This is a genomic window from Streptomyces sp. AC602_WCS936, from assembly GCF_019049125.1.
GTDB lineage: Bacteria > Actinomycetota > Actinomycetes > Streptomycetales > Streptomycetaceae > Streptomyces.
Map to the genome: position 1 here is coordinate 439 of NZ_JAGMUF010000126.1, position 57,046 is coordinate 57,484.

The 57,046-nt window shown below is 71.9% G+C and carries 48 protein-coding genes, 1 tRNA gene and 1 pseudogene (1 of these 50 cut by a window edge); 30 read left to right on the forward strand and 20 right to left on the reverse strand.

The features are described 5' to 3' along the window. Positions 1-553: 553 nt before the first annotated feature. Positions 554-2,401, forward strand: a complete 1,848-nt coding sequence (locus tag KUM03_RS33565) for a glycoside hydrolase family 3 protein (RefSeq protein ID WP_217254347.1) — start codon at positions 554-556, stop codon at positions 2,399-2,401. A 144-nt stretch (positions 2,402-2,545) separates the two neighbouring features. Then, complete coding sequence (locus KUM03_RS33570; protein WP_217254348.1) at positions 2,546-3,214, forward strand: hypothetical protein; 669 nt, start codon at positions 2,546-2,548, stop codon at positions 3,212-3,214. Positions 3,215-3,259: 45 nt separating this feature from the next. Here the strand turns inward: KUM03_RS33570 and KUM03_RS33575 are convergent, their stop codons facing one another. From KUM03_RS33575 to KUM03_RS33590, 4 genes are all read right to left on the reverse strand, one after another. After that, on the reverse strand, positions 3,260-4,684 hold the full coding sequence (locus tag KUM03_RS33575) for a S28 family serine protease (protein ID WP_217254349.1): 1,425 nt from the start codon (positions 4,682-4,684) through the stop codon (positions 3,260-3,262). Positions 4,685-4,790: 106 nt separating this feature from the next. Beyond that, the gene (locus tag KUM03_RS33580; RefSeq protein WP_217254350.1) at positions 4,791-5,183 is read right to left on the reverse strand and encodes a hypothetical protein; all 393 of its coding nucleotides are present in this window, start codon (positions 5,181-5,183) and stop codon (positions 4,791-4,793) included. Between the two features lie 102 nt (positions 5,184-5,285). Further along, a complete protein-coding gene (locus KUM03_RS33585) occupies positions 5,286-9,017 on the reverse strand; it encodes an ABC transporter ATP-binding protein (RefSeq protein ID WP_217254351.1) in 3,732 nt (1,243 codons plus the stop codon). A 107-nt stretch (positions 9,018-9,124) separates the two neighbouring features. Further along, on the reverse strand, positions 9,125-10,120 hold the full coding sequence (locus KUM03_RS33590) for an esterase-like activity of phytase family protein (protein WP_217254352.1): 996 nt from the start codon (positions 10,118-10,120) through the stop codon (positions 9,125-9,127). Positions 10,121-10,210: 90 nt separating this feature from the next. Between KUM03_RS33590 and KUM03_RS33595 the strand changes: the two genes are divergently transcribed. After that, on the forward strand, positions 10,211-10,582 hold the full coding sequence (locus tag KUM03_RS33595; RefSeq protein ID WP_217254353.1) for a hypothetical protein: 372 nt from the start codon (positions 10,211-10,213) through the stop codon (positions 10,580-10,582). Between the two features lie 10 nt (positions 10,583-10,592). Here the strand turns inward: KUM03_RS33595 and KUM03_RS33600 are convergent, their stop codons facing one another. Together KUM03_RS33600 and KUM03_RS33605 are read right to left on the reverse strand one after the other, a co-directional pair. Next, positions 10,593-10,874: a hypothetical protein gene (locus KUM03_RS33600; RefSeq protein WP_217254354.1), complete on the reverse strand. Its 282-nt coding sequence runs from the start codon at positions 10,872-10,874 to the stop codon at positions 10,593-10,595. Continuing rightward, positions 10,871-11,197, reverse strand: a complete 327-nt coding sequence (locus tag KUM03_RS33605; protein ID WP_217254355.1) for a hypothetical protein — start codon at positions 11,195-11,197, stop codon at positions 10,871-10,873. Before KUM03_RS33605 ends, KUM03_RS33600 begins: the two co-directional genes overlap by 4 nt. Positions 11,198-11,359: 162 nt before the next feature. On the opposite strand from KUM03_RS33605, the gene KUM03_RS33610 reads away from it, so the two are divergent. The 5 genes from KUM03_RS33610 (at position 11,360) to KUM03_RS33630 (ending at position 16,372) form a co-directional block, all read left to right on the forward strand. Then, the gene (locus KUM03_RS33610; protein ID WP_217254356.1) at positions 11,360-12,154 is read left to right on the forward strand and encodes a helix-turn-helix transcriptional regulator; all 795 of its coding nucleotides are present in this window, start codon (positions 11,360-11,362) and stop codon (positions 12,152-12,154) included. Then, positions 12,147-12,374: a DUF397 domain-containing protein gene (locus KUM03_RS33615; RefSeq protein WP_217254357.1), complete on the forward strand. Its 228-nt coding sequence runs from the start codon at positions 12,147-12,149 to the stop codon at positions 12,372-12,374. Before KUM03_RS33610 ends, KUM03_RS33615 begins: the two co-directional genes overlap by 8 nt. Before the next feature lie 94 nt (positions 12,375-12,468). Next, positions 12,469-13,077: a TetR/AcrR family transcriptional regulator gene (locus tag KUM03_RS33620; RefSeq protein ID WP_217254358.1), complete on the forward strand. Its 609-nt coding sequence runs from the start codon at positions 12,469-12,471 to the stop codon at positions 13,075-13,077. A gap of 75 nt (positions 13,078-13,152) precedes the next feature. Then, a complete protein-coding gene (locus tag KUM03_RS33625; RefSeq protein WP_217254359.1) occupies positions 13,153-15,411 on the forward strand; it encodes a glycosyltransferase family 39 protein in 2,259 nt (752 codons plus the stop codon). Positions 15,412-15,559: 148 nt separating this feature from the next. After that, on the forward strand, positions 15,560-16,372 hold the full coding sequence (locus KUM03_RS33630) for an endonuclease I family protein (protein ID WP_217254360.1): 813 nt from the start codon (positions 15,560-15,562) through the stop codon (positions 16,370-16,372). A gap of 6 nt (positions 16,373-16,378) precedes the next feature. On the opposite strand, the gene KUM03_RS33635 is transcribed toward KUM03_RS33630, so the two are convergent. Continuing rightward, entirely contained in the window at positions 16,379-16,975 is a 597-nt protein-coding gene (locus tag KUM03_RS33635) for an NADPH-dependent FMN reductase (protein WP_217254361.1), read from the reverse strand. A gap of 111 nt (positions 16,976-17,086) precedes the next feature. Here KUM03_RS33635 and KUM03_RS33640 point away from each other — a divergent pair, with 111 nt between their 5' ends. Next, the gene (locus KUM03_RS33640) at positions 17,087-17,926 is read left to right on the forward strand and encodes a helix-turn-helix domain-containing protein (RefSeq protein ID WP_217254362.1); all 840 of its coding nucleotides are present in this window, start codon (positions 17,087-17,089) and stop codon (positions 17,924-17,926) included. A gap of 13 nt (positions 17,927-17,939) precedes the next feature. Here KUM03_RS33640 and KUM03_RS33645 read toward each other — a convergent pair whose 3' ends face one another. From KUM03_RS33645 to KUM03_RS33655, 3 genes are read right to left on the reverse strand one after another with little or no spacing between them, the layout of a single operon-like run. Continuing rightward, on the reverse strand, positions 17,940-19,625 hold the full coding sequence (locus KUM03_RS33645) for a thiamine pyrophosphate-binding protein (RefSeq protein ID WP_217254363.1): 1,686 nt from the start codon (positions 19,623-19,625) through the stop codon (positions 17,940-17,942). Beyond that, a complete protein-coding gene (gene speB, locus KUM03_RS33650) occupies positions 19,622-20,590 on the reverse strand; it encodes an agmatinase (RefSeq protein WP_217254364.1) in 969 nt (322 codons plus the stop codon). The genes KUM03_RS33645 and speB overlap by 4 nt, the downstream gene beginning before the upstream one ends. A 52-nt stretch (positions 20,591-20,642) precedes the next feature. Then, positions 20,643-22,118, reverse strand: a complete 1,476-nt coding sequence (locus KUM03_RS33655) for a sodium:solute symporter (protein WP_217254365.1) — start codon at positions 22,116-22,118, stop codon at positions 20,643-20,645. Positions 22,119-22,323: 205 nt separating this feature from the next. On the opposite strand from KUM03_RS33655, the gene KUM03_RS33660 reads away from it, so the two are divergent. Together KUM03_RS33660 and KUM03_RS33665 are read left to right on the forward strand one after the other, a co-directional pair. Further along, positions 22,324-23,832 (forward strand): PucR family transcriptional regulator, encoded by a 1,509-nt coding sequence (locus KUM03_RS33660; RefSeq protein ID WP_217254476.1) that lies wholly within the window; start codon positions 22,324-22,326, stop codon positions 23,830-23,832. Between the two features lie 78 nt (positions 23,833-23,910). After that, positions 23,911-24,708: a phosphatase gene (locus KUM03_RS33665; protein ID WP_217254366.1), complete on the forward strand. Its 798-nt coding sequence runs from the start codon at positions 23,911-23,913 to the stop codon at positions 24,706-24,708. On the opposite strand, the gene KUM03_RS33670 is transcribed toward KUM03_RS33665, so the two are convergent. The 4 genes from KUM03_RS33670 to KUM03_RS33685 all read right to left on the reverse strand — a co-directional run bounded on the left by KUM03_RS33670 (position 24,692) and on the right by KUM03_RS33685 (position 28,534). Beyond that, positions 24,692-25,666: a cation diffusion facilitator family transporter gene (locus KUM03_RS33670; RefSeq protein WP_217254367.1), complete on the reverse strand. Its 975-nt coding sequence runs from the start codon at positions 25,664-25,666 to the stop codon at positions 24,692-24,694. The genes KUM03_RS33665 and KUM03_RS33670 overlap by 17 nt on opposite strands. A 5-nt stretch (positions 25,667-25,671) precedes the next feature. Beyond that, positions 25,672-26,544 carry an acyl-CoA thioesterase II gene (locus tag KUM03_RS33675; protein WP_217254368.1) on the reverse strand — a complete coding sequence of 291 codons (873 nt, stop codon included), beginning with the start codon at positions 26,542-26,544 and terminating at the stop codon, positions 25,672-25,674. A gap of 10 nt (positions 26,545-26,554) precedes the next feature. Continuing rightward, positions 26,555-27,712, reverse strand: coding sequence for an acyl-CoA dehydrogenase family protein (locus tag KUM03_RS33680; protein ID WP_073723288.1), 1,158 nt, complete (start codon positions 27,710-27,712; stop codon positions 26,555-26,557). A gap of 222 nt (positions 27,713-27,934) precedes the next feature. Then, a complete protein-coding gene (locus KUM03_RS33685; protein WP_217254369.1) occupies positions 27,935-28,534 on the reverse strand; it encodes a TetR/AcrR family transcriptional regulator in 600 nt (199 codons plus the stop codon). Positions 28,535-28,630: 96 nt separating this feature from the next. Here KUM03_RS33685 and KUM03_RS33690 point away from each other — a divergent pair, with 96 nt between their 5' ends. From KUM03_RS33690 to glmS, 13 genes are all read left to right on the forward strand, one after another. After that, positions 28,631-30,247, forward strand: coding sequence for a carboxyl transferase domain-containing protein (locus KUM03_RS33690; RefSeq protein WP_217254370.1), 1,617 nt, complete (start codon positions 28,631-28,633; stop codon positions 30,245-30,247). Positions 30,248-30,284: 37 nt separating this feature from the next. Further along, positions 30,285-32,216 carry an acetyl/propionyl/methylcrotonyl-CoA carboxylase subunit alpha gene (locus KUM03_RS33695; RefSeq protein ID WP_217254477.1) on the forward strand — a complete coding sequence of 644 codons (1,932 nt, stop codon included), beginning with the start codon at positions 30,285-30,287 and terminating at the stop codon, positions 32,214-32,216. Further along, a complete protein-coding gene (locus KUM03_RS33700) occupies positions 32,213-33,178 on the forward strand; it encodes a hydroxymethylglutaryl-CoA lyase (RefSeq protein ID WP_217254371.1) in 966 nt (321 codons plus the stop codon). The genes KUM03_RS33695 and KUM03_RS33700 overlap by 4 nt, the downstream gene beginning before the upstream one ends. A 5-nt stretch (positions 33,179-33,183) precedes the next feature. Further along, a complete protein-coding gene (locus KUM03_RS33705; RefSeq protein WP_217254372.1) occupies positions 33,184-34,344 on the forward strand; it encodes an acyl-CoA dehydrogenase family protein in 1,161 nt (386 codons plus the stop codon). Between the two features lie 120 nt (positions 34,345-34,464). Continuing rightward, complete coding sequence (locus KUM03_RS33710) at positions 34,465-35,511, forward strand: ABC transporter substrate-binding protein (RefSeq protein ID WP_217254373.1); 1,047 nt, start codon at positions 34,465-34,467, stop codon at positions 35,509-35,511. Between the two features lie 32 nt (positions 35,512-35,543). Next, positions 35,544-36,404, forward strand: coding sequence for a siderophore-interacting protein (locus tag KUM03_RS33715; protein WP_217254374.1), 861 nt, complete (start codon positions 35,544-35,546; stop codon positions 36,402-36,404). A gap of 182 nt (positions 36,405-36,586) precedes the next feature. Beyond that, entirely contained in the window at positions 36,587-38,029 is a 1,443-nt protein-coding gene (gene desA / locus KUM03_RS33720; protein WP_217254375.1) for a lysine decarboxylase DesA, read from the forward strand. Further along, complete coding sequence (locus KUM03_RS33725) at positions 38,013-39,293, forward strand: lysine N(6)-hydroxylase/L-ornithine N(5)-oxygenase family protein (RefSeq protein ID WP_217254376.1); 1,281 nt, start codon at positions 38,013-38,015, stop codon at positions 39,291-39,293. Before desA ends, KUM03_RS33725 begins: the two co-directional genes overlap by 17 nt. Beyond that, entirely contained in the window at positions 39,290-39,847 is a 558-nt protein-coding gene (locus KUM03_RS33730) for a GNAT family N-acetyltransferase (protein WP_217254377.1), read from the forward strand. The genes KUM03_RS33725 and KUM03_RS33730 overlap by 4 nt, the downstream gene beginning before the upstream one ends. After that, positions 39,844-41,616 (forward strand): IucA/IucC family siderophore biosynthesis protein, encoded by a 1,773-nt coding sequence (locus KUM03_RS33735; protein ID WP_217254378.1) that lies wholly within the window; start codon positions 39,844-39,846, stop codon positions 41,614-41,616. The genes KUM03_RS33730 and KUM03_RS33735 overlap by 4 nt, the downstream gene beginning before the upstream one ends. A 96-nt stretch (positions 41,617-41,712) precedes the next feature. After that, positions 41,713-42,594 (forward strand): DUF4429 domain-containing protein, encoded by an 882-nt coding sequence (locus KUM03_RS33740; RefSeq protein ID WP_217254379.1) that lies wholly within the window; start codon positions 41,713-41,715, stop codon positions 42,592-42,594. 76 nt (positions 42,595-42,670) lie between these two features. Next, on the forward strand, positions 42,671-42,928 hold the full coding sequence (locus KUM03_RS33745) for a hypothetical protein (protein ID WP_073723312.1): 258 nt from the start codon (positions 42,671-42,673) through the stop codon (positions 42,926-42,928). A gap of 75 nt (positions 42,929-43,003) precedes the next feature. Beyond that, a complete protein-coding gene (gene glmS, locus KUM03_RS33750; RefSeq protein ID WP_217254380.1) occupies positions 43,004-44,821 on the forward strand; it encodes a glutamine--fructose-6-phosphate transaminase (isomerizing) in 1,818 nt (605 codons plus the stop codon). 75 nt (positions 44,822-44,896) lie between these two features. On the opposite strand, the gene KUM03_RS33755 is transcribed toward glmS, so the two are convergent. After that, on the reverse strand, positions 44,897-45,424 hold the full coding sequence (locus KUM03_RS33755) for a universal stress protein (protein ID WP_073723318.1): 528 nt from the start codon (positions 45,422-45,424) through the stop codon (positions 44,897-44,899). A gap of 312 nt (positions 45,425-45,736) precedes the next feature. Between KUM03_RS33755 and KUM03_RS33760 the strand changes: the two genes are divergently transcribed. From KUM03_RS33760 to KUM03_RS33775, 4 genes are all read left to right on the forward strand, one after another. Continuing rightward, positions 45,737-46,096 (forward strand): hypothetical protein, encoded by a 360-nt coding sequence (locus KUM03_RS33760; RefSeq protein WP_217254381.1) that lies wholly within the window; start codon positions 45,737-45,739, stop codon positions 46,094-46,096. 387 nt (positions 46,097-46,483) lie between these two features. Continuing rightward, entirely contained in the window at positions 46,484-47,671 is a 1,188-nt protein-coding gene (locus tag KUM03_RS33765) for a helix-turn-helix domain-containing protein (protein WP_217254382.1), read from the forward strand. A 242-nt stretch (positions 47,672-47,913) separates the two neighbouring features. Then, complete coding sequence (orn, locus tag KUM03_RS33770; RefSeq protein ID WP_217254383.1) at positions 47,914-48,516, forward strand: oligoribonuclease; 603 nt, start codon at positions 47,914-47,916, stop codon at positions 48,514-48,516. Between the two features lie 107 nt (positions 48,517-48,623). Next, positions 48,624-48,696, forward strand: a tRNA-His gene (locus KUM03_RS33775). Positions 48,697-48,780: 84 nt separating this feature from the next. Here KUM03_RS33775 and KUM03_RS33780 read toward each other — a convergent pair. The 3 genes from KUM03_RS33780 to KUM03_RS33790 form a co-directional block, all read right to left on the reverse strand. After that, entirely contained in the window at positions 48,781-49,815 is a 1,035-nt protein-coding gene (locus KUM03_RS33780) for an iron chelate uptake ABC transporter family permease subunit (protein ID WP_217254384.1), read from the reverse strand. After that, positions 49,812-50,861, reverse strand: a complete 1,050-nt coding sequence (locus KUM03_RS33785) for an iron chelate uptake ABC transporter family permease subunit (RefSeq protein ID WP_217254385.1) — start codon at positions 50,859-50,861, stop codon at positions 49,812-49,814. Before KUM03_RS33785 ends, KUM03_RS33780 begins: the two co-directional genes overlap by 4 nt. A 117-nt stretch (positions 50,862-50,978) precedes the next feature. Continuing rightward, entirely contained in the window at positions 50,979-51,725 is a 747-nt protein-coding gene (locus KUM03_RS33790) for an AraC family transcriptional regulator (RefSeq protein ID WP_217254386.1), read from the reverse strand. Between the two features lie 140 nt (positions 51,726-51,865). Between KUM03_RS33790 and KUM03_RS33795 the strand changes: the two genes are divergently transcribed. After that, complete coding sequence (locus KUM03_RS33795; protein ID WP_217254387.1) at positions 51,866-52,852, forward strand: ABC transporter substrate-binding protein; 987 nt, start codon at positions 51,866-51,868, stop codon at positions 52,850-52,852. Then, positions 52,852-54,609, forward strand: coding sequence for a siderophore-interacting protein (locus KUM03_RS33800; RefSeq protein WP_217254388.1), 1,758 nt, complete (start codon positions 52,852-52,854; stop codon positions 54,607-54,609). Before KUM03_RS33795 ends, KUM03_RS33800 begins: the two co-directional genes overlap by 1 nt. A gap of 20 nt (positions 54,610-54,629) precedes the next feature. Here KUM03_RS33800 and KUM03_RS33805 read toward each other — a convergent pair whose 3' ends face one another. Both KUM03_RS33805 and KUM03_RS33810 read right to left on the reverse strand, forming a co-directional pair. After that, positions 54,630-55,685 carry a LacI family DNA-binding transcriptional regulator gene (locus KUM03_RS33805; protein WP_217254389.1) on the reverse strand — a complete coding sequence of 352 codons (1,056 nt, stop codon included), beginning with the start codon at positions 55,683-55,685 and terminating at the stop codon, positions 54,630-54,632. A gap of 149 nt (positions 55,686-55,834) precedes the next feature. After that, positions 55,835-57,046, reverse strand: a pseudogene (locus tag KUM03_RS33810) (RNA-guided endonuclease InsQ/TnpB family protein); it runs 73 nt beyond the window's last position.

The window sequence follows — 57,046 nt, forward strand, 5'->3', positions numbered from 1 at the left end:
CGGATGGCCGGGTGGCCGGGGTGCCGGGTGACCGGGGTGCCGTGCAGCCGTAGGGCCGGGGTGCCGTGGGGCCGGGCGGCCGTGGGGCCGGGCGGCCGTGGGGCCGGGCGGGCGGGCGCGGTCGGGTGGGCGGGAGCCCCGCGCGCCCGACCGGGACCGTCCACGCGCTTCCGTACCCCTCCCGTCCCGCCACTCCCACGCGCCCCGACTTCGGCGGGAACCGGTGCCGAGGGGGAACCCCGGTGCGGCCGGGTGCGTCCAACTCGCGCTGTCGGACGAGTCTCCGTGGTGCGGTGTCGGCCTCGCTGCTGGCTGCGATCGCTGACCACCCTCTCCAGCCGTACCGCGGCCGGCAGCACGCCGCCGTCGGCGCGCCCCCCTCCCAAGCGCCGACGGCGGCCCCTCCGGCCCGTCGCCCGCCGCTTGTGGCGATGCCTGTGCGCTCCCTTGACTGGCAGAAACTTCCCGGATATTGGTGACTCCTTGGAAGTTTCCTTCAGCAGCTCTCCAGCGATTCAGCGATTCCCAGCGGATCACTCCGGAAGGAGCGCACGTGCACCACAGCAGCACGGCCGGCACGGGAAGCACCGCACACCCCTCCAGACGTACCGTCCTCACCGCCACCGCGGTCGTCGGCGCCGCCCTGGCCGCCGGCGGCGGCACCGCGTACGCCGACGCCCGCAGGCCCGACGACGACAAGCTGCGCGCCCTCATCTCCCGCATGACGCTGGAGGAGAAGGTCGGCCAGCTCTTCGTCACGCGCGTCTACGGCCACTCCGCCACCGACCCCGACCAGGCCGACATCGACGCCAACCTGAAGGAGATCGGCGTCCGCACCGCGGCCGAGCTGGTCGCCAAGTACCGGGTCGGCGGCATCATCTACTTCGCCTGGGCGCACAACACCCGCGACCCGCACCAGATCGCCGACCTGTCCAACGGCATCCAGAAGGCGTCCCTCGAACTGCCGCGCGGCCTTCCGGTGATCGTCTCCACCGACCAGGAGCACGGGATCGTGGCCCGCGTGGGCGAGCCGGCGACCCTCTTCCCGGGCGCGATGGCCGTCGGGGCGGGCGGGTCGCGGTCCGACGCCCGCACCCTCGGGCGGATCGCGGGCGCCGAGCTGCACGCCATGGGCATCCGCCAGGACTACTCCCCCGTCGCCGACGTGAACGTCAATCCGGCCAACCCGGTGATCGGCGTACGGTCCTTCGGCGCCGACCCGGAGGCGGTGGCGGAGCTGGTGGCCGCCGAGGTGACGGGGTACCAGCGGTCCGGGGTCGCCGCGTGCGCCAAGCACTTCCCCGGGCACGGCGACACCGCCACCGACAGCCACACCGGTTTCCCGGTCATCACCCACAGCCGCGAGCAGTGGGAGGAGCTGGACGCGCCGCCCTTCCGCGCCGCGATCGAGGCCGGCATCGACGCCATCATGACCGCCCACCTCATGGTCCCGGCGCTCGACGACTCCGGCGACCCCGCCACCCTCTCCCGCCCCATCCTCACCGGCATCCTGCGCGAGGAACTGGGCTACGACGGGGTCGTGGTCACCGACTCCCTCGGCATGCAGGGTGTGCGGACCAAGTACGGCGACGAACGGGTGCCGGTGCTGGCGCTGAAGGCCGGCGTCGACCAGTTGCTCAACCCGCCGGACCTGCCGCTCGCCTGGAACGCCGTCCTGACGGCCGTGCGCGAGGGCGAGCTGACCGAGGCGCGGCTCGACGAATCGATCCTGCGGGTGCTGCGGCTGAAGGCGAAGCTGGGGCTGTTCCGGGACGCGTACACCAGCCGCCGGGACGTCGACCGCACCGTCGGCACCCGCGGCCACCTGGCCGCGGCGGACCGGATCGCCGAACGGTCCACCACGCTGCTCGTCAACGAGGGCCGGCTGCTGCCCCTGTCGCGCCGGGAGCACCGCAGGCTGCTCGTCGTCGGTGCCGACCCCGCCTCCCCCTCGGGCACGACCGGGCCGCCGACCGGTGTCCTCGCGGGCGCGCTGACGGAGCTGGGTTTCACCGCCACCGCCCTGTCCACCGGCACGGCGCCCTCCGCCGCCGTCATCGACCGCGCGGTCGCCGCGGCCGGGGACGCCGACGCGGTGGTGGTGGCGACGTACAACGTGACGGCGGGCAGCAGCCAGCGCACGCTGGTCGCGCGGCTGCTGGAGACCGGCAAGCCGGTCGTCGCGGTCGCGATCCGCAACCCGTACGACGTGGCCCAGCTCCCGGACGTCCCCGCCTTCCTCGCCGCCTACTCCTGGACGGACGTCGAGGTGCGGGCCGCCGCCCGGGTGATCGCCGGGCGGGTGCGGCCGCGCGGCGAGCTGCCGGTTCCGGTGGTGCGGGCGGACGACCCGGAGACGGTGCTGTACCCCCTCGGGCACGGGTTGTCGTACCGGTCGTAGACGGGGTCGTGGCCGGTCGTCGACCGTAGCGCGGCTACGCCACGCGCCGGGGGCGCCCCCGTCACCCGTGCGCAATGCACCCCGCGCGTCTGGCGTGCCCCGCTGCGGCGGGTCACGCTGGACGGGGGACCCGGGGGGATGGCGATGCGTGGGAGATGGGCGGCTGTGCGGGTGCTGTGCGCCCTGTCGGCGTTGTGCGCCGTGCTGCTGACGGGGTGCCAGAGCCCGACCGGCCTGGCGGGCGGCGGCGCCACGGGCGGAAGCGGTGGCGGCGAGGTGCCCGGTGGGGCCACCGCGTCGGGTCCGGCGGCCGTGCGGCCCTCCGGGTACGGCGCGGTGTTCCTCGCGATCGACGAGTGCAGTTCGTTCGGGACGGTCAGCTTCACCGAGGTGCCGTGCGCCAGTGAGCGGGCGGCGGCGCGGGTCGTGGCCCGGGAGGACGGCCGGGCGGCGGACGGGCCGCCGTGCCCCGCCACCACCGACTTCGTCCTGCACATCAGCGAGCAGCGCCCCTCCGCCGACGAGGACGGCGACGGGGCCGTGCCCCAGGGCTACGCCTGCATGCGCCGGCTCCAGCCGCCGCACCCCGGCGACCCGGGCGGCGGGGGCGGTCCGCGCACCATCGTCGGCGACTGCGTCTACGACGCCGGCGACGGCAAGGTCCGCGAGACCGCCTGCGACGGCTCGGAGAAGAAGAAGCCCCAGTTCAAGGTGGTCGAGGCGGTCGCCGCCCGGTCGGACTGCCCGGCCTCGACCGGGCTCTACGTCCGCCTCGGCGGCGAACGCCCGGTGGGCTGCGCCCGGCCGCTGTGAGCGCCTCAGGGGCTCACACCTGGCCGGCCGGGCACAACCACCGCCCTACGGGCGCAGCGCCGGCTCCCGCTGGACGTCCCGCTTGTCCAGCTTGGCGTCGAACTTCGCCAGCGGCTCGGCCGCCGACGGGTTCTCGCGGACCTCGGCGGGCGCGACGTCCGCCCAGTCGAGGATGCGGGCCGTGGCGAGGGCCTTCTCCTCGGGCACCAGACCGGCGACGTTGGCGCCGTGGTTCATGCCGGGCGCGGTGAGGACGTAGGAGTCCCGCGCGCCGTGGCCCAGTCGGAAGGGCTCGGCTCCCCACGGGTCGTTCTCGCCGTACACGAACAGCATGTGCCGGGCGTTGTGCCGCACCCAGCGGTCGACGTCCCGCATCGCCCACGGCTGGAACCGCATGTCGATGTCGCGCGGCACGAAGTTGCGCGGCGGCTGGTAGCCGTAGCGGATGTACTTCTTCTCGATGTGCGGGAAGTGGATCGTCGGCGCGCCCAGCTGCGTGCCCGCCTGGTAGTAGTACGGCGTGTACGGGGCGAGCCCCTGGTCCGTGTAGAAGGAGAAGCCGGAGATCGAGTCGACGGAGTTCCAGATCTCGTCGTCCGTCGCGTTCTTCGCGTCGGCCGGGATGTCCGCGCAGTCCTTCACGGTGCTGTACTGCCAGAAGCCCCAGACGTAGTCCAGGACGACCGCCTCGTAGGCGCGGTCGAGGCTGCCGATGGTGTCGAAGGTGTACCCGTTCTCGGCCGCGTACGCCTCGTACTTCTCCTTCAGCGGCGCCCGGCGCACCAGGGCCTCGCGCTGCACGCCGTTCAGTCGGTCGCGGCACTCCTCGGTGCCGACGCGGGCGAAGAAGCGGTCGTAGGCCGAGTCCTCGCGGTTGACGACGTCGTTGGGGGCGACGTAGGCGACGACGCCGTCCATGTCGCGCGGGTAGAAGCGCTCGTAGTAGGTGGCGGTCATGCCGCCCTTGGAGCCGCCCGTGGAGATCCAGTTTTCCGAGTAGATGGGCTTGAGCGCCTTGAAGATGCGGTGCTGGTCGCTGGCCGCCTGCCAGATGTCCAGCTTCGACCAGTCGGCCGGCTCGGGCCGGGACGGGGTGAAGTAGCGGTACTCCATGGAGACCTGGTTGCCGTCCACGATCTGGGTCGGCTCGCGGCGGCTGGGGTTCGTCGAGACGCTGTAGCCGCCGGTGTAGAAGACCGTCGGGCGGCTCACGTCCTTGTGCAGCACGGTGATCCGCTGCTGGAACGTGCCCTTGTACGGGCGCCGGTGGTCGACCGGCTGGGTGTAGTTGAGGACGAAGAAGCGGTAGCCGGTGTACGGCTTCTCCTCGATCAGGCTCATGCCCGGTATGGACAGGAGCCGGTCCTTGATGTCGACGGCCTTCGGCTCGGCGGCGGTGGCCGCGCCCGCCGTGCTGACGGTGCCTATGAGCACCACGAGCGCCAGCAGCCATCTGAGCGCCTTGCGCATGCACCCTCCCTGTGAAACAGATGTGCGCCGGAAGCTATCGGAGCAAGTCACCAGTACACCAGGGGAGATCGCGAAATGGCCGGCGGCGGTGGCCGCCGGGACGGGATCAGCAGAGGATCCAGCCGGAGCTGACCGAGCGCCCCGACACCGTGCCCCGCACCAGCACGCAGCGGTTCCCGGCGTGCACGGTCACCGGCCCCGCCCGGTACGCGAACCGCCCCGAGTCCACGACCGGCCGGCCACCGCGCGGCTGCACGCTGACGGACATCTGCCGCTTGGTGCCGGTCTGCTTCGGGACGGTGACGGCGCAGACGTGACTGCCGCGCTGGTACACGAGGACCGAGCCGGTGGCGAACGGCAGCGTACGGACCTTGCGCCCCGGGCACGCCGCCGCGGCCTGCGCCTGCTGCGGCACCGCGACGGCGAGCAGCCCGGCCGCCGTCAGCACGGCCGTGCCGAGTGTCAGCCGCCGGCGTATGCCGGCACCAACCTGACCCACCGCGGTCCCCTCCGTCCCATCCGTTCCATCCGTCGCCTCCGTACGGCGATCACCGTCGTACGGGTGTACGGACGCACGGCACCTGTGGAAGGTTGCGCGGGCTCAGTGCAGCGCGCCGACCGGCTCCTCCGGTTCGGCGGCGCCGACGAAGGTCCGCCACAGCCGCGCGTACCGCCCGTCGAGGGCCAGCAGCTCCTCGTGCGTGCCGTCCTCGGCGACCCGCCCGTGGTCCATGACGACGACGCGGTCCGCGCGGGCGGCCGTGGTCAGCCGGTGCGCGACGACGAGCGTGGTGCGGCGGCCCGCGATGCGGTCGGTGGCCTGGTTGACCTGTGCCTCCGTGGCCAGGTCCAGGGCGGCCGTCGCCTCGTCGAGGAGCAGGACGTCCGGGTCGACCAGCTCGGCGCGGGCCAGCGCGATCAGTTGCCGCTGCCCGGCGGAGAGGTTGCGTCCCCGCTCGGCGACCTCGTGGAGGTAGCCGCCGGTGAGCCGGGCGATCATCTCGTGGGCGCCGACCGCCCGCGCCGCCGCCTCCACCTCGGCGTCGGTGGCGTCCGGGCGGCCGTAGGCGATGGCGTCGCGGACGGTGCCGGGGAACAGGTACGCCTCCTGCGGGACGACACCGAGCCGGTGCCGGTAGGAGGTGAGGTCGAGGTCGCGCAGATCCTGCCCGTCGGCCGTGACCCGGCCGCCGGTCGGGTCGTAGAACCGGGCCACCAGCTTCACCAGCGTCGACTTGCCCGCGCCGGTCTCGCCGACGAACGCGACGGTCTGCCCGGCCGGAATGCGCAGGTCGATACCGGTGAGGGCTTCCTCGTCGTCCCCGTACTGGAAGCGCACGTCCTCGAACGCGATCTCGCCGCGCAGGGACGTGACCCCGGCCGGCTTCTCGGCGGCCCGGGTCGAGGTCGGCTCCCGCAGCAGCTCCTGGATGCGGCCGAGGGAGACGGACGCCTGCTGGTAGCCGTCGAAGACCTGGGAGAGCTGCTGAACGGGTGCGAAGAACAGGTCGATGTAGAGCAGGTACGCCACCAGCGCGCCCGTCGTCAGCGTCGCGTTGTCGATCCGCACACCGCCGACGACCAGCACGGCCGCCGCCGCCCCCGACGCCAGCAGCTGCACGAACGGGAAGTAGATCGAGATCAGCCACTGACCCCGGATGCGGGCCTGCCGGTAGCTGTCGCTGCGCTCGGCGAACCGCCGCCCGCCGTCCCGCTCGCGCCGGAACGCCTGCACGATCCGCAGCCCCGCCACCGACTCCTGGAGGTCGGCGTTGACCGTGGACACCCGCTCGCGGGCCAGCTCGTACGCCTTCACGCTGGCCCGGCGGAAGAAGTACGTGGCGATGATCAGCGGCGGCAGCGTCGCGAACACGACCAGCGCCAGCTGCACGTCGATCACCAGCAGGGCGACCATGATGCCGAAGAAGGTGACGACCGAGACGAAGGCGGTGACCAGTCCCGTCTGCAGGAACGTCGACAGCGCGTCCACGTCCGTCGTCATCCGGGTCATGATCCGGCCGGTCAGCTCACGCTCGTAGTAGTCCAGACCGAGCCGCTGGAGCTGGGCGAAGATCTTCAGCCGGAGCGAGTACAGGATGCGTTCACCGGTCCGGCCGGTCATGCGGATCTCGCCGGTCTGCGCCGTCCACTGGGCGAGCACGGCCAGCAGCCCCAGCAGCGAGGCCGCCCAGACCGCGCCGAGGGCGAGCTGGGTGACGCCCTCGTCGATGCCGTGCCGGATCAGCACCGGCAGCAGCAGTCCCATACCGGCGTCCACGGCCACCAGGGCGAGGCTGATCAGGAGTGGGGCGCGGAAGCCGCGCAGCAGGCGGCGCAGGCCGTACGACTCCTCCGGCTCGACCGCCCGCGCCTCGTCGACCTCCGGCTTCCCGTCGGCCGGAGGCAGCGCGTCGACCTGGGCGAGCAGCTCCGGGGTGGCCGGGGTGCCGGCCAGGGCGGCGTCCCTGGGGGTGCGGTCGCCGGTCCACAGGCGCGGGGTGACCCCGCGCTCGGCGTCGAACTCGGCGTCCAGTTCGTCGCGGACGGAGGTGTCCTCGGCGGGCGCGGCGGGCCGGGCGTGCCCCGGGGAGACCCCGCCCAGCTCGTCGGGGTCGGTCAGCAGCCGCCGGTAGAGGGCGGAACGCTCCTGGAGCTCCTCGTGGGTGCCGAGGTCGGCGAGGCGGCCCCGGTCGAGTACGGCGATGCGGTCGGCGAGGCCGAGGGTGGAGCGGCGGTGGGCGATCAGGAGGGTGGTGCGGCCCCGCATGACCTCCTTCAGCGCCTCGTGGATCTCGTGCTCGACGCGGGCGTCCACGGCGGACGTGGCGTCGTCGAGGACCAGCAGCCTGGGGTCGGTGAGGATGGCGCGGGCGAGCGCGACGCGCTGGCGCTGGCCGCCGGAGAGGGTCAGGCCGTGCTCGCCGACGGTGGTGCCGTAGCCGTCGGGCAGCTCGGTGACGAACCCGTGCGCCTGTGCGGCGCGGGCGGCGGCCTCGATCTCCTCGTCGGTGGCGTCGGGGCGGCCGTAGGCGATGTTGGCGCGCACGGTGTCCGAGAAGAGGAAGGAGTCCTCGGGGACCAGGGCGATGGCGGCCCGCAGCGAGTCGAGGGTCAGCTCGCGCACGTCGTGGCCGCCGACGAGGACGGCGCCGCGCGTCACGTCGTAGAAGCGCGGCAGGAGCAGGGAGACCGTGGACTTGCCGGAACCGGAGGAGCCGACGACGGCGAGGGTCTCGCCGGGCCGGATCTCGAAGGAGAGGCCGTCGAGGACGGGGGTGCTGCCCCCGTCGGTGGTCTCGTAGCCGAAGGACACGTCGTCGAACTCGACGGTCGCGGGCGCGTCGGCGGGCAGTTCCTTGGTGCCGTCCTCGATCGCGGGCTCGGTGTCGATCAGGTCCAGCACCCGCTCGGTGCCGGCGCGGGCCTGCTGGCCGACGGTGAGGACCATGGCGAGCATGCGGACCGGGCCGACGAGCTGGGCCAGGTAGGTGGAGAAGGCGACGAAGGTGCCGAGGGTGATGTTGCCTCGGACGGCCAGCCAGCCGCCGAGGGCGAGCATGGCGACCTGGCCGAGGGCGGGCACGGCCTGGAGGGCCGGGGTGTAGGTGGCGTTCAGCTTGATCGTCCGCAGCCGCCCGGCGAAGAGCCTGCGCCCGACCTCCCTGAGCTTCCCGGTCTCCTGGTCCTCCTGCCCGAAGCCCTTCACCACGCGTACGCCGCTCACCGACCCGTCGACCACACCGGCCACGGCGGCGGCCTGCGCCTGCGCGTACCAGGTGGCCGGGTGCAGGCGGGTGCGGCTGCGGCGGGCGATGAACCACAGGGCGGGCGCCACGGCGAGCGCGACCAGGGTGAGCGGCGGGGACAGCCACGCCATGATCACGAGGGAGATCAGGAAGAGCAGGACGTTCCCGATGGTCATCGGGAGCATGAAGAGCAGGCTCTGGATCAGCTGGAGGTCGCTGGTCGCCCTCCCGACCACCTGTCCCGTGGACAGTTCGTCCTGTCGCCGCCCGTCGAGCCGGGTGATCGTCCCGTACATGTCGGTGCGCAGGTCGTGCTGGACGTCGAGGGCGAGCCGGCCGCCGTAGTAGCGCCGGATGTACGTCAGGACGTAGACGACGACCGCGGCACCGATCAGCAGACCGGCCCAGACGGCCATGTCCCTGGTCTTCGCGCCGATCACATCGTCGATGATCACCTTCGTGATCAGCGGGACCAGGGCCATGACGGCCATGCCGCCCAGCGAGGCGCCGAGGGCGAGGATCACGTCCTTGGGATAGCGCCAGGCGTAGTCCGCCAGTCGTCGTGCCCATCCCCGTTGCGCGTCCACGCGTGCCCTCCGGTCGTTCGTCCGGCCGTCGTCCGGTCGTCCTGCTCACCTGATCTACCGGAAGGCACCAACACGGGCGAGCGGGGATTTCATCCCGCGGCGACGATTCAGGCGCGCACGCGGAGCCTCAGGAAACGGGTCGTCTGCACGGCGTTCTGGTTGTCGTCGCTGGCGATCAGGACGTCCAGGCGGCCCTTGCTCCGGCCGGTGACGGCCATCCCCTCGAAATTGTCGAGGAGTGGATTGGGCTGGGGCTGCTTGGCGGTGGCGCCGAGGGAGGGGCAGTCGGCCAGGTCGGCGAGGAGGGTCTTGCCGAGTGCGGTGCCGCCGCGTGGCCGGTCGGTCAGGTACAGGCGGACCGTGTTGCCGACGCCGGAGGTGAAGCCGCGTTCCAGGACGAGGAGGGGGCCGGAGGGGGTCGCGGTGACCTCGGGGACACCGAGGCCGGGGTCCGTCCGGTATGTGTACTGGGTGCCGAGCCGGAAGTCGCCGTGGCCGGTCCGCCGCCAGCTCTGGAGGCGGACGAGGTCGGCGGGGTCGCCGGCGAGCGGGTACTCCATGGAGGCGATCAGGGTCCGGCCACCGGGCAGGAGGGTCAGCCCCTCGAAGCTGCCGTTGGCCCGGGCGCGGCCCTCCGGGGCAGTACGCAGGGCCTTCGGCACGGGGAGGCGGCCGAGGATCTCGCCGGTACGGGAGTAGCGGCGGACGGACGGCTCGGTCTCGGAGGAGACCAGGTAGGTGCCGTCCCGGTCGGCGACCAGTCCCTCGGCGTCGAGGGCGGCACCGTTCTCGTCGGCGAGCGGGATCACGTCCCGTGGCTGGAGGGAGCGGGCGTCCAGCCGGAAGAGGGCGGAACGGTCGGAGAGGGCGGCGACCGTGCCCCGGCGGTCCCGGGCGAGGGCGGAGAGGTTGCCGACGTAGGTGCCGTCGTGGGTGGTCTTGTCGAGGGCGTCGGAGTAGCCGGTGACGGAGACGGCGGGCGAGCAGGCGTTCCGCTGCGGACGTTCCTGTGCGACGACCGGTCCGGCGGCGATGAGGCAGCCGGCCGCCGCGAGGCTCGCGGTGAGGATGGCGAGGGAGGTGCGAAGCGTTCTCGGGCGCATGCGCGAAACCCTAGGCCGGAGGAATGGCCAAGAGTTGGCCGCTTTCCGAAGGGCAGGGTTCGACGGGTTGCCGGTGGCAAGTAATGAGCCATGCCAGACCAGAACGAGAGCGGCCACAAACTGGCCGGTCGGCTGTACGCGACGATGCGGGTGCTGAAGTTCCTCACCAAGCCCTCCGGGGCCAAACCGGTCGCCGATGAGGAACTCAAAGGCCAGGACAGTCCGAGCGAACGCGTCCGGGACCTGGAGCTGGACCTCTTCAAGGACCTGGTGGCCGCCGTCCAGAAGGGCCGGCATGCGAAGGCGGCCGGCGAGGTGTTCCGCGCGATACCCGCCCTCGTGCCCAGGCAGAGCGTCGCCTTCGACAAGAACCTCGGCGAGCACGGACTGGCCGAATTCAACGCCGGTTATCGCGCTCAGCTCGCCGCCTTCAAGGAGGCCTTTCCCGAACTGGTCGAGTGACGGCTCGCCTTCAGCGCAACCGCATGCCCCGGCTCTCCGCGACGCGATGCACCTCGGTGAGTGCCTCGCACATGCGGTGCAGCATGAAGCGGAGTTGTTCGGGCGTCGCGCGGGCGTCCGCGAGCAGGGCGGCGGCGTGGTCCAACAGGTCCTCCGCCATGTCGAGGTGGGTGGCCTCGACGACGTCGGCGATCCGGGACAGCGGGCCGTCGCCGTCGGTCAGCAGGTAGCAGGGCTTGCCCTCGGAGCCGGTCCAGGGCAGCAGCCGGGCCGGGCGCGCGCCGTGCTTCACCGGGCCACCTCCACGCCGCGCAGTACGCGGGGCCCGAGGTCGATGCCGTGCACCGCGAACCGGAGCGCGCTGCGCCGGGCCTGGCGCCGTCGGGCCTCCTCCTGCCGTTCGTGAGCGAGCAGGTAGGGGCGTACGAGCACGTTGTCCTCTCCGCGCAGGGCCGGCATGCCGGTGCGGCGGACGGTGACGTCCGGGGTGTACGGGCGTTCGGCGGGTTCCGTCGCGGGAGGACGCCGGCGGCGCCGCCGCCCCGAGCCGGGCAGCAGGAGGGCGAGCAGCGGAAGCAGGGGCAGCCCGGCGAGGCGGGCGATACGGTGACGCATGTCGTCGGCTCCGTGGAGATCGGTGACCATGCCCCCGGACCGGTGCGACGGTCGCGGGGGTCTCGCTTTCCGTAGCGATGCGCGTACAGAGTGAGACGGCCGGAGCTAGGCTCGCCAGGGGTGCGGATGTGACGGCGCCTTTGTCACACGGGAGTCGAACGGATGAGCAACATCTACGGCGACTGGCTCAAGCAGCAGCGCGAAGCGGCCGACCTGACGCAGCAGCAGCTGGCCGACATGGCCATCATGACGCGGTCGCACATCGCGCACATCGAGGCGGGGCGCCGGGTGCCGTCGAAGGAGGACGCGCGGCGGCTGGACCGCGCCCTGAACACGGGGAATGTGCTGAGCAGCTTCCTTCCGGAGGAGGACGCGGCGGTCGCGGACTACTTCGAGGCGGCGCGGCAACTGGAGTCGCAGGCGGTGGCGATCCGGGAGTCGGCTGTGACGTTCGTGCCCGGGCTCCTCCAGACCCGGCCGTACGCGCGTGCTGTCCTCGGCACGACGTACCCTCCGTTGGCCGACGAGGAATGTGACAGGCGCCTTGTCACACGCCTCGAACGGGCGAGGCTCCTTGACGACCCGGTCACGCCCGTCTTCTGGGCGCTGCTGGACGAGGCGCTGCTGCACCGCGTCGTGGGTGACCGAAAGGTCATGGCGGGTCAACTGACTCACATCGCCGGGCTCGCGGAGACAGGGCGCGTGCGAGTGCATGTGATGCCCCGGGATCGGGGCGCCTATCCGGTGATGCAGAGCATGCTGAGCCTGATGTGGTTCGAGGACCAGCCGCCCGTGGCGTACTCGGAAGGCATCCACGTAGCCAAGATCCACGACAGTCCGGCCGTCGTCGACCGATTGCAGGGCGCCTACTATCACGCGTTGAGCGACGCACTGTCGCTCCGCGAGACGGTCGCCCTGCTCAAGTCGACAGCGAAGGACTACGAAGACGATGCCTGAGCACCTCAACCCGGACACGGCCGAGCTTGCGGGCTGGCGCAAGTCCACCTACAGCGGCAACGAGGCCGGTAGTTGTGTGGAAGTGCTGGACGGGCACCCTTGCGGGATACCCGTGCGGGACTCGAAGGTGGTGGGTGGCCCGGTGTTGCTCATCTCTGCGGCCGGCTGGTCGTCGTTCATCGGAGCCCTCAAGGAAGACCCCCCTCCCTCAAAAGCGTGAACACTCAGCCCTGAACTGTCATCCGCTCGCTCATCCGAGTGCCCAAATGACATTCACCCCCCAAGTGCTCACGCTTTTTGCCAACCATGGGGCCATGAGCCCCGCCTCCTGGCCCTACCGCAACCCCCTCGGCACCGGAAACGTGATCGGCACGGTGCGCACCCTCATGCGCACCGACGGTCTGAACGTGTCCGTGACCGCCATCGCCCGCGCCTCCGGGACCTCGCGCAACTACCTCTACGAGAACTGGAAGACCGCCTCCCGGCTCCACCTGCGCGCGCTTCAAGTCGAACTCGCCCACGCCTTCGACGAGGCAGACCGCACCGAGCCGAGCGACGGCACGGTTGAAGGAATCGTCCGGCACCTGACACAGGTCGTCCGTATCGTCCGGCGCCATCCGACGACGGCGGCCATCGCCCGAACCTCGCACACGGCGCTCCCTCAGGCGCATGCCGCGACCGACGGTCCCCTGGTGCAGATGGTCACGAGGCACGTCAGCGATCTGCTGCACCCCCTCGCCCCGCACGGCGGGGTATGGGGCGACACCGCGCTGTTCTCAAGGCCCTGGAAGATCCTCTGGATCGCCCGTCCTGCCGCTCTCTGCCCCGAGGCCGTCGGTGACCAGGAGCGGGAGGACGCTCTGGACGGGGCGTTCGCCGCGTTGTCGCGCGATCTGCTCGCCCCGTGGGCCGGCACGGACTGATCGCGGCACGGGATCCACAGCTCAGCCCCAGTCGGAGCACAGCCCTTCCCCATCGGTCGTGGACACGGTGGCGTGGTGACATCCGCCACCACTCCCCTGCAAACGGCCCCCGAGCCGCCGCCCGTCCCGTCGCCCCGTTGGTCGTTGCCGACCCTGCTGGCGATCCTCGCCCTGGCGGCGGGGCTGTACTCCTGGAACCTGTCCGGGGCCGGCCTGAACAGCTTCTACAGCGCCGCCGTACTGAGCGGCACCGAGAGCTGGAAGGCGTGGTTCTTCGGCTCGCTCGACGCGGGGAACTTCCTGACCGTCGACAAGCCGCCCTTCGCCCTGATGGTCATGGGGCTGTCCTGCCGCGTCCTCGGCTACGGAACCTGGCAGATGATGCTGCCGCTGATCCTGGCCGCGCTGGCGACGATCTGGATCCTGCACTCGTCCGTGAAGCGGGTGTGGGGCCACGGTGCCGCGGCGATCGCGGCGCTGGTGCTGGCGCTCACACCGATCACGGTCGCCATCAACCGGGACAACAACCCGGACTCTCTCCTGGTGTTCCTCATGGTGAGCGGGGCGGCCCTCGGCCTGCGCGCGGTCCGCGCCGGGCGGCTGCTGCCCCTGATCGGCTCGGCGGTCTGCTTCGGGCTGGCGTTCAACACGAAGATGCTCCAGGGCTACATCGCGTTGCCTGCGGTCTTCGTCGTGTACGTGTACGCGACGAACCTGAGTTGGGCGAAGCAGATCAGGAACCTGGTCCTCGCCGCCGTGGCCCTGGTGGTCTCCAGCTTCTGGTGGGCGGCCGCGGTGTCCCTGGTGCCCGCGTCCGAGCGGCCGTACATCGGCGGTTCGACGGACGGGACGGCCTGGGACCTGATCATGGGTTACAACGGGCTCGGCCGGATCTTCGGCGGCGACGGCAACATGGGCGGCGGTGGAGGCGGCGGGGGCGGCTTCTCCGGTGCGGCGGGCATCGGTCGGATGTTCAACGACGTCCTCGGCGGACAGATCTCGTGGCTGCTCCCGTTCGCGGGCCTCGCGCTCACCGGCGGCCTGGTGCTGTGCGGCCGGGCGCCCCGCACCGACCTCACGCGTGCCGCGTTGGTGCTCTGGGGCGGCTGGACGGTGCTGCACTACCTGACCTTCGCCATGGCCGAGGGCACCATGCACCCGTACTACACGACCGCGCTCGCACCGGGCATCGCGGCGCTGTGCGGGGGCGGCGGTGTCATGCTGCTGCGCGCCTTCCGCACCGACCGGCGCTGGGTGTGGGTGCTGCCGCTCGCCCTCGGTGTCACCGGCGTATGGGCGATCGTGCTGCTGCGCCGGGCCTCGGGCTGGAACTCCTGGCTGTGGCCGGCCATCGCGGTGGTCATGGCGCTGGCGGTCACGGGCCTGCTCGTCTTCCGTTCGGGGCGCCGGGTGCGGCTGCTGGCGGTGTCCGTGGCGGCGGCCGTCGTCGCCGCCGTCGCGGGTCCGGCGGCGTACGCCTGGTCGGTGCCGTCCGGTTCGGGCGGCGGCATGGGCGGGACCAACCCGACCGCCGGACCGTCGACGGGCGGCGGCATGGGCGGACCGGGCGGCGGAGGCGGCCGGGGCGGGTTCCCGGGCGGCGGGGAGGGCGGCCCCGGCAGCGCGGGGCCCGGCGGAGCAGGGCCCGGCGGAGCAGGGCCTGGCAGCGCAGGGGCTGGCGATGAACGGCCCGATGGTGAGGGGGTTGGCGGTGAAGGGACTGGCGGCCAGGCGCAGGCGGGTCCCAGCGGCGGCCCCTTCCCGGGCGATGGCGAGGAGGACCAGGCTCCGGGAGGCGCGACCGGCTCGGACTCGACCGACGGCACGGGCACGGCCCCGGACGGCGGCACCGGCACCGAGGCGGGCGACGCCACGGACCAGGGCGCGGGAGTGTCCGGCGGCCCCGGAGCGGCAAGGCGTCCGGGTGGAGCGGGCGGCTTCGGCGGAGGCGGCGGCATGGGCGAAGCCGGCACCGAACTGATCGCCTACCTCGAGAAGCACCAGGACGGCGCCAAGTGGCTGCTGGCGGTGCCCAGTTCGCAGAGCGCCGCCCAGCTCATCCTCAGCAGCGGCGAACCGGTCATCTCCATGTGGGGCTGGTCGGGCAACGACAACGCGATGACCCTCGCCCGGCTCAAGGAGCTGGTGAAGAAGGGCGAGTTGCACTACGTCCAGGTCGGCGGGGGCATGGGCGGCGGTTCCGGGACCGGTTCCGAGGTGACCCAGTGGGTGCAGGAGCACGGCACGGCCGTGGAGGCGAGCGAGTACGGCGCCTCGTCCACGTCGGAATCCTCCGCGGGCCTCTACCGGCTGGACACCTCGGACATCACCTGACGACTCATCAGTGACACGAGGGCCCTCGACCACCACGGCCGGGGGCCCTCGTCACGCAATTGCCACCCTCCGTACACCCCACCTCCCACATGTCCATGCCACGCTCGAACCACCGCTCCACTCCACACGCGTAGATCGGACACCCCACATGCTCGCGATACGCACCCGGCGGCGGAAAGCGGTGGCCCTCGCCACGGCCGCCGTCCTCGCCGCCCTCGCCGCCCCCTCGCTGACCGCGACGCCGGCCACGGCAACGACGACCACGGCGTCGGACTACGACTCGACGTACTACAAGGACGCGATCGGGAAGACGGGCGACAGCCTCAAGTCCTCCCTGCACACCATCATCAGCGACCAGACCAAGCTCTCCTACTCGGCGGTCTGGGACGCCCTGAAGGTCACCGACCAGGACCCGGCCGACAGCGGCAACGTCGTCCTCCTCTACTCGGGCATCTCCCGCAGCAAGTCGCTGAACGGCGGCGACACCGGCGACTGGAACCGCGAGCACGTGTGGGCCAAGTCCCACGGCGACTTCGGCACCTCGACCGGGCCCGGCACGGACATCCACCACCTGCGCCCCGAGGACGTGCGGGTCAACGGCGTCCGGGGCAACAAGGACTTCGACAACGGCGGCAGCGGCTTCACCGACAGCGGCGGCAGCCTCACCGACTCCGACTCCTTCGAGCCCCGCGACGCCGTCAAGGGCGACGTGGCCCGCATGATCTTCTACATGGCGGTCCGTTACGAGGGCGGCGACGGCTGGGCCGACCTCGAGGTCAACGGCAGCGTGGACAACGGCAGCAGCCCGTACATCGGCAAACTCGACGTCCTGAAGCAGTGGAACGACGAGGACCCGCCGGACGCCTTCGAGGAGCGCCGCAACCAGGTCATCTACGACTCCTACCAGCACAACCGCAACCCGTTCGTCGACCACCCGGAGTGGGTCGAGGCGATCTGGTAAGCGGCGTCACGCCGGGTAGGGGGCTGCTTCACGGGCCGTGCGGAGCGCCCCTGCCCACCAGGCGAGCTGCTCCAGCAGGGTCTTGGCATATCCCGCGGCCTCGCCGTCGACCGGCTGTCCGTCCTGCCATGCGGTGAAGTAGTTCGGGAAGGCGAGCCCGTCGCGGATGGTGACCGCGTGCAGTTCGGTCAGCACGTTCTCCAGGTGCAGCACCGCGTGCCGGCCACCCGCCGCACCGCCGTAGCTGACGAAGGCGACGGGCTTGGCCGTCCACTGGGTGAAGTGCCAGTCGATGGCCGCCTTCAGGGACGCGGGGTAGCTGTGGTTGTACTCGGGCGTCACCACGATGAACGCGTCGGCGCTCTCCAGGGCCGAGGTGAGAGGCGCCATGCCGGCCGGACGGGGGTAGGAGTCGCCGGCGTACTTCGGCGGCGCCGCGGGCAGGGCGAGGGGGATGTCGATGTCGGCGAGGTCGACGACCTCCACCTCGAACCCACCGTGCAGGCGGGCCTGTTCGGCGACCCAGGAGCCCACCACGGGACCGAAGCGACCCTCACGGACACTGCCGACGACGACTACCAGTTTGTGCTTGGTGTTTTCCATGCCTCCACTCTCGGCGCCGGCCAGGAGCCCAGCCAGACCGTGCTCAGGCTGGCCCCGACAGGGCCATGCTGAGCAGTCCACGGGCGGCGGCGGACACCGTAGGCTCAGGGCATGGGGACACCGTTGGGGGACTTCGTACGGACGAGACGTGACAGCACTCAGCCCCAGACGCTGGGGCTGCCCGACCATGGACGCCGCAGGTCACCGGGTCTGCGGCGGTCGGACGTCGCGGCGCGGGCCGGTATCAGCGTCGAGTACCTGACCCGTATCGAGCAGGGCCGGGACCGCAATCCCTCGGTCGCGGTGGTGAACGCGCTCGCCGACGCGCTGGCCCTCGACCCGGCGGCACGCGGGCACCTGCGCTACCTGGCGAAGATCACCGGCGGGGAGTGCACCGCCCACGCGCGCCCCGAGCCACCGAGCCGGGAGGTCCGCCCCTCCGTCCTTCAGACGCTGCGCCTTCTGGAACCGGGCCTGGCCATGGTGACCAACCGGCTCGGCGACATACTCGCGTGGACCGGCACCTTCGAGACCGTGACGGAAGGATCGGGGCTGCTGGAGGCCGCCGAACCGAACCTCACTCGGTACGTCTTCACCGACGCCCGGGCCAGAGCGCTCTTCGTCGACTGGGACGTCGTCGCCGACGAGCAGGCGTTCGACCTGTGGCTGGGGCCGTCGATCGAGAACGCGGAGTGGTTCACCGCGGAGCTGGCCCCCGTCGCCGGCCCCGACTTCACCCGGCGCATGAACCGGCACGTGGTGCCGCCACGCGGTGTGCTGCGGATCGGACACGACAGCGGGTGCGAGCTGCGGCTGCGCCGCGAGACGCTCGACCTCACCTCGGACGCACAGCAGCTCGTCGTGTGGCTGCCCGCGGACGAGGAGACGACGACCGCCGTGCAGCGGCTGGCCGGCCGGTCGGGGCACCGTCGGCTGCGCGCGATCTCGTAGCCCCGCGGGCCGCTCACCCCAGATGCGTCGGCGCGAACATGCGCAGGACGGCCGGGAGGACGACCACCGAGGGCCCCGGTGCCGCCAGGGCCTTCGCGAGGTCGGTCTCCAGCGTCTCCGGGGACGTCCGCACGCCCGGCACTCCGAACGACTCGGCGAGGGCCACGTAGTCGGGGCGGGTCAGCTCCGTCGCGGTCGGCTCGCCGAAGGCGTCGGTCATGTACTCGCGCAGGATGCCGTAGCCGCCGTCGTCGACGATCAGCCAGGTGACGTTCAGGTCGTACTGGCGGGCGGTGGCCAGTTCGGCGATGGAGTACAGGGCGCCGCCGTCGCCGGAGACCGCCAGGACCGGGTGGGTGGGATCGGCGGCGGCGGCTCCCAGGGCCGCCGGGAAGCCGTAGCCGAGTCCGCCGGCGCCCTGGGCCGAATGCATGGTGTTCGGGGCCTTGGCGTCGAAGGCCGACCATGCCCAGTAGGCCAGGATGGTCATGTCCCAGAAGGACGGGGCGCTGGGTGGGAGGGCCCCCCGGACGGCGGCGAGGACGTCCTGTTCCAGGGTGAGTTCCTGGGACGCGATGCGTTCGCGGACCTTGTCCAGTACCGCACGGACGCGCTCCGGGGCACCCGGGTCCGTCCGCTCCCCCACCGTCTCCAGCAGCGCCTGGAGGGCGAGGCGGGCGTCGGCGTGGATGCCGAGGGCCGGGTGGTTGGATTCCAGTTTGCCGAGGTCGGCCTCGATCTGGATCACCCGGCCGCGCGGCTTGAAGGTGTGGTAGTTCGAGGAGAGTTCGCCGAGGCCGGAGCCGACGACGAGGAGTACGTCGGCGTCCTCCAGGAAGTCCGTGGTGTGGCGGTCCTCCAGCCAGGACTGGAGGGACAGGGGGTGCGTCCAGGGGAAGGCGCCCTTGCCGCCGAAGGTGGTGACGACGGGGGCCTGGACGCGTTCCGCGAGCTGCCGGAGCTTCTTCGACGCGTCGGCCCGGACGACTCCGCCGCCCGCGATGATCGCGGGGCGCTCCGCGCGGGCCAGGAGGTCGGCGGCGACCGCCGTCAGTTCGGGGCGCGGGGGCAGTTCCTCGGGGAAGGTGTCGCCGCCGGTCACGACCGGGATCGGCGTCTCGGCCAGGAGGACGTCCTGCGGGATCTCCACCCACACGGGGCCGTGCGGGACGGTCAGCGCCGACGTCCAGGCCTCGGCGATCGCGGACGGGATCTGGGACTGGGTGCGGACCGTGTGGACGGACTTCACCACGCCGCGGAAGGAGGCCGCCTGGTCGGGGAGTTCGTGCAGGTAGCCGTGGCGTCCGCCGCCGAGGCCGGCCGTCGGGACCTGGCTGCTGATCGCGAGGACGGGAGCGGAGGCGGCCCGCGCTTCCTGGAGGGCGGCGAGGGAGGTGAGGGCTCCGGGGCCGGTCGACAGGAGCAGCGGGGCGGCCTCGCCGGTGACGCGGCCGTAGGCGTCGGCGGCGAAACCGGCGTTGTTCTCCACCCGCAGGCCGATGTAGCGCAGGTCGGAGCGGCGCAGGGCGTCGAACATGCCGAGGGCGTGCTGGCCGGGCAGGCCGAAGACGGTGGTCGCGCCGAGCCCGGCCAGGGTCTCCACGACCAGGTCTCCGCCGTTGCGGCCGGGGGGAGGATTCAGCGCGGCCTCCGTCTGGGCGGCGGTCGGACGGAGCACCAGGTCGTGGTCGTGGGTCACTTCGCGCGGGCCTCTGCAATCTGGCGGGACATGATGGTGGTCAGTTCGTAGGCGGTGTGGGAGGCCGCGACGGAGGTGATCTCCGCGTGGTCGTAGGCCGGGGCGACCTCGACGACGTCGGCCGACACCAGGTTGCAGGACGCCAGTCCGCGCAGGATCTCCAGCAGCTCGCGGGAGGTCATGCCGCCGGCCTCGGGGGTGCCGGTGCCGGGGGCGTGGGCGGGGTCCAGGCAGTCGATGTCGATGGAGATGTAGAGCGGGCGGTCGCCGATGCGCTGGCGGAGCTGGTCGGCGACCTCGTCGGCGCCGCGGCGGTAGACGTCGGCGGAGGTGACGATGCCGAAGCCCATCTTCTCGTCGTCGGTGAGGTCCTGCTTGCCGTACAGGGGGCCGCGGGTGCCGACGTGGGAGAGGGCGGAGGTGTCGAGGATGCCCTCCTCGACGGCGCGGCGGAAGGGGGTGCCGTGGGTGTACTCGGCGCCGAAGTAGGTGTCCCAGGTGTCGAGGTGGGCGTCGAAGTGGAGCAGGGCGACCGGGCCGTGCTTCTTGGCGACCGAGCGCAGCAGCGGCAGGGCGATGGTGTGGTCGCCGCCCAGGGTCATCAGGCGGGCGCCGGTGCCGAGGAGGTCGTCGGCGGCGGCCTCCACGGTCTCGACGGCCTCGTTGATGTTGAAGGGGTTGACGGCTATGTCGCCGCCGTCGGCGACCTGGGCGAGGGCGAAGGGGGAGGCGTCCTGGGCCGGGTTGTACGGGCGCAGCAGGCGGGAGGCCTCGCGGATGGCGTTGCCGCCGAAGCGGGCGCCGGGCCGGTAGGAGACGCCCGAGTCGAACGGCACGCCCACGACGGCGACGTCGGCGGTACCGACCTCGTCGAGGCGGGGCAGCCGGGCGAAGGTCGCGGGGCCCGCGTAGCGCGGGACGCGGGAGGAGTCGACGGGGCCGCGGGGCGTCTCGTTGCTGCTCATGTATTGCCTTCCTTCTTACGCTTCGTCGCGTATGTACTACTGCTGTCCGACTCTACTGGTGAGCCGGGACCGCCGGTTCGGACTGGGGTTCGGGGGCCCGGCCGGCGAGGCGTTCGCGCCAGGCGGTGAGGGTCGCCTCGTCGGTGGGGCGGGTGGCCAGGGAGACGGCGACGTAGGCGGCGAGGGAGGCCAGGAGGCCGTAGTAGACGGGCTCGTTGGCGAGGATGCCGTAGGCCGCCATCAGGCCGACGACGGCGAGTCCGCCGACGGCGACGGAGGCGAGGGCGCCCGGTGCGGTGCCGCGCTTCCACAGCAGCCCGCCGAGGATGGGCACGAGGAGGCCGCCGACGAGGAGGTTGTAGGCGACGGTGAGGGCCTCGACGACGTCGTTGAGGGCGATGGAGATGAGGATGACGGCGACGCCCATGGCGAGGATGAAGACGCGGTTGCCCTTCACCTCGTCGTGCCCGTCCGCGCCCTCGCCCTCCGGCCCCCGGACCGCGCCGCGCAGGCGGGACCAGATGTCGTTGTTGGCGACGGTGGCGCAGGCGATGAGGGCGCCGGAGGAGGTGGACATCACGGCGGCCAGGGCGGCGGCCAGCACCAGTCCGCGCACGCCGATGGGCAGCTCGTCCTTGACGATGGTGGCGAAGGCGTCGTCGGGGCTGGCGAGCTTCGGGTAGAGCACCTTGGCGGCGGTGCCGATGATCGCGCCGGCGACGGCGTAGACGAGGCAGTAGGTGCCGGCGACGGTGCCGCCCCACTTGGCGGTGCGGTCGCTGCCGGCGGTGAAGACGCGCTGCCAGATGTCCTGCCCGATTAGCATGCCGAAGGTGTAGATCAGCACGTAGGTGAAGATGGTCTCGCCGCCGATGCCCAGCGGGTCGAAGTACTCGGTGGGCAGCTGGGCCTTCATCTCGCTGAAGCCGCCGGCCTTGACGACCGCGATGGGCAGCAGCAGGAGCAGTACGCCGATGGTCTTCACCACGAACTGCACCATGTCGGTGAGGGTGATGGACCACATGCCGCCGAGCGTGGAGTAGGCGACGACGATGGAGCCGCCGAGGACGATGGCGAGGGTGCGGTTCACGTCGAAGAGGACGTCGAAGATCGTGGCGTAGGCGATGGTGGAGGTGACGGCCAGCATCAGGGTGTACGCCCACATGACGACGCCGGAGATCACGCCGGCCCGGCCGCCGTAGCGCAGGTCGAGCATCTCGGAGACGGTGTAGACCTTCAGGCGGGCGATGCGCGCGGAGAAGAAGACGGACAGGGCGAGGATGCCGAGGCCGATGGTGACGACCATCCAGGCGCCGGACAGTCCGTACTGGTAGCCGAGACCGACGCCGCCGATGGTGGAGGCGCCGCCGAGGACGATGGCCGCCATGGTGCCGGAGTACATGCCGGGGCCGAGGCGCCGTCCGGCGACGAGGAACTCGCTCTTGGACTTGGCGCGGCGCATGCCCCACCAGCCCATGGCCAGCATGCCGGCGAGGTAGACGACGATCACGATGTAGTCGACGGCCATGAGGGGCCCTCCTTCGCGCACTCTCGGTGGCGTGTCGTGCGATGGGTTTCTCCGGTGGCGCTGCGCGGGGACATCCGCCCGTACCCGCGGCTGCCGGTGTGGATTCCGGTTCGGGTTGACATTAGGTGGCTGGAACGCGGCTGCGAAGTGTACGTTTCATCCAGCGGGGGCCGCTGGAGTGGAGGAATCGTCCATCGTGTCCATCGTGCAGGAATCGGCCGTCCCGCCCGTGCCGCCCACTCCCCCGGTCTCGCTGGCGGCCCTGCTGGCCCGTGACGACCTGGGGCTCCGCCAGATCACCGGGCCTCCGGCGGCGGACGTCACGATCCACGGGGCGCACACCTCGGAGATGTCCGACCCCTACCCGTACCTGCTGGGCGGTGAGCTGCTGCTGACGGCGGGCGTGCACATTCCGGATGCGGCGGGCGCGGGGACCTCCTACTTCGACGACTACGTCGGCCGGATCGTGGCGGCGGGCGGCGCGGCCCTCGGCTTCGGGGTGGCGCCGGTGCACGACACGGTGCCCGAGGCGCTGGTCGCGGCCTGCCAGGCGTACGGGCTGCCGTTGGTGGAGGTGGAGCCGCGGACGACGTTCTCGGGCGTGGCCCGTGCGGTGTGGCAGCTGATGGCGCAGGCCAGGATGGCCGAGCTGCGCCGGATCTCGGAGGCCCAGCAGGGCCTGGCCGCGGCGGCCTCCCGTCCCGATCCGGTGCCGTCGGTGCTGCGCCGGCTGGCCGGCCGGCTGGAGGGGCGGGCGGTGCTGTACGGGCCGGAGGGCACCGAGATCTCGGCGGCGGGGCGGGAGCCCGGGGACGAGGTGCGGCGGGCGCTGGCGGAGCTGGCCCGGTTCGTCACCGGGCACGCCTCCAGCACCGCCACGGACACGGTCGCCGGCACCCGTCTCGCGGCGTACGCCCTCGGCAGCGGGCGGGACTTCGTCCTCGGGGTGGCCGCGCCGCACCGGGAGTCCGGGGACCACACCATCGCGTCGGTCGCCGCCGTGCTGCTCTCCCTGCTCACCGGCGAGCACCAGAGCGGCACGGGCGCGGCCCGTTCCTCGGCCCTGGTACGGCTGCTGCTGGGCGCCGGGCGCGAGGAGGTCGCCCCGCTGCTGGGCGGCGGGGAGGGCGACGGCGCCGTCACCCGCTGGTACGTCGTCCACGCCCGCCCGGCCACCGGCACCCCCGACGCGGTCTCCGCCTCGGCCCTGGGCGCGGCCCTGGGCTCGCCCCTGGTCGACGCGGCGGGCGACGTCGTACGGGTCCTGGTGCCGGCGGGCCGGCAGCCGGAGGCGGGCACCACCCCATGGGACGGAGCGCCAGGCTGGACCCTCGGCGTGAGCGCCCCCGTCGCCCCCGCCGAGTGGCCCGCCGCCGACGCCCAGGCGGCGCGGGCGCTGGCGCGGGCCAGGGCCGTCCGGGCGCCGCTGGTCCGGCATGCCGAGCGGCCGGCGTTCGCCGACCTCGTGCCGGCCGGGGAGGCCGAGGCGCACGCGCGGGCGCTGCTCGCGCCGATCGGCGCCGTTCCGGCGCTCGCCGAGACGCTGCGGGCCTGGCTGTCGCTGCACGGCAGCTGGGACCGCACCGCCGTCGCCCTGTCCGTGCACCGCAACACCGTCCGGCAGCGCGTCGCCCGCTGCGCCGCCCTGCTGGAGGCCGACCTCGACGACCCGGACGTACGGATGGAGCTGTGGTTCGCGCTGCGGCACCTGTGAGGGGCCGCACTTCGTGACCCGCGTCCCAGCCTGCGGCATGCCGCAGACGCCCACGGGCGGCTGCTACACAATGGAGCCATGCCGATACCCGGGACACCCAACCGCGCCGAACTGGCCGAACACCTCGTCAGAACCCGTATCGCGGGCGACGTCGCCACGCCCCGCGAGAACAACCTCTCCCACTACCGCAAACTGGCCAACGGCGACCGTGGCTTCTGGCTCGGCCTGGAGCTGGGCGACCGCTGGAGCGACGAGCAGGACGTGCTCGCGGTGATGGCGGAGCGGGTCGGCGTCAACGACGACCCGGAGTACCGGTACGGCCAGGACACCATCGACCCCGAGCTGACGGTGGCCGCGCTGGAGCGGATGGCCGGCCGGCTGCGCAAGGCGGCGGACGGCGGGCAGCGGGTGCTGTTCGCGACCGGTCACCCGGGCGGTCTGCTCGACGTGCACCGGGCCACCGCCGACGCGCTGCGGGCGGCAGGCTGCGAGATCGTCGTGATCCCGGAGGGGCTGACGACGGAGGAGGGGTACGTCCAGCAGTTCGCGGACGTGGCGGTGCTGGAGCACGGCGCCTCGCTGTGGCACACCCATTCCGGTGAGCCGATGAAGGCCATCCTGACCGGACTGGAGCGCGAGGGCCGCCCGCTGCCCGACCTGGTGGTCGCCGACCACGGCTGGGCCGGATACGCCGCCCAGCACGGTGTCGACTCCGTGGGCTACGCCGACTGCAACGACCCGGCGCTCTTCCTCGCCGAGTCCGAGGGCACCCTCCAGGTCGCGGTGCCGCTGGACGACCACGTGGTCAGCCCGCGCTACTACGACCCGATGACGGCGTACCTGCTGACGGAGGCGGGGCTCAAGGCCAGGGGTTGAGCCCCTCCGAGCGGCGCTGCGCGAACCCGGGCGTCGGGTCCAGGTAGACCCGGCGGATCATCGGGAACTCCTCGCGCAGCCGCTGCTCGGCCCGTTCGCTCGCCCACTCGATCTGCGCCGCCGTCGCCACGTCCCGGAAGTCGACCTTGGCGGCGACCAGCGCCTCCCGCGGCCCCTGTACGAGGGTGGTCAGCTCCAGTACGGCCTCGATGTGCTCGACGGCCACCAGTTCCGCCCGGACGCGCTCGCGCACGGTGCGGGGCAGCGGGCGGCCGATGAGGAACTCGGCGTTGGAGCGGCCCAGCACCCAGGCGACGTACAGGAGCAGGGCGCCGATGCACAGGGAGGCGACGCCGTCCCAGACGCCGGAGCCGGTGAGCTGCCCGCCGAGGAGTCCGCCCGCGGCCAGCAGCAGGCCGGCCAGGGCGGCGGAGTCCTCCAGGACGACGGCCTTGACCGCGGTGTCGGGGGTACGGCGCAGGTAGCGGCCGAAGGGCACCTTGTAGCGGCGGGCCTCGCCGTGCGCCTGCTTGAGGCCGGTGCGCAGCGAGTAGCCCTCCAGGAGGAAGGCGACGGCGAGGACGAGGTAGGCGATCAGCGGGTCGCCCACTTCCTCGCCGTGGGTGAGGGTGTGGACTCCGTCGTAGAGGGAGAAGACGGCGCCGCCGACGAAGGTGGCGACGGCGGCGAGCAGGGCCCAGATGTAGCGTTCGGGGCCGTGGCCGAGGGGGTGGTCCTCGTCGGCGGGGCGCTCGCTGCGTTTGAGGGAGGTCAGCAGCAGGACCTCGGTGACGGTGTCGGCGACCGAGTGCGCGGCCTCCGACAGCATCGCGCTGGACCCGCTGATCACGCCGGCCACCGCCTTGGCGATCGCGATGCCGAGGTTGGCGAAGGCGGCGACCAGCACCGTGAAGGTGCTCTCGCCGCCACCGGTCTGGTGCCGCTGAGGTTCCGCCATGCCCCTCAGTGTTCCCGAGGGACGCGCACCACGCCTTCCTGGATGACCGAGAGGGCGAGCCGCCCGTCCTGGGTGTAGATCCTCGCCTGGCCGAGGCCCCGGCCGCCGGACGCGGACGGCGACTGCTGGTCGTACAGCAGCCACTCGTCGGCGCGGAAGGGACGGTGGAACCACATCGCGTGGTCCAGCGAGGCCCCGACGACGTCGCCGACGGCCCAGCCGCCGCGGCCGTGCGCGAGTAGCACCGAGTCGAGGAGGGTCATGTCGGAGACGTAGGTGGCGAGGACGACGTGCAGGAGGGGGTCGTCGGAGAGCTTGCCGTTGGTGCGGAACCACACCTGGGAGTGCGGCTCGCGGGGCGTGCCGAAGTCGCCGAAGGGCGGGTCGTCGACGTAGCGCAGGTCGACGGCGGCGCGGGCTTCCAGGAAGCGTTCCACGGTCTCGGCGGGCAGGTGCGGGTAGCCGCGCAGCCGTTCCTCTCCGGTGGGGAGGGTCGCCGGGTCGGGGGCGTCCGGCATCGGGGCCTGGTGGTCCAGGCCCTCCTCGTACGTCTGGAAGGACGCCGACAGGCCGAAGATCGGCTTGCCGTGCTGGACGGCGACGACGCGGCGGGTGGTGAAGGAGCGGCCGTCGCGCAGGCGGTCGACGTTGTAGACGATGGGGGCGCCGGGGTCGCCGGGGCGCAGGAAGTACGCGTGCAGGGAGTGCGCGTGCCGGTCGGCGGGGACCGTGCGCCCGGCGGCGACCAGGGCCTGGGCGGCCACCTGCCCGCCGAAGACCCGGGGGACGACGGCGGAGCGGGAGTGGCCGCGGTAGATGTCCTCCTCGATCCGCTCGAGGTCGAGCAGGTCGAGGAGGGACTGGAGTGCTTCGCTCATACTCCGAGGGTCACAGGCCCATGTTCTTCGCGATGATCATCTTCATGACCTCGCTGGTGCCGCCGTAGATGCGGTTGACGCGGTTGTCCGCGTACAGGCGGGCGATGGGGTACTCGTTCATGTAGCCGTAGCCGCCGTGCAGCTGGAGGCAGCGGTCGATGACGCGGTGGGCGACCTCGGTGCAGAACAGCTTGGCGCTGGCGGCCTCGGCGGGGGTGAGTTCACCGGCGTCCAGGGCCTCGGTGGCGCGGTCGGCGACGGCCTCGGCGGCGTCCACCTCGGCCTGGCAGGCGGCCAGCTCGAACTTGGTGTTCTGGAAGTGGGCGACCGGCTTGCCGAAGACGGTGCGCTCCTGGACGTACTGCGTGGCGAAGCGGACGGCGGCCTTGGCCTGCGCGTAGGCGCCGTAGGCGATGCCCCAGCGCTCGGAGGCCAGGTTGTGGCCGAGGTAGGAGAAGCCCTTGTTCTCCTCGCCGAGCAGGTCCTCGACGGGCACCTTGACGTCGACGAAGGCCAGCTCGGCGGTGTCGGAGGTGCGCAGGCCCAGCTTGTCCAGCTTGCGGCCCACCGAGTAGCCCTCGGACTTGGTGTCCACGGCGAACAGGGAGATGCCGTGGCGGCGGTCCTCGGCCGTGGGGGCGGCGGTGCGGGCGCAGACGATCACCTTGTCGGCGTGCACGCCGCCGGTGATGAAGGTCTTGGCGCCGTTGAGGACGTAGTGGGTGCCGTCCTCGGAGAGCTTGGCGGTGGACTTCATGCCCGCGAGGTCGGAACCGGTGCCCGGCTCCGTCATCGCGATGGCCCACATCTCCTCGCCGGTGACGAACTTCGGCAGGTAGCGCTTCTTCTGCTCGTCGGTGGCCAGCATGTTGATGTAGGGCAGGGCGAGCAGCACGTGCACGCCGGAGCCGCCGAACTGGACGCCGGCGCGGGCGGTCTCCTCGTAGAGGACGGCCTCGAACTTGTGGCTGTCCATGCCCGCGCCGCCGAACTCCTCGGGCACGTTGATGCCGAAGATGCCCAGCTCGCCGAGCTTGTAGTAGAAGTCGCGCGGCGCCTGGCCCGCGGCGAACCACTCGTCGTAGACGGGGACGACCTCGGCCTCGATGAAGGCGCGGAGGGTCTCCCGGAACGCCTCGTGGTCCTCGTTGAACACCGTACGGCGCACCGCGCCACCTCCAGGGTACGTATCTAAGCGCTTGCTCAGACTTCACCGTACCGGCGGGTAGGGAGGAGCGTCCAGAGCGGGGCGTGGGTAACCCTCGTCACTCCACGCGTCGCCCGGGGCTCCGCCCCGGACCCCGGGCCCGTGCCCACCCACCGCCCGACTCGGTCGGCCGAGAAGCGAGGGACCGGGGTCGATGCCGTCTCCGGGACCAGTCGGGCGCCGCTACACCTCTCCCACCGCCGCGAACGCCCCCCGCGCCATCCGGTGCAGCAGCCCCGCCGTCACCGCGCGGCCCGGCAGGGAGCCGGGGCGGCCCAGGTGGGGCGTGGAGTTCAGGAGGCCGAAGACCGAGTGGACGGCCGAGCGGGCGCTCGGTTCCGGGACCGCCGGGTAGACCTCGCGCAGTACGCCGACCCACAGCTCGACGTACTGCCGCTGGAGCTGGCGGACCATCTTGCGGTCGGCGTCCCGGAGGCGGTCCAGCTCGCGGTCGTGCAGGGTGATGAGCGGGCGGTCGTCGAGCGCGAAGTCGATGTGACCCTCGATGAGCGAGTCGAGGACCGCCTCGGGGCCGGTCACCCCGTCCGCCTCCGCCAGCCGCCGCTTCGCGCCGGTCAGCAGCGAGTCGCTGATCCCGACGAGCAGCTCGGCGAGCATGGCGTCCTTGCCCGCGAAGTGCCGGTAGAGGCCGGGTCCGCTGATCCCTACGGCGGCGCCTATCTCGTCGACGCCGACACCGTGGAAGCCGCGCTCGGCGAAGAGCCGGGCGGCCTCCTTGAGGATCTGATCGCGGCGGGTGGGGGCGTCGGTTCTCGTGGCCATGGAGTCAATTCTAGACAGGGAGGTTAGCGGTCGTTAACCTGGAGGAAATGCGTTAACGCTCATTAACTGATCGACCATCGGTGAGGGGACCGCAGGATGCACGAGGCACCGGAGCTGACGACGGCGGCAGATCCCGCCTCCGAGGCCTTTCGGGCCAACGAGGAGGCGCACCGCGTCCTCGTGGAGGAGCTGCGCGCGAAGCTCGCGGCGGCCCGGCTCGGCGGCGGGGAGCGGGCCCGGGCCCGGCACACCGCGCGCGGCAAGCTGCTGCCGCGCGACCGCGTGGACACGCTGCTCGATCCGGGCTCGCCGTTCCTGGAGCTGGCGCCGCTCGCGGCCGACGGGCTCTACGACGGGCAGGCCCCAGCCGCCGGCGTCATCGCCGGGATCGGACGGGTCAGCGACCGGGAGTGCGTGATCGTCGCCAACGACGCCACCGTCAAGGGCGGCACGTACTACCCGATGACGGTGAAGAAGCACCTGAGGGCGCAGGAGGTGGCACTGGAGAACCGGCTGCCGTGCCTGTACCTGGTGGACTCCGGGGGCGCCTTCCTGCCGATGCAGGACGAGGTCTTCCCGGACCGCGAGCACTTCGGGCGGATCTTCTACAACCAGGCCCGCATGTCGGGCGCCGGCATCCCGCAGATCGCGGCCGTCCTCGGCTCCTGCACGGCGGGCGGCGCGTACGTCCCCGCGATGAGCGACGAGGCGGTGATCGTCCGCAATCAGGGCACGATCTTCCTGGGCGGTCCGCCGCTGGTGAAGGCGGCCACCGGCGAGGTGGTCACGGCGGAGGAGCTGGGCGGCGGCGAGGTCCACTCGCGGGTGTCGGGCGTGACCGACCACCTGGCGGAGGACGACGCGCACGCGCTCAGGATCGTGCGCCAGATCGTCGACACCCTGCCCGAGCGCGGCGCGCTCCCCTGGGGCGTGGAGCCCGCGGTCGAGCCGAAGGTCGACCCGCAGGGGATGTCCGGCGCGGTGCCGGTCGACTCCCGCACCCCCTACGACGTGCGCGAGGTCATCGCGCGGGTGGTGGACGGCTCCCGGTTCGCCGAGTTCAAGTCCGAGTACGGGCAGACCCTCGTCACCGGCTTCGCCCGCATCCACGGCCACCCGGTCGGCATCGTCGCCAACAACGGCATCCTGTTCGCCGAGTCGGCCCAGAAGGGCGCCCACTTCATCGAGCTGTGCGACCAGCGCGGCATCCCGCTGGTGTTCCTCCAGAACATCTCCGGGTTCATGGTCGGCAAGGACTACGAGGCCGGGGGCATCGCCAAGCACGGCGCCAAGATGGTGACGGCGGTGGCGTGCACGCGGGTGCCGAAGCTGACGGTGGTCGTCGGCGGGTCGTACGGCGCGGGGAACTACTCGATGTGCGGGCGGGCGTACTCGCCGCGCTTTTTGTGGATGTGGCCCAACGCCAAGATCTCGGTGATGGGCGGCGAGCAGGCCGCGTCCGTGCTGGCCACGGTCAAGCGGGACCAGCTGGAGGCCCGGGGCGAGGCGTGGGCGGCCGAGGAGGAGGAGTCCTTCAAGGCGCCGATCCGTGCGCAGTACGAGCACCAGGGGAACGCCTACTACGCGACCGCCCGCCTGTGGGACGACGGGGTGATCGAGCCCGCGGACACCCGGCAGGTGCTGGGTCTGGCCCTGACCGCGTGTGCCAACGCGCCGCTGGGCGAGCCCCAGTTCGGCGTCTTCCGGATGTGAGGAGGGGACTTCGATGGGGAGCGCGATGGGGAGCTTGATGTTCGACACGGTGCTGGTGGCCAACCGCGGTGAGATCGCGGTGCGGGTCGTGAGGACCCTGCGCTCGATGGGCGTGCGCTCGGTGGCGGTCTTCTCCGACGCCGACGCGGACGCGCGGCACGTGCGGGAGGCCGACGAGGCGGTGCGGATCGGCCCGGCGCCGGCGGCGGAGAGCTATCTCTCCGTCGAGCGGCTGCTGGAGGCCGCCGCCCGCACCGGTGCGCAGGCCGTCCACCCGGGGTACGGCTTCCTCGCGGAGAACGCCGGTTTCGCGCGGGCCTGCGAGGAGGCGGGGCTGGTCTTCATCGGGCCGCCCGCCGACGCCATCGCCCTGATGGGCGACAAGATCCGGGCCAAGGAGACGGTGAAGGCGGCCGGGGTGCCGGTGGTGCCCGGCTCAAGCGGCAGCGGCCTGACGGACGCGCAGCTCGCCGAGGCCGCCCGCGAGATCGGCACGCCGGTGCTGCTGAAACCGTCGGCCGGTGGTGGCGGCAAGGGCATGCGGCTGGTGCGGGACGAGGCCGTGCTCGCCGACGAGATCGCCGCCGCCCGCCGCGAGGCCCGCGCCTCCTTCGGCGACGACACGCTGCTGGTGGAGCGGTGGATCGACCGGCCCCGGCACATCGAGATCCAGGTCCTGGCCGACGGCCATGGCAACGTGGTGCACCTGGGCGAGCGCGAGTGCTCACTGCAGCGCCGGCACCAGAAGGTCATCGAGGAGGCGCCGAGCGTGCTGCTCGACGAGGCGACCCGTGCCGCGATGGGCGAGGCGGCCGTGCAGGCGGCCCGCTCCTGCGGCTACCGGGGCGCGGGCACGGTGGAGTTCATCGTGCCGGGCGAGGACCCCTCGCAGTACTACTTCATGGAGATGAACACCCGCCTCCAGGTGGAGCACCCGGTGACCGAACTGGTCACCGGCCTGGACCTGGTGGAGTGGCAGCTGCGGGTGGCGGCGGGCGAGAAGCTGGGCTTCGCGCAGGAGGACGTACGGCTCACCGGGCACGCGATCGAGGCCCGCCTGTGCGCGGAGGACCCGGCGCGCGGCTTCCTCCCGTCCGGCGGCACGGTGCTGCGGCTGCACGAGCCCGAGGGCGACGGCGTCCGCACCGACTCGGGGCTGAGCGAGGGCACCGAGGTCGGCAGCCTCTACGACCCGATGCTGTCCAAGGTGATCGCGTACGGCCCCGACCGCGCGACCGCCCTGCGCAAGCTCCGCGCGGCCCTCGCGCGGACGGTGACGCTGGGCGTGCAGACCAACGCCGGGTTCCTGCGCCGGCTGCTCGCGCACCCGGCGGTGGTGGCGGGCGAGCTGGACACCGGGCTGGTGGAGCGGGAGGTCGACGGCCTGGTCCCCACGGACGTACCGGAGGAGGTGTACGAGGCGGCGGCGGCCGTACGGCTGGACGCGCTGCGTCCGCGCGGCGACGGCTGGACGGACCCCTTCTCGGTGCCCAGCGGCTGGCGCATGGGCGGCGAGCCGAAGCCGGTCACCTTCCACCTGCGGGTCACCGACCCGGTGGAGCACACCCCGCGCGGCACGCACACCGTCACCGAGGACCGCGTGTCGGTGACGCTGGACGGCGTCCGGCACACCTTCCACCGCGCCGCCGACTGGCTGGGCCGCGACGGCGACGCCTGGCACGTGCGCGACCACGACCCGGTCGCCGCCTCCCTCTCCGGCGCCGCCCACGCGGGCGCCGACTCGCTGACCGCGCCGATGCCGGGCACGGTGACGGTGGTGAAGGTGGCCGTCGGCGACGAGGTGAGCGCCGGGCAGAGCCTGCTGGTGGTGGAGGCGATGAAGATGGAGCACGTCATCTCCGCCCCGCACGCGGGCACGGTCGCCGAGCTGGACGTGGCGCCGGGCACGACGGTCGCCATGGACCAGGTGCTGGCGGTCATCGCCCCGGTGGAGGAGGAGACGTCGTGAACGCCCCCGAGCTGGGCCTGCCCATGGCCGTACCGGCCGAAGGCCTGCCCGCCCGCGTCCGCATCCACGAGGTGGGCGCGCGCGACGGCCTCCAGAACGAGAAGGCGACCGTCCCGGCGGTGGTGAAGGCGGAGTTCATCCGCCGCCTGGCCGGTACGGGTCTGACCACGATCGAGGCGACGAGCTTCGTGCACCCCAAGTGGGTGCCGCAGCTGGCGGACGCGGAGGAGCTGTTCCCCGCCGTCGCCGACCTGCCGGTCGAGCTGCCCGTGCTGGTGCCGAACGAACGCGGCCTCGACCGCGCCCTCGCCCTCGGCGCCCGCCGCGTCGCGGTCTTCGCCAGCGCCACGGAGTCCTTCGCCAAGGCCAACCTCAACCGCACGGTGGACGAAGCGCTGGCCATGTTCGAGCCGGTGGTGGCGCGGGCGAAGGACGCGGACGTCCATGTCCGGGGCTACCTGTCGATGTGCTTCGGCGACCCGTGGGAGGGCGCGGTCCCCGTCGGGCAGGTGGTGAAGGTCTGCCGGGCCCTCAAGGACATGGGCTGCGACGAGCTGAGCCTCGGCGACACCATCGGGGTGGCGACCCCGGGTCACGTGGGCGCCCTGCTCACCTCCCTCACCGACGCCGGCGTTCCCGTGGGCGCGCTCGGCGTGCACTTCCACGACACGTACGGCCAGGCCCTCGCCAACACGTACGAGGCCCTGCGGCACGGCGTGACGACCGTGGACGCCTCCGCCGGCGGACTGGGCGGCTGCCCGTACGCGAAGTCCGCCACCGGCAACCTCGCCACCGAAGACCTCGTGTGGATGCTGCGCGGCCTCGGCATCGACACCGGGGTCGACCTCGGCTCTCTCGTCGCCACCAGCGTCTGGATGGCCGCCCACCTGGGCCGACCCAGCCCGTCCCGCACCGTCCGGGCCCTCGCTGGCCCGGGCGACGACTCCGACCAGGAGAAGTGACAGCCATGGACCACAAGCTCTCCCCCGAACTCGAGGAGCTCCGCCGCACGGTGGAGGAGTTCGCCCACGACGTCGTGGCGCCGAAGATCGGCGACTTCTACGAGCGGCACGAGTTCCCGTACGAGATCGTCCGGGAGATGGGCCGCATGGGCCTGTTCGGCCTGCCGTTCCCGGAGGAGTACGGCGGCATGGGCGGCGACTACCTGGCGCTCGGCATCGCGCTGGAGGAGCTGGCCCGCGTCGACTCGTCGGTGGCGATCACGCTGGAGGCGGGCGTCTCGCTGGGTGCCATGCCGGTCCACCTGTTCGGCACCGAGGAGCAGAAGCGCGAGTGGCTGCCCCGGCTGTGCTCCGGGGAGATCCTGGGCGCCTTCGGCCTGACCGAGCCGGACGGCGGCTCGGACGCGGGCGCGACGCGGACGACGGCCCGCCTGGACGAGGCGACGAACGAGTGGGTGATCAACGGCACCAAGTGCTTCATCACCAACTCCGGCACCGACATCACCGGTCTGGTGACGGTCACGGCGGTCACCGGCCGGGGGCCGGACGGCCGGCCGCGGATCTCGGCGATCATCGTCCCGTCCGGCACCCCGGGCTTCACGGTCGCCGCCCCGTACTCGAAGGTCGGCTGGAACGCGTCGGACACCCGTGAGCTGTCCTTCGCCGACGTCCGGGTCCCGGCGGCGAACCTGCTGGGCGAGGAGGGCCGCGGGTACGCGCAGTTCCTGCGCATCCTCGACGAGGGCCGGATCGCCATCGCCGCGCTGGGCACGGGCCTGGCGCAGGGCTGTGTGGACGAGTCGGTGAAGTACGCGAAGGAACGTCACGCCTTCGGCAAGCCCATCGGCGCCAACCAGGCCATCCAGTTCAAGGTCGCCGACATGGAGATGAAGGCCCACACCTCCCGTCTCGCCTGGCGCGACGCGGCGTCCCGGCTGGTGGCGGGCGAGCCGTTCAAGAAGGAGGCGGCGCTGGCGAAGCTGTACTCGTCGACGGTGGCCGTGGACAACGCCCGCGACGCGACGCAGATCCACGGCGGCTACGGCTTCATGAACGAGTACCCGGTGGCCCGCATGTGGCGGGACGCGAAGATCCTGGAGATCGGCGAGGGCACCAGCGAGGTCCAGCGGATGCTGATCGCACGCGAGTTGGGCCTGGTCAGCTAGGCGCCGGCGGTCCGGGCGGGGCAGGTCACAGCCCCGCCCTATGGACAAGATCTGAGGTTAGGCTAACCTACCTTGAACTTGTCCCGCGGATGCTCCGCACCGTTCGAAAGCAGCCACGCCATGCCCAACGCCAGAGCTACCCACCTCACCCGCCGCGGAATCCTCGCCGCGGGCGGCGCACTCGGCCTCGGTGCCGCGCTCACGGCCTGCGGTGACGACGACGCGAAAAGCGGTGGCTCGGACGACGGGACGGCCGCCGCCAAGTCCGGGCCCTGGTCCTTCAAGGACGACCGCGGCAAGACCGTGGAGCTGGACAAGGTCCCGACGAACCTCGTCGCCTTCACCGGCGTCGCCGCCGCCCTCTGGGACTACGGCGTCCAGGTCAAGGGCGTCTTCGGCCCGACCACCACCAAGGACGGCAAGCCGGACGTCCAGGCCGGCGACCTCGACGTCGACAAGGTCACCGTGCTCGGCAACGAGTGGGGCAAGCTCAACGTCGAGAAGTACGCCGCCCTCGCCCCCGAGCTGCTGATCACCACGACGTTCGACACCGCGGGCACCCTGTGGTCCGTCCCCGAGGAGTCCAAGGACAAGGTCGCCAAGCTCGCCCCGAGCGTCGCGATCTCCGTCTTCGACCGCCAGCTCACCCAGCCGCTCCAGCGCATGTGGGAGCTGGCCGAGTCCCTCGGCGCCGACATGAAGGCGAAGAAGGCCACCGACGCGAAGGCCGCCTTCGAGAAGGCCGCGGCCCGGCTGCGCGCCGCCGCGAAGGCCAAGCCCGAGATCAGGGTACTGGCCGGTTCGGCGAGCGCCGAGCTGTTCTACGTCTCCGGCACCAACCTCTCCGTCGACCTGGAGTACTTCAAGGCCCTCGGCGTGAACTTCGTCGAGCCCTCGGAGGAGGCCAAGAAGGCGACCGGCGGCTGGTTCGAGTCCCTGAGCTGGGAGAACGTCGACAAGTACCCGGCCGACATCATCATCATGGACGACCGCGCCTCCACCATCCAGCCCGCGGACATCACCGAGGGCACCTGGAAGCAGCTCCCCGCGGTCAAGGCCGGCCAGGTCATCGCCCGCTCCCCCGAGCCGATTCTGTCCTACGACAAGTGCACGCCGCTCCTCGACAACCTGGCCGAGGCGATCGAGAACGCCAAGAAGGTCGGCTGACCCTCACCCTTCCCCTCCTTCCGGAGCCCTTCATGACGACGGCCGTGGCCGCCCCGTTCCGTTTCTTCTCCCTCCAGGTCGTACGGACGAGGCGGCTCGGCCCGTCTCTGGCCCGGGTCACCTTCGCGGGCCCCGACCTGCACGCCTTCCACTCCGACGGGCGGGACCAGTCCCTGTCGCTGTTCCTGCCGCACCCGGGACAGTCGGAGCCCGCCGTGCCCATCGAGTTGGGGGACGGGTGGTGGCAGGGGTGGCGTGAACTGCCGGACGATGTACGTGCGGTGATGCGCTCGTACACGCTCCGCGCCCTGCGCCGGGACGCCGACGGCCACACCGCCGAGATCGACATCGACTTCGTCCTGCACGGCGTCGACCCCGACTCGCCCGTCCAGGCGGGCCCCGCTGCCCGCTGGGCCGCCGACGCCGCCCCCGGTGACCGCGTCGTCCTGCTCGGCCCGGCGGTCGCCGACAACCGGGCGATCCGCTTCCGCCCGCCCGAGGACACCGACCTGGTGGTGATCTGGGGCGACGAGACCGCCGTACCGGCCGCCTGCGCCATCGTCGAGGCCCTGCCCGCCGGCACCCGCGCCCGGGTCTGGCTGGAGGTTCCGCACGCCGAGGACGTACAGGACCTCCACCCGGCGGCAGAGGCCGAGGTCACCTGGCTGGTCAAGGACGCCGCCGCCGGCCCGGAGACCACCCTCGCCACCCTCCGCGCGGCCGAACTGCCGCCCGCCGCGCACCCTTACGTCTGGATCGCCGGCGAGTCCGGCCGCGTCAAGCAGCTGCGCCGGCACTTCGTCGGCGAACGCGGCGTCGACCGCCGCCGCGTCACCTTCGTCGGCTACTGGCGCCAGGGCCTGACCGAGGAACAGCTCCGCGAGCAGGGCTGACGCTCCGCGCTCTCTCGGCACCCCAACTCACCCTCCGTGACACACGGATGGGACGTGAGTGACGGCAGTCACGTAGTGATGCGCGTTTGATCGATCATAATTAGGTTAGGCTAACCTAAGTCGAAGCCAGGGCTCCGCCCTCTCCCGTCCCTCTCGGACCGTCCCCACCGGAGGACCCCCACATGCGCTCGCACCTGCTCAACGACACCACCGCGGAGCAGTACCGCCGCCTGGTGACCGATGGAGTCGAGCGGGTGGCCGCCAAACTCGCCGCCACCGACCGTCCGTTCACCGGCGTCACGGTCGACGCCCTCTCCCCCCTCGTCGACAAGATCGACCTCGACCAGCCGCTGCACGACACGGCCGCGGTCCTCGACGAACTGGAGGACGTCTACCTCCGCGACGCCGTCTACTTCCACCACCCCCGCTACCTCGCCCACCTCAACTGCCCGGTCGTCATCCCGGCCGTGCTCGGCGAGGCGGTCCTCTCCGCCGTCAACTCCTCCCTGGACACCTGGGACCAGTCGGCCGGCGGCACCCTCATCGAGCGCAAGCTCATCGACTGGACCACCGCCCGCATCGGCCTCGGCCCGGCGGCCGACGGCGTGTTCACCTCCGGCGGCACCCAGTCCAACCTCCAGGCGCTGCTGCTGGCCCGCGAGGAAGCCAAAGCCGAGTCCCTCGCCGACCTCCGCATCTTCGCCTCCGAGGTCAGCCACTTCAGCGTCAAGAAGTCCGCGAAACTGCTCGGCCTCGACCCCGACGCCGTCGTGTCGATCCCCGTCGACCACGACAAGCGGATGCAGACCGTCGCCCTCGCCCGCGAACTGGAGCGCTGCACGAAGGACGGCCTGGTCCCCATGGCCGTCGTCGCCACCGGCGGCACCACCGACTTCGGCTCCATCGACCCGCTCCCGGAGATCGCCGGACTGTGCGAGCAGTACGGCGTGTGGATGCACGTGGACGCGGCCTACGGCTGCGGGCTGCTCGCCTCCCTGAAGTACCGGGACCGCATCGACGGCATCGAGCGGGCCGACTCGGTCACCGTGGACTACCACAAGTCCTTCTTCCAGCCGGTGAGTTCCTCCGCCGTGCTGGTCCGGGACGCGGCCACACTGCGCCACGCCACCTACCACGCGGAGTACCTCAACCCGCGCCGCATGGTGCAGGAGCGCATCCCCAACCAGGTGGACAAGTCCCTCCAGACCACCCGCCGGTTCGACGCGCTGAAGCTGTGGATGACGCTGCGCGTGATGGGCGCGGACGGCATCGGCGAGCTCTTCGACGAGGTGTGCGACCTGGCCGCCGAGGGCTGGAAACTGCTCGCCGCCGACCCGCGCTTCGACGTCGTCGTCCAGCCGTCGCTGTCCACCCTCGTCTTCCGCTACATACCGGCGGCCGTCACCGACCCCGCCGAGATCGACCGCGCCAACCTGTACGCCCGCAAGGCCCTGTTCGCCTCCGGCGACGCCGTGGTCGCGGGCACCAAGGTCGCCGGTCGCCACTACCTGAAGTTCACCCTGCTCAACCCCGAGACGACCACGGCCGACATCGCCGCCGTCCTCGACCTGATCGCCGGCCACGCCGAGCAGTACCTGGGAGAGTCCCTTGACCGCGCTTCCTGAAGCCAGTGCCCCGTACGACTTCGTGGGGATCGGCCTCGGCCCCTTCAACCTCGGCCTCGCCTGCCTCACCGAGCCCATCGCCGAGCTGAACGGCGTCTTCCTGGAGTCCAAGCCGGACTTCGAGTGGCACGCCGGCATGTTCCTGGACGGCGCCCACCTCCAGACCCCGTTCATGTCGGACCTGGTCACGCTCGCCGACCCGACGTCCCCGTACTCCTTCCTCAACTACCTGAAGGAGAAGGGCCGGCTCTACTCGTTCTACATACGCGAGAACTTCTACCCGCTGCGCGTCGAGTACGACGACTACTGCCGCTGGGCCGCGAACAAACTGAGCAGCGTCCGCTTCTCCACCACCGTCACCGAGGTGACGTACGACGAGACGGAGGAGCTGTACGCCGTCGCCACCACCTCCGGCGACACCTACCGCGCCCGCCGCCTCGTCCTCGGCACCGGCACCCCGCCGCACGTCCCGGACGCCTGCCGGGGCCTGGCCGGCGACTTCATCCACAACTCCCGCTACGTGCAGCACCGGGCGGAGCTGGTGAAGAAGAAGTCGATCACGCTGGTCGGCAGCGGCCAGTCCGCCGCCGAGATCTACCTCGACCTGCTGGGCGAGATCGACGTCCACGGCTACCAGCTGAACTGGGTGACCCGCTCCCCCCGCTTCTTCCCCCTCGAATACACCAAGCTCACGCTGGAGATGACCTCCCCGGAGTACGTGGACTACTACCACGCGCTCCCCGAGGACACCCGCTACCGCCTGACCGCCGAGCAGAAGGGCCTGTTCAAGGGCATCGACGGCGACCTGATCAACGAGATCTTCGACCTGCTCTACCAGAAGAAGCTCGGCGGCCCGGTCCCCACCCGCCTGCTCACCAACTCGGCGCTCACCGACGCCCGGTACGCGGACGGCACGTACACCCTGGGCTTCCGGCAGGAGGAGCAGGGCAGCGACTTCGAGATCGACACCGAGGGCCTGATCCTGGCCACCGGCTACCGGTACACCGAGCCGGAGTTCCTCAAGCCCGTCCGCGACCGGCTGTGCTACGACTCCCGGGGCAACCTGGACGTCGCCCGCAACTACGCCGTCGACGTCACGGGCGGCGGTGTGTTCCTGCAGAACGCGGGTGTCCACACGCACAGCATCACCAGTCCCGATCTGGGCATGGGTGCCTATCGCAACAGCTACATCGTCCGAGAGCTGCTCGGCACCGAGTACTACCCGGTCGAGAAGTCGATCGCGTTCCAGGAGTTCAGCGCATGAGCACCACCACCCCCACGGCCGCCGGCATCGGCGCCCTCGCCCTCCGTCCCCTCGACCCCCTGAAGGACGCGGTACTGCTGCACAGCTGGGTCACGCACCCGAAGTCCGCGTTCTGGATGATGCAGGACGCGAAGCTGGTCGACGTCGAGCGCGCCTACATGGAGATAGCCGCCGACGAGCACCACCACGCCTACCTGGGCCTGCACGACGGCGTCCCCGCCTTCCTGATGGAGAAATACGACCCGGCCCACCGCGAGCTGACCGGCCTGTACGAGCCGGAGCCGGGCGACGTCGGCATGCACTTCCTGGTCGCCCCCACCGACCGCCCGCTGCACGGCTTCACCCGCGCCGTGATCACCGCCGTGATGGCCGAGCTGTTCGCCGACCCGGCGACCGCCCGCGTCGTCGTCGAGCCGGACGTCGGCAACAAGGCCGTCCACGCCCTGAACGCAGCCGTCGGATTCGTGCCCGAGCGCGAGATCCAGAAGCCGGAGAAGAAGGCGTTGCTGAGCTTCTGCACCCGCGAGCAGTTCGAGAAGGCGGTGTCCGCATGAGCCTCGCCGACACCGTCGCCCACCTGTCCCCGGAGCGCTGGGAGCAGGCCAACCGCCTGCTGGTCCGCAAGGCGCTGGCCGAGTTCACGCACGAACGGCTGATCACGCCCGAGCGGTCCACGGGTGACGCGTACGTCGTCCGCTCCGACGACGGCAAGACCGAGTACCGCTTCACCGCCACCGTCCGCGCCCTGGACCACTGGCAGGTGGACGCCGGCTCGATCACCCGCCACCGCGACGGCACGGACCTCCCCCTCGCCGCCCTGGACTTCTTCATCGAGCTGAAGGAGTCGCTGGGCCTGAGCGACGAGATCCTGCCGGTCTACCTGGAGGAGATCTCCTCCACCCTCTCCGGCACCTGCTACAAGCTCACCAAGCCGAAGCTCACCTCGGCCGAGCTGGCCCGCGGCGACTTCCAGGCCGTCGAGACCGGCATGACCGAGGGCCACCCCTGCTTCGTCGCCAACAACGGGCGGCTCGGTTTCGGCATCCACGAGTACCTGTCGTACGCCCCGGAGACCGCGAGCCCCGTCCGGCTGGTGTGGCTGGCCGCGCACCGCTCGCGGGCGGCGTTCACGGCCGGTGTCGGCGTCGAGTACGAGTCCTTCGTGCGCGACGAGCTGGGCCAGGCGACCGTCGACCGGTTCCACGGCGTCCTGCGCGAGCGCGGCCTGGACCCGGCCGACTACCTCTTCATCCCGGTCCACCCCTGGCAGTGGTGGAACAAGCTCACCGTCACCTTCGCCGCCGAGGTCGCCCGCGGGCACCTGGTCTGCCTCGGCGAGGGCGACGACGAGTACCTGGCCCAGCAGTCGATCCGCACCTTCTTCAACACCAGCCACCCCGAGAAGCACTATGTGAAGACGGCCCTGTCCGTCATCAACATGGGCTTCATGCGCGGCCTGTCGGCGGCGTACATGGAGGCGACGCCGGCCATCAACGACTGGCTGGCGCAGCTCATCGAGAGCGACCCGGTGCTGAAGTCCACGGGGCTCAGCATCATCCGGGAGCGGGCGGCCGTCGGCTACCGGCACCTGGAGTACGAGCAGGCCACCGACCGCTACTCGCCGTACCGCAAGATGCTGGCGGCGCTGTGGCGTCAGAGCCCCGTCCCGTCCCTCCAGGACGGCGAGACGCTCGCCACGATGGCCTCCCTCGTCCACGTCGACCACGAGGGCGCGTCCTTCGCGGGCGCGCTGATCGAGCGGTCCGGGCTCGCGCCCACCGAGTGGCTGCGGCACTACCTGCGGGCCTACTTCGTCCCGCTGCTGCACAGCTTCTACGCCTACGACCTGGTCTACATGCCGCACGGCGAGAACGTGATCCTGGTCCTGGAGGACGGGGTGGTGCGGCGCGCGATCTACAAGGACATCGCCGAGGAGATCGCGGTGATGGATCCGGACGCGGTACTGCCGCCGGACGTCTCCCGCATCGCCGTCGAGGTCCCCGAGGACAAGAAGCTCCTGTCGATCTTCACGGACGTCTTCGACTGCTTCTTCCGCTTCCTCGCCGCGAACCTGGCGGAGGAGGGCATCGTCGAGGAGGACGACTTCTGGCGGACGGTCGCGGAGGTCACCCGCGAGTACCAGGAGTCGGTGCCGGAACTGGCCGAGAAGTTCGACCGGTACGACATGTTCGCGCCCGAGTTCGCGCTGTCCTGCCTCAACCGGCTCCAGCTGCGCAACAACAAGCAGATGGTGGACCTCGCCGACCCGTCCGGCGCGCTCCAGCTCATCGGCAGCCTGAAGAACCCCATCGCGGGCCTGTAGGCCAAGGCCCCCCACGGACGGGCGGGCACCCCGGAGACGGTCCTCCGGGGTGCCCGTCGTGCGTCGGGTGCCGGGCGTCGGTGGAACAATCCCCGCATGGCGGAAATCATCCAGAAGGACGGAACGTGGGTCTTCGACGGCGACACCCTGCGGCTGACCCCCGGACGGGACAAGAACGTCAGCCTGCTCCGCAGGGAACTGGGTGAACTGCTCGTCCCCCTGGTGGCGTTGGCGGGCATATCGTTCGAGCAGGGCAAGAAGTCGGGGCGGCTGCGGCTGCGGCTGCGGGACGGCGCCGACCCCCTCCTCCAGGCGTCCGGCGGCCGGCTGACCGAGCCGCACGATCCCTACCAGCTGACCGTGGAGCCCGACCGGTACGGCGTCGCCGAGTACGTCGTGGACGAGGTGCGCAACGCCCTGCTGCTGGACCAGGTCCCGTCCGGCCCGGTGGACGCGTACCTGCTGCCGGGGCCGTCCGTCCCGCTGTCGGTGTCCGCCGGGGACGGCGTCGCGAGCTTCGACGGCGAGCGGGTGCGCCTGGAGTGGAAGTGGCAGGCGGAGGACGCCAAGTCGGCCGCCGGTCCGCGCACCCTGCCGCTGGCCGACATCGTGGCGGTGGAGTGGCAGCCGACGGTCGGCCTGGAGAACGGTCACCTCCGCTTCACCGTGCGGGCGGCGCCGAGCAAGGTGCCGCCGAAGTACGACCCGAACGCGGTGGAGCTGTGGGGTTTCAAGCGGGACCCACTGATGGCCCTGGTGGCGGCGGCCGTGCAGGCCAGGCTCCCGCATCCGTCCGCGCCGGCCGCCGTGGAGGACGCCCGGCCGGCCGAGCAGGCACCCGCACCGGCGCCCGCCGCCGAGGACGACCACGACGCGCTGCTGCGGCGACTGCGCGAGCTGGGCGAACTGCACCGCTCGGGGGTGCTGACCGACGAGGAGTTCGCCCTGGCGAAGCAGGCGGTGCTGAAGCGAATGTAGCCCCGACCCACGACAGCTTGCCCGATATCGGGCAGGATTGTTGCGCAACCGCTTCCCGTACCCCAGGATCTACCGGGTGCACGACGAACTCGTTGATCATCTGACGCGGTCCACCCCCCTCAACCGGGGCGAGGCGCTGCGCGTGATCCAGGACGTGCTCGCCTACTTCGACGAGACGACCGAGGAATTCGTCCGTCGCCGCCACCGCGAGCTCCAGGCCCAGGGCCAGGTGAACGCGACGATCTTCGAGCGGATCGAGGCGGAACTGAAGTACCGCGCGGTGGCTCCGCCGGAGCTGTCGCTCCGTCAGCTGCGCCGCATCGTCTACGGCTGAGAAGCCGTCGTCCACGGCTGGGAAGCCATCGTCCACGGCTGGGAAGCCGGAGAGAGACACGAGGTCTACGTATACATGTGCGGAATCGTCGGATACATCGGCAAGCGTGACGTCGCGCCCCTGCTCCTGGAGGGCCTCCAGCGCCTGGAGTACCGCGGCTACGACTCGGCGGGCATCGTCGTCACGTCCCCGAAGGCGGCCGGCCTGAAGATGGTCAAGGCCAAGGGCCGGGTCCGCGACCTGGAGGCCAAGGTCCCGGCGCGCTTCAAGGGCACCACCGGCATCGCCCACACCCGCTGGGCCACCCACGGCGCCCCCTCCGACGTGAACGCCCACCCGCACATGTCGGCCGACAACAAGGTCGCCGTCGTGCACAACGGCATCATCGACAACGCCGCCGACCTGCGCCGCAAGCTGGAGGCGGACGGCGTCGAGTTCCTCTCCGAGACCGACACCGAGGTCCTGGTCCACCTCATCGCCCGGTCCGAGGCGGAGAAGCTGGAGGACAAGGTCCGCGAGACGCTCCGGGTGATCGAGGGCACGTACGGCATCGCCGTGATGCACGCCGACTTCCCCGAGCGCATCGTCGTCGCCCGCAACGGCTCGCCGGTCGTCCTCGGCATCGGCGAGAAGGAGATGTTCGTCGCCTCGGACATCGCCGCGCTGGTCACCCACACCCGCCAGATAGTCACGCTCGACGACGGCGAGATGGCCACCCTCAAGGCCGACGACTTCCGCACGTACACCACCGAGGGCACCCGGACCACGTCCGAGCCCACCACCGTGGAGTGGGAGGCCGCCTCGTACGACATGGGCGGCCACGACACGTACATGCACAAGGAGATCCACGAGCAGGCCGAGGCCGTGGACCGCGTGCTGCGCGGCCGGATCGACGACCGCTTCTCCACCGTGCACCTCGGCGGCCTCAACCTGGACGCCCGCGACGCGCGTGCCGTGCGCCGCGTGAAGATCCTCGGCTGCGGCACCTCGTACCACGCGGGCCAGATCGGCGCCCAGATGATCGAGGAGCTGGCCCGCATCCCCGCGGACGCCGAGCCCGCCTCCGAGTTCCGCTACCGCAACGCGGTCGTCGACCCCGACACCCTGTACATCGCCGTCTCCCAGTCCGGTGAGACGTACGACGTGCTGGCCGCCGTGCAGGAGCTGAAGCGCAAGGGCGCCCGCGTCCTCGGCATCGTCAACGTGGTCGGTTCGGCGATCGCCCGCGAGGCCGACGGCGGCATGTACGTGCACGCCGGGCCTGAGGTCTGCGTCGTCTCCACCAAGTGCTTCACCAACACCTGTGTCGCCTTCGCGCTGCTCGCCCTGCACCTGGGCCGCACCCGCGACCTCTCCGTGCGCGACGGCAAGCGGATCATCGAGGGCCTGCGCAGGCTGCCCGCGCAGATCGCCGAGATGCTGGAGCAGGAGGAGGACATCAAGAAGCTGGCCGCGCAGTACGCGGAGGCCCGCTCGATGCTCTTCATCGGCCGTGTCCGCGGCTACCCGGTCGCCCGCGAGGCCTCCCTGAAGCTCAAGGAGGTCTCCTACATCCACGCCGAGGCCTACCCGGCCTCCGAGCTCAAGCACGGCCCGCTCGCCCTGATCGAGCCGGCCCTGCCGACGGTCGCGATCGTGCCGGACGACGACCTGCTGGAGAAGAACCGCGCGGCCATGGAGGAGATCAAGGCCCGCAGCGGCCAGATCCTCGCCGTGGCCCACCAGGAGCAGGAGAAGGCCGACCACACGATCGTCGTCCCGAAGAACGAGGACGAGCTGGACCCGATCCTGATGGGCATCCCCCTCCAGCTCCTCGCCTACCACACGGCCCTGACCCTGGGCAGGGACATCGACAAGCCCCGCAACCTCGCGAAGTCGGTGACGGTGGAGTAGCAGGGCCTTCGGCGGACGGACGAAACGGCCCCCGGCGCGTCACCCGACGCGCCGGGGGCCGTCCCGCGTCCGGAGTCAGGGGATGACGACGACGGGCCGCTGCGCCCGTTTGGCGAGCCGGCCGGCGACGGAGCCGAAGAGGCGGCCCACCAGTCCGTGACTGGAACCGACGACGATGGCGTCCGCCTCGTACTCCCGGCCCACCTCTTCGAGTTCGTGGCAGATGTCGCCGCCGCGCTCGACCAGGATCCAGGGCACCTCGGTGAGGTAGTCCGCGCACGCCAGCTCCAGACCCAGCACCTCGGTGCGGTGGTCCGGCACGTCCACGAAGACGGGGGGTTCGCAGCCGGCCCACACGGTGGTCGGCAGGCGGTTGGCGACGTGCACGATGACCAGGCCCGAGCCGAGCCGGCGTGCCATGCCGATCGCGTACGCGAGGGCGCGCTCGCTGGAGGTGGAGCCGTCGAAGCCGACGACGACACCGTGCTTGAAGGCTGGGTCGCACGACTGGCGTGGCTCTTCGGCCGCCAGGGGCTCGGCCGCCGTAGGTTCGGCGACGGGCCGCTTGCGGTCCGCGGGTTCGAAGAATTCGTGACCGGCCATGGCTGTCTCGGCGTTTTTATCCTCTATGGGGGACAACAGTGGGCGGCGGAGCTGTGTCCGGTGTGTGTCCGGGAATGGTCTTCCCAACCCCATACCCCCAAGGGTACGGCGGCACGCCTCCTTCGCCCAGATCCCGCGCAGGGTCCGCCGCGGGGTTCACCGGAGCATGCACGAGGGGGCGCCCGTAACGCAATGGTTGCTGCGCTGTACAGGCGGTTTGCACGGGATTCAACTGTCCGTGACCGGTCGTGACCGACGCGCCGTCCGCGCGTTGATCTTCTTGCCGCCAGCCCGAGGGAGCACGGAGCACCGATGCCCGGACCGCACCAGCACGCCCAGCCGCCGTCCGGTGCGTCCGGGGCGTCCGGGGCCGGTCCGGCCGCGCCGGCCCGCGACGGCGTCACCGATCTCGTCCGCTGGGCGGCCTTCAGCGTCGTCCTGGTCCCCGTCGTCCTCCTCTACTACGGCACCTCGCTCGCCGGGACCGCCGGAACGGCCCTGGGCCTGGCCGCCGTCACCGGCGTCTGCCGCCTGCTGCTGCGCCGCTCCGAGCGCGTCGCGGGCCGTGCGCACGGCGCGCAGCACGCGGCGCCGGCCGGGCCGCGGCACCGGGCCGGCTCGCCACTTCACAGGGGCGGACGGCACACTGGGGAAAACACACCGGTCGACTGACCGGTTTCCGCGCACGCGCCCGCATCTTTTCGGCCAACTTCTTCGGGTGGCTCATCCCTGGCCCCCACCACCCCCAAACCCCCGTTCCACCTGCACGGAAAGGGTCTGGCGGGCCCCGCGCACCCTACGGGGATTGGCCACTGCGACGAGGCGCACTTCCCTGGGGCGCCCCGGAGTGCAACGCTTCGTGATCGACTGCTTCACGCCAAGTTGCCATGTCGACAATGTCCCAAGTGCCGAACCGGCCACCTCGGTGCGACGGGACACAGTAGATTCGATCTTGACTGTCTACGGCGGGGGACTCGTGCAGGACCGAGGGGAAACGTGTTGGAGCGACAGACCCGAAAGGATCAGGGCGCCGCGACCACCGAGGGGGGCTTAGCAGTTATGAGCCACGACACCGCTGCCGCGCCGGAAACCGCGGCCCGGAAGCTCTCCGGGCGACGCCGCAAGGAGATCGTCGCGGTGCTGCTGTTCAGTGGCGGCCCCATCTTCGAGAGTTCCATACCGCTGTCGGTGTTCGGGATCGACCGCCAGGACGCCGGTGTGCCGCGCTACCGCCTGCTGGTGTGTGCCGGCGAGGACGGCCCGCTGCGGACCACGGGAGGCCTGGAACTCACCGCGCCGCAGGGCCTGGAAGCGATCTCACGCGCGGGCACGGTCGTCGTGCCCGCCTGGCGGTCGATCACCTCGCCGCCACCGGAGGACGCGCTCGACGCCCTGCGTCGGGCGCACGAGGAGGGCGCCCGCATAGTCGGGCTGTGCACCGGCGCCTTCGTACTCGCGGCGGCGGGCCTGCTCGACGGCCGCCCCGCGACCACGCACTGGATGTACGCGCCGACCCTGGCCAAGCGCTATCCGTCGGTGCACGTCGATCCGCGCGAACTGTTCGTGGACGACGGCGACGTGCTGACGTCGGCGGGCACCGCGGCCGGCATCGACCTGTGCCTGCACATCGTGCGCACGGACCACGGCAACGAGGCGGCCGGCGCGCTGGCCCGCCGCCTGGTGGTCCCGCCGCGCCGCTCGGGCGGCCAGGAGCGCTACCTCGACAGGTCTTTACCGGAGGAGATCGGCGCCGACCCGCTCGCCGAGGTCGTCGCCTGGGCGCTGGAGCACCTGCACGAGCAGTTCGACGTGGAGACGCTGGCGGCCCGCGCGTACATGAGCCGCCGCACCTTCGACCGCCGGTTCCGCTCGCTGACGGGCAGCGCCCCGCTCCAGTGGCTGATCACCCAGCGGGTCCTCCAGGCGCAGCGCCTCCTGGAGACGTCCGACTACTCGGTGGACGAGGTCGCGGGCCGCTGCGGCTTCCGGTCTCCGGTCGCGCTGCGCGGCCACTTCCGCCGCCAGCTGGGTTCGTCGCCGGCCGCCTACCGGGCCGCGTACCGGGCCCGCCGTCCCCAGGGCGACCGCGCCGTGGACCCGGAGCCGTCCGGTGGCCCACGGACCGGCGCACCGCCGGAGCCGGCCCCGCTGTCGGCGGAGAACGCGGTCCCGTTCCAGTCCCGCCGCACGCCAGCACCGATGCCGGCCGCGGCGGCGAGCCTGCCGGGACAGCGCAGCGCACCGTGAACCCGTGAACGCCGGGCGGGCGCATCCAGCCCGTCCGGCGGCCTCTCGAACACCGGCCGGGCATCGTCCAGCCCGTCCGGCGGCTCCCCCGCTCACAGGCCGGGCAGACCCACTCAGCCCGTCCGGCGTTTGAGGACGAGGCCCGTTCAGGGCCGAAGCAGGGGCCTGGGGGCGGCAGCCCCCAGCGAGGCCCGCACCGACGCCGGGGACCGGAAAACAGGCGCCCCCCGTAAAGTGGCCGCATGAACGATCGCATGGTGTGGATCGACTGCGAGATGACCGGCCTCTCGCTGTCCGACGACGCGCTCATCGAGGTTGCCGCCCTCGTCACCGACTCCGAGCTGAACGTCCTCGGCGAGGGCGTCGACATCGTCGTCCGTCCGCCGGAGCGGGCCCTGGAGACGATGCCGGAGGTGGTGCGTCAGATGCACACCGCGTCCGGCCTGCTCGCCGAGCTCGACGGCGGCACGACGCTCGCCGACGCCGAGGCGCAGGTCCTGGCGTACGTACGCGAGCACGTGAAGGAGCCCGGCAAGGCCCCGCTGTGCGGCAACTCCGTCGGCACCGACCGCGGCTTCCTGCTGCGGGACATGCCCACGCTGGAGGACTACCTCCACTACCGCATCGTCGACGTGTCCTCCGTCAAGGAGCTGGCCCGCCGCTGGTACCCGCGGGCATACTTCAACAGCCCCGAGAAGAACGGCAACCACCGCGCGCTCGCCGACATCCGCGAGTCCATCGCCGAACTGCGCTACTACCGGGAGGCCGTCTTCGTACCGCAGCCGGGCCCCGACAGCGACACCGCGAAGAAGATCGCCGCCAAGCACGTCCTGCCCGCCGGGTAGGACGCGCGGCGCCGGAAAAGGCGTGCGCGAGCACCCCTTCGGACCCTGTACACTTTTTCTCAGCCGGTCGGGAAAACCCGCCTCGCGGGATTCCAGTACCGGCCTTGGTGGGTGTAGCTCAGTTGGTAGAGCACCTGGTTGTGGTCCAGGTGGCCGCGGGTTCAAGTCCCGTCACTCACCCTGACATGTCAGCCGGTGATCCTCGCAAGAGGGTCACCGGCTGTCGGCGTTCCGGGCCCGCCCGCCGACGCCCGGCCGGGGGTTCTAGGACCCCCGGCGGCTCTCCCGCACCAGCAGCACCAGCAGATACGCCCCGCCCACGCACACGGTGACCGCGCCGGTCGGCAGCAGCACGCCCGGGATCGCGTGCTGGGCCGCGAGGTCGGCGCCGAGCAGCAGCAGCGCGCCGACCAGTGCCGAGCCGGCGAGGTCGACGGAGGTGCCGTGGCCGGTGAGGCGGCGCGCGATCTGCGGGGCCGCCAGGGCGACGAAGGCGATCGGACCGCACGCGGCGGTCACCGCGGCCGTCGCCACCACACCGAGGACGACCAGCAGGAGCTTCGTACGCTCCACCGCCACACCGAGCATCGCCGCCGTGTCGTCGCCGAGTTCGAGCCGCCGCATCCTGCGCTGCGCCACCGGCGCCGCCACCGCGACCCCCGCCAGCACCACGGCTGCCGTCGCGACGGCCGGCCAGTCGACGGCGCCCAGCGAACCGGCGCCCCACACGGCGGCCCGCAGCGCGGTGTCCACGTCGGCCTTCACCGAGAACCAGGTGTTCACCGAGGAGAGCAGCGCACCGACCGCGATGCCCACGATGATCAGCCGGAAGCCCTGCACCCCCCGCCGGAATGCCAGCATGTACACGCCGAAAGCGGTGATGAGCCCGCCGACCAGCGCGCCCCCGGCGAGCGCCGAGTAGCCGGTCGCGCCCGCCAGGAGGGTGAGGACGACACCGGTGTACGAGCCGGTCGTGAAGCCGATCACGTCGGGGCTGCCCAGCGGGTTGCGGGTGAGGGACTGGAAGATCGCGCCGCCCACGGCGAGGGCGGCCCCGAACAGCACGGCGGCGACGATGCGCGGGGCCCGCCACTCCAGCACCACCGTGCGGACGCTGTTCCCGGCGGTGCCCGTCAGTACGGCGCTCAGGTCACCGAGGCTCAGCGGGTAGCTGCCCAGGGTGAAGGCCCACGCGGCCAGCGCGATCAGCGCGGCCCACAGCAGGGCGCACACGACGACCGCGCGGCGGGTCAGGCGCAGGCTCAGCGGCCCCGCCCTGAGGACGAGCACCCCGCTCACAGCGCCCTCGCCCGTCGCCCGCGGGCCAGCCAGATCAGCACCGGCGCGCCGATGAGCGGCAACACGACGCCGACCGGCAACTCGGCCGGGATCACGATCAGCCGGCCCAGGACGTCCGCGACCAGCACGATCGCCGGTGCCAGGACGGCGCAGTAGGCGAGGATCCAGCGCCAGTCCGGTCCGGTGAGCCACCGCACGGCGTGCGGCACCATGAGGCCGACGAACATCAAGGGGCCGGCCGCGGCCGTCGCCGCGCCGCACAGCACCGTCACCGCGATCACGACACCGGCCCGGGTCGCCCCGACCCGCAGGCCGACGGCCCGCGCGGCGTCGTCGCCGAGCGCGATCGCGTTGAGCGGGCGTGCGCAGCAGACGGCGGCCAGCAGCCCGGCCAGGACGAAGGGCGCGATCGCCGCGGCGGTGCCCGCCGGACGGTCGGTGACGGTGCCCGCTCCCCAGAACCTCATGCGGTCGAAGGTCTCCGTGTCGATCAGCGCGAGGGTCTGGGAGATACCGGACAGCACCGCCGTGAACGCCACCCCGACGAGAGTCAGACGCAGCGGCGACGAACCGCCCCGGCCGCCGCTCGCGGCGAGGAAGACCACCACCGAACCGGCGATCGCCCCGGCGAACGCGAAGGGCAGGTACTGCTCGATGCGCGTCACGCCGAAGAGGGCCACGCCCAGGGTGACGGCGAAGCCCGCCCCGGCGTTGACGCCGAGGACCCCGGGGTCGGCGAGCGGATTGCGGGTGAGCGCCTGGATGAGCGCTCCCGCGACCCCCAGGCAGACACCGACGAGGAGCCCCAGCACGGTGCGGTCGACGCGGGCGTCGCCGACCGTGGCGTGCGAGGCCGAGCCGTCGGGCGCGGTGAGCGCCTGCCACACCACGTCCGGCGGCAGCATCGCCGAGCCGACCGCGACGCTCAGCACCACCGCCGCGAGGAGCACGCAGGCGGCGGCGCCGAGACCGAGGAGCCGGCGCGTCGCCGGACGCGCCGGCCGCACCGGCGGGGGCGCGGCCCGCGTCGCAAGCGCCTGTCCCATCTCGCCTCTTCCCGTTCGACTTGCCTGATCCGCCCGCCCACCCGGACGGCCCGGAGCGCCGTGAGTGGTCGGTGACTCGTACTGTCCGGACCGACGTCTCGTGCCGTCCGGCCCGCCTCAGCGCCCGCCGAGCGCGCCCACCGCGTCCGCCGTGAGCGCACCCACCGGTATCCCGGACTCACGGCTGAGCGCGCGCAGCAGTCCGGTCCGGGTGGCGTAGCCGGCCGCCCGGGCCGCCGCCGTCAGTTCGCCGCCGCCGAGGATGTGCTCGACGGCGGCGTTCATCCTGGCCCGGTTCCGCCACCGTGTGAAGGGCAGTCCGGTCTCGTCGAGGACGACCCGCTGCACCTGACGAGGGCTCATCCGGTGCCGTGCGGCGAGGTCCTCCAGGGTCGCCGACGGGGTGCGCAATGCCTCGCGGGCGAGCGCGCGGACCACCGGGTGGGTGGGGAGCACCACCGGGAAGTACTGCCGGGAGATGCCCCGCAGCACCCGGCCGAGCGCCCGCCGGAACGGCTCGACCTCGGCCGTCGTGCCCGGTGCCGCGCCGAGCGCGGTGGTCATCACCTCGGTGATCGCGGGCACCACCCCGAGCGGCTGGACGCGGCGTCGGGGCAGGTCATCCGGGGTGAGGGTGGGTCCGAGCGCCATCCCGCCGGGCTCGATGCGCAGCGCGTGCGGCACGCGCGGCGCGAGCCACAGGGCCTCCTGCCGCCCGAGCCGCCACTCCTCGCCGTCGGCGAGCAGACACGCGGAGCCGGTCACGACGTAGACGAGGTGCGGCTCGTCGTGGTGGTGCGTGTCGTGACCGAGAAAACGGATGGCGTTCTCGGCGACCACGGTGCCGAGGGATGTCACCGGCAAGCGTGCCTCCCGTACCTGCGATGTGTCGCGTCCGTCACCAGTGGTGTCGCACTCGGATCGACGCCCCGGAACCAGCGAGGTTAGCCTCACCTTACCCAACGGTCTCGAACAGTCGAGCCTGCCCAGTCACGTGAGGTCCCATGCTTGCTCCTGCCCGCCTGCTCGCCGTCGCGCTCGTCGCCGCGCTGGCCCTCACCGGCTGCGCGGCCTCCGACTCGACGGGCGACGGGGACAAGGCGTCCGCCGCGAAGACCCGTACCGTCCAGACCGACTACGGCGAGGTGAAGGTGCCCACCGAGCCGAAGCGGGTGGTCGTGCTGAACCACGCGCTCGCCGGATACCTCTACGACCTCGACGTGCCGGTGACCGCGACGATCCCCGAGGACGCCGACGGCAAGGGCGAGTTCTCCCCGTACTGGGCGAAGGAGGCGAAGGAGGACGGGACCGAGTTCCTGCCGTGGAGCGTCGACGGCTTCGACCTGGAGGCCATCCTGAAGCTGGAGCCCGACCTCATCGTCGGCGGCGGCATCGGCTTCCCGCTCTTCCAGGCGGAGAAGGTGTACGACGACCTCTCCGACATCGCGCCGACGGTGCTGGTCGGCAAGAAGCTCGGCGACTGGCGCAGCCAGTTCTCCTTCCTCGCCGGCGACGTGTTCGGCAAGAAGGACGTCTACGACGAGCACGTGGCCACCTACGACAAGCGGATCGCCGAGGTGAAGGAGGCGATCACTCCCCCGCCCGGCCCGGTGTCCTTCCTGGCCTTCACCGGCGACGGCACCGCGTACGGGCTGGTGGAGAGCGTGGGCCTGCCGGTGGAGTTCAAGAAGGTCGGCATCGAGCCGGCACCGGTCTTCGCCGAGGGCGGATTCAAGGTGTACGGCGGGGGCGGCGACATGTTCGAGCTGTCGACGGAGAAGGCCGGCCAGACCATCACCCAGCCGTCGGTCTTCGTGATGGGCTTCAACGCCGACACCACCGACGTCGCCACGCTGAAGAAGAACCCCGTCTACGGGGCACTGCCCGCCTTCAAGTCGAACCACGCCTACGACCTGCCGTACTGGGTGCTGCGCGGCGACTACGACGAGTCGATGGCCCTGCTGGACATCATCGAGGAGCAGTTCGCCTGATGCCCGCCCAACGCGCGTACACCACACACCCCCTCGTCCTGCGCCGGGTCACCGTGCGCCGCGTGACCGACGTGACGCCCCGGATGCGGCGCGTCGTCCTGGGCGGCGAGCAACTGGCTCCGTTCACCCGCGACGGGTACGACCACCCCGCCTTCCTGGCCCCCGGGTTCGACGACCACATCAAGGTGATCCTCGCCTCCGACGGTGACATCGGCGCGGCACTCCCCGCCCAGTTGCCGCACGGCATCGAGTGGACACCGGCCGAGAACCGGCTGACCCGCGACTACACGCCCCGGCGGGTGGACGCCGAGGCGGGCGAGCTGGACCTGGACTTCGTGGTGCACGGCGACGGACCGGCGACCTCCTGGGCGGCGTCGGCGCGGGAGGGCGACGAGCTGTGGTTCGTCGGCCCCAAGTCGTCGCTGCGGCTGCCGGAGCGACTGGACTGGATCTGGCTCATCGGCGACGAGACCGCGCTGCCCGCGATCGGCCGCTTCCTCGACGAACGCCCGGTCGACGCCCCGGCCCACGTCCTGGTCACCGTCTCCGACGACTCGGCCCGCCAGGAACTGGCGGTGCGCGAGGGCGACACGCTCACCTGGGTGGTCGCCCCGCCCGGTGACGCGGCGGCGCTGGAGGCCGCGGTGCGACAACTGCCGGCGCCCGACGGCGAGGGGTACGCCTGGGCGGCGGCGGAGAGCCGGGCGCTGCTGCCCGTACGCCGGTACCTGCGGCGCGAACGGAAGCTGCCCAAGGAGCGGATGGACATCACGGGTTACTGGCACCGCGAGGAGCCCACCGCACCGGCCCCGGCGGATGAGGGGCCCGCACCGGAGCACGGGCGGATTCCGTCGCCGGTGCCCTGGCTGGTCGCGCGGGCCGCGCTGCAGCTCGGTCTGGTCGACGCGATCGCCGACGCGCCGGGCCTCCCCCTCGGCGCGCTCGCGGCGCGGACGGGCGTGCCCGAGCCGGGGATCGGCGTACTGCTGCCCCTGCTCACCGCGCACGGTGTGGTCGTCGGCGACACGGACGGCCTGCGGCTCGGCGCGGCGGGCGAGGAACTGCTCGACGACCACGAGCGCGAGGAGTACGACGGCCAGGAGGCGGAGCTGCTGCTCGCGCTCGCCGAACTCGCCCCCGCGCTGCGGGACGGCACCTCGCCCTGGCAGCGGGCCTCGGGCCGCACGCTCCACGCCACGGTGACCCGCGACGCGGAACGCTACGGCGAACTGGTCGAGGGGTGCGAGCAGTTGGTGTTCCTGCTGAACGGCCTGACCGCCGATCCCCTGTGGGAGGGCGTGGGGACCTGCCTGCTCACCGGGCCCGGCAGCGCGTCCGTCGCCGCCGCCCTCGACGACGCCGGGCACCGGCCCCGGCTGCGGGTCGCGGAGGACGACGTACCTGCCGCCGTACTGCGCGCCTCGGTCCCGTCACCGGAGCGGATCGACTGGACGGCGGGACCCGCCGACGTCGCGGTCGCGGCCAAGGCCCTCGCCCATCGCACCGACGACGAGGCGGCAGAGCTCCTGGCGCGCCTCGCCGGCTGGGCCCCGAGGGTGGTCCTCGTCGAGTCGTCCCGCCCCGACAACCTGAGCCCGCACGCGGCCGAGGCGGCCCTGCACGCCTACGCCGCGACCGGCAGCCCCCTGCGCGACTCCGCCGCCCTCGCGGCCCTCGCCGCACGGGCGGGCTGGCACGTCGAACGGGTCGTCGCCCTGGGCTGGGGCGCGGAGGCGACGGTGCTGCGCCGCCCCTGACGACGACGGGCCCGGACGGGCTATGACGACGCCCGCTCCACCAGCTCCGTCGGCAGCACCACCTGGTGCCGGTCCAGCCCCCGGGACGCCGCCGGGCGGCGGTCCGCGATCTCGGTCAGCAGGAGGTCTATCATCGCGCGGCCCATCTCCTCGATGGGCTGGCGGACACTGGTGAGCGGCGGCTCCATGTGGCGGGCGATGGCCGAGTCGTCGTAGCCGACCAGCGCCACGTCGCCCGGGATGCTCCGGCCCGCCTCGCGCAGCACCTGGCGGGCGCCGGCCGCGGTGACGTCCGAGCCGGCGAAGACGGCGTCCAGGCCGGGGCGGCGGCGCAGCAGTTCCGCCATGGCTCGGCGGCCGCCCTCCTCGGTGAAGTCGCCCGCCTCGATCAGCTGCTCGTCCACCGCGTGGCCGGCGTCGCGCAGGGCCGCGCGGTAGCCGTCGACGCGCCGCTGGGCGCCGTAGACGTCGAGGCGGCCGGTGATGTGCGCGATGCTGCGGCGTCCGCGGGAGAGCAGGTGCTCGACGGCCGAGCGGGCGCCGGCGAAGTTGTCCGAGTCCACCGACGCGAGCGACTCCGCGGCCGAGCGCGGGCCGCTGATCACCGCGGGGATCTCCAGCTGGGACAGCATGTCGGGCAGCGGGTCGTCGGCGTGCACGGAGACCAGCAGGACGCCGTCCACGCGGTGCGCGGCCAGGTACTGGGCGAGCCGCCGCCGTTCGCGGTCGCTGCCCGCGAAGATCAGCAGCAGCTGCATCTCGGTCTCGGACAGCTCCGCCCCGACCCCCTTGAGCATGTCCGAGAAGTACGGTTCCGCGAAGAAGCGGGTCTCCGGTTCGGGCACGACCAGCGCGATCGCGTCCGTGCGGTTGGCGGCCAGCGCGCGGGCCGCCGTGTTCGGGACGTAGCCGAGTTCCGCGACCGCCGCCTCGACGGCCGCCCGGGTCGCGTCGCTCACCCGGGGCGAGCCGTTGATCACCCGGGACACCGTGCCGCGGCCGACGCCCGCCCGTGCCGCCACCTCTTCGAGGGTGGGCCGGCCACCGCTCCGCCCACGCACTCCGTGGCCTGCCATCGGCTCCGCCTCCCGTCGACACCCCCGCACTCTGCGGCTGGCCTGGAATTTAACAGGCCGGTCGGGTGTAATGACCGGCTCCGGACCGCCACCCGCCGTACGGAGGGCCTTCCGCGCCGTTCCCGGCGTCCGGTCAACAGGCAGATAAGTCAATTACCCGGCCCTGAATTCCCGGGCTTGCACGACGGCGCACCACTGGCGGTGATGCTGCGTTTGCGTCCAGCCCCGGCCCGCCGTTGCGGGGGTGGGGCAGGGGCCGTTGACGGGGCCCCGCGTCCCCACAACTCCCACGCCCTCGCGCGGATGTTGCGGGAGCCGTTCCGGTCGGCGTGATCAACGAATCCGCAGGACCGGCACGCGAACCGGGCCTGACAGACCCGGTTCACCTCGTCGATGTGGCCGCACTCGGCGCAGGTGCGGGAGGTGTACGCCGGATCGACGTGCACCACGGGTACCCCGGCGCGGCGGGCCTTGTACGCGATGAACTGGCCCAGCTGGGCGAAGGCCCAGCTGGAGTGGGTGGCCCTCCCCCACTGCCCTAAAGGCGTGGGAGGTACCCCCAGGCTTGCGAAGCCGTACCCGTTCGCGGATGCCCGTCAGGTTCTCCAGGGCGATTCCGCGACCGGTGCGTTCTGCCTCGGCCACCACATGCTTCGCGATCTTGTGGTTGATGTCCCTGGCCCGTCGCGCTTCCTTGTGGCGACGCTTCCTCAGCCTGCGCCTGGCGGACGGGGTGTTCTTCTTCTGCAGTTTGGCGCGCAGGCCGCGCTCACGGGCCCGGATGCGGTTGAGCGCGCGTCCGGCCATGATCTCGCCGTCCGAGGTGGTGGCGATGTTCACGATTCCGAGGTCGATGCCGAGGAAGTCCACCGGGTCCGTGCTCAGGGGTGTTTCGGGGACCTCGCAGGTTGCGTTCAAGAACCACATGCCGTCCCGGTGGACGAGGTCGGACTCGCCCTTGCGGTACAGCGCGAGCGTGGCCAGGTGCTCCGGCGAGGCGGTGAAGGCCACGTTCTTCAAGCGCCCGCCGGTGGTCCACACCGACACCGTCCGCTCCGTGATCTGCCAGGAGAGCATCCGGTCGTCGAACGGCTGCGCACCATGAGGACGGAAGACGACAGGCTTTCCGGTGGCGCGACGGTTACGTGCCGAGCCGGGACGGCCCAGTCGCCCCGCCTTCAGGTTCGCCCTCAGCGTGGCATACGCGTCACAGGTCTTCTTGATCACATGCTGGGCCGCCTGCGCGCCCAGACTCCACCGCGACTTCACCTGCGCATAGACGAGCCTGCGCAGGGCGAAGTTTTTGAACTCCCCCCGCTCGAAAGCCACCTCGCTCGCCCAGGTGGCCGCCTCGTTGCAGG

Excerpts from the sequence above, each read along its gene's own strand:
- desA (WP_217254375.1), top strand. The coding sequence starts at position 36,587 with ATGCGCTCGCACCTGCTCAACGACACCACCGCGGAGCAGTACCGCCGC.
- KUM03_RS33760 (WP_217254381.1), top strand. The coding sequence starts at position 45,737 with ATGCCCGGACCGCACCAGCACGCCCAGCCGCCGTCCGGTGCGTCCGGG.
- speB (WP_217254364.1), bottom strand. The coding sequence starts at position 20,590 with ATGAGCAGCAACGAGACGCCCCGCGGCCCCGTCGACTCCTCCCGCGTC.
- glmS (WP_217254380.1), top strand. The coding sequence starts at position 43,004 with ATGTGCGGAATCGTCGGATACATCGGCAAGCGTGACGTCGCGCCCCTG.
- KUM03_RS33730 (WP_217254377.1), top strand. The coding sequence starts at position 39,290 with ATGAGCACCACCACCCCCACGGCCGCCGGCATCGGCGCCCTCGCCCTC.
- KUM03_RS33685 (WP_217254369.1), bottom strand. The coding sequence starts at position 28,534 with ATGGCCACGAGAACCGACGCCCCCACCCGCCGCGATCAGATCCTCAAG.
- KUM03_RS33765 (WP_217254382.1), top strand. The coding sequence starts at position 46,484 with ATGAGCCACGACACCGCTGCCGCGCCGGAAACCGCGGCCCGGAAGCTC.
- KUM03_RS33695 (WP_217254477.1), top strand. The coding sequence starts at position 30,285 with ATGTTCGACACGGTGCTGGTGGCCAACCGCGGTGAGATCGCGGTGCGG.
- KUM03_RS33640 (WP_217254362.1), top strand. The coding sequence starts at position 17,087 with ATGGGGACACCGTTGGGGGACTTCGTACGGACGAGACGTGACAGCACT.
- KUM03_RS33575 (WP_217254349.1), bottom strand. The coding sequence starts at position 4,684 with ATGCGCAAGGCGCTCAGATGGCTGCTGGCGCTCGTGGTGCTCATAGGC.
- KUM03_RS33795 (WP_217254387.1), top strand. The coding sequence starts at position 51,866 with ATGCTTGCTCCTGCCCGCCTGCTCGCCGTCGCGCTCGTCGCCGCGCTG.
- KUM03_RS33635 (WP_217254361.1), bottom strand. The coding sequence starts at position 16,975 with ATGGAAAACACCAAGCACAAACTGGTAGTCGTCGTCGGCAGTGTCCGT.
- KUM03_RS33675 (WP_217254368.1), bottom strand. The coding sequence starts at position 26,544 with ATGAGCGAAGCACTCCAGTCCCTCCTCGACCTGCTCGACCTCGAGCGG.
- KUM03_RS33670 (WP_217254367.1), bottom strand. The coding sequence starts at position 25,666 with ATGGCGGAACCTCAGCGGCACCAGACCGGTGGCGGCGAGAGCACCTTC.
- KUM03_RS33570 (WP_217254348.1), top strand. The coding sequence starts at position 2,546 with ATGCGTGGGAGATGGGCGGCTGTGCGGGTGCTGTGCGCCCTGTCGGCG.
- KUM03_RS33595 (WP_217254353.1), top strand. The coding sequence starts at position 10,211 with ATGCCAGACCAGAACGAGAGCGGCCACAAACTGGCCGGTCGGCTGTAC.
- KUM03_RS33785 (WP_217254385.1), bottom strand. The coding sequence starts at position 50,861 with ATGGGACAGGCGCTTGCGACGCGGGCCGCGCCCCCGCCGGTGCGGCCG.
- orn (WP_217254383.1), top strand. The coding sequence starts at position 47,914 with ATGAACGATCGCATGGTGTGGATCGACTGCGAGATGACCGGCCTCTCG.
- KUM03_RS33755 (WP_073723318.1), bottom strand. The coding sequence starts at position 45,424 with ATGGCCGGTCACGAATTCTTCGAACCCGCGGACCGCAAGCGGCCCGTC.
- KUM03_RS33715 (WP_217254374.1), top strand. The coding sequence starts at position 35,544 with ATGACGACGGCCGTGGCCGCCCCGTTCCGTTTCTTCTCCCTCCAGGTC.
- KUM03_RS33655 (WP_217254365.1), bottom strand. The coding sequence starts at position 22,118 with ATGGCCGTCGACTACATCGTGATCGTCGTCTACCTCGCCGGCATGCTG.
- KUM03_RS33805 (WP_217254389.1), bottom strand. The coding sequence starts at position 55,685 with ATGGCAGGCCACGGAGTGCGTGGGCGGAGCGGTGGCCGGCCCACCCTC.
- KUM03_RS33740 (WP_217254379.1), top strand. The coding sequence starts at position 41,713 with ATGGCGGAAATCATCCAGAAGGACGGAACGTGGGTCTTCGACGGCGAC.
- KUM03_RS33800 (WP_217254388.1), top strand. The coding sequence starts at position 52,852 with ATGCCCGCCCAACGCGCGTACACCACACACCCCCTCGTCCTGCGCCGG.
- KUM03_RS33735 (WP_217254378.1), top strand. The coding sequence starts at position 39,844 with ATGAGCCTCGCCGACACCGTCGCCCACCTGTCCCCGGAGCGCTGGGAG.
- KUM03_RS33610 (WP_217254356.1), top strand. The coding sequence starts at position 11,360 with ATGAGCAACATCTACGGCGACTGGCTCAAGCAGCAGCGCGAAGCGGCC.
- KUM03_RS33710 (WP_217254373.1), top strand. The coding sequence starts at position 34,465 with ATGCCCAACGCCAGAGCTACCCACCTCACCCGCCGCGGAATCCTCGCC.
- KUM03_RS33590 (WP_217254352.1), bottom strand. The coding sequence starts at position 10,120 with ATGCGCCCGAGAACGCTTCGCACCTCCCTCGCCATCCTCACCGCGAGC.
- KUM03_RS33615 (WP_217254357.1), top strand. The coding sequence starts at position 12,147 with ATGCCTGAGCACCTCAACCCGGACACGGCCGAGCTTGCGGGCTGGCGC.
- KUM03_RS33620 (WP_217254358.1), top strand. The coding sequence starts at position 12,469 with ATGAGCCCCGCCTCCTGGCCCTACCGCAACCCCCTCGGCACCGGAAAC.
- KUM03_RS33690 (WP_217254370.1), top strand. The coding sequence starts at position 28,631 with ATGCACGAGGCACCGGAGCTGACGACGGCGGCAGATCCCGCCTCCGAG.
- KUM03_RS33630 (WP_217254360.1), top strand. The coding sequence starts at position 15,560 with ATGCTCGCGATACGCACCCGGCGGCGGAAAGCGGTGGCCCTCGCCACG.
- KUM03_RS33665 (WP_217254366.1), top strand. The coding sequence starts at position 23,911 with ATGCCGATACCCGGGACACCCAACCGCGCCGAACTGGCCGAACACCTC.
- KUM03_RS33605 (WP_217254355.1), bottom strand. The coding sequence starts at position 11,197 with ATGCGTCACCGTATCGCCCGCCTCGCCGGGCTGCCCCTGCTTCCGCTG.
- KUM03_RS33705 (WP_217254372.1), top strand. The coding sequence starts at position 33,184 with ATGGACCACAAGCTCTCCCCCGAACTCGAGGAGCTCCGCCGCACGGTG.